Below are 52,815 nucleotides of genomic sequence, written 5' to 3'. Positions count from 1 at the left end.
GCAGCCGAGTCGACGGGCGATGGGCGCGAGGCGTTCGAGCAGGTCGTGCAGCTCGTCGGTGACGAGGCGTTCGCGGTTGCGGCCGTCGAGGATGATGATCGCGTCCATGCCGTAGCGGGCGGCGCGCCACTTGTTCTCCTGCACGTGCCACGGGGGGAGCGTCGGGATCGTGCCACCGTCGGTCAGGCGGTCGTCGAGGTGCACGAGCAAGCACTGGGTGAGCGCGGTGAGCGCCCCGATCTCGTGGAGCGTCGGCACCCCGTCGCAGACCCGGACCTCGAGGGTGCCCAGGTGGGGAGCAGGGCGCAGGTCCCACCGCACCTCCTTGAGCTCGTCGATGACGCCGGTGACGAGCAGGTCGTCGACATAGCGCTCGTACTGCGCCCAGGTGTCGAACTGGAAGGGCAGCCCGGCCGTCGGCAGCTGCTGGAACATCTGCGCCCGGTTGCTGGCGTAGTCCGTCGGCACGCCTCCCCACCAGGGCGAGGACGCGGAGAGGGCCTGCAGGTGCGGCGCGTAGGTGAGCATGCCGGAGAGCAGCGGCAGGATCTTGTCGCGGTGGGTGACACCGATGTGCGTGTGCACCCCGTAGATGACCATCTGCCGGCCCCACCAGCGGGTGCGGTCGATGAGGGTGGCGTAGCGCTCGCCCTCGCTGACCTGCTGCGACTCCCACCGGGCGAAGGGGTGGGTGCCGGCGCTCATCAGCTCCAGACCGAGACCGTCGGTGATCCCCCTCAACCGCGAGAGGCTCTCCGACAGGTCGGCGACGACCTCGGGCACGTCGTGGCAGATGCCGGTGACGATCTCGACGGTGTTGGTCAGCAGCTCCCGGTGGACCTTGGGCGCCAGGCTCTCGTCCGCCGTGAGCGGCTCGACGACGCTCTCGGCGAGCGGGACGAGGTCGAGGGTCTGCCGGTCGACGAGGGCGATCTCCCACTCGACACCCAAGGTGGGCCCGTCAGACGGGCTGAACTCGATCATGATGGCCTCTCGACGCCCCTACCTGCGGTGTCACAGCCTAACCAGCCGGTATCGTCACTGGCGCCCGTCCCACATGCGACATGCGGACGGGTCCCAAACGGAAGGTTGCATGATCCATGTCCCGACTCTTCGGCACCGACGGTGTCCGTGGCCTCGCCAACGGCGAGACCATCACTGCTGACTTCGCGCTGCGCCTCGCCCAGGCCGCGGCCGGTGTCCTGCGCGATCCTGAGGGCACCGAGGGCCGCCGCCCCGTGGCCGTCGTCGGACGTGACCCGAGGGCGTCGGGCGAGTTCCTGTCGGCGGCGGTCGTCGCCGGTCTGGCGAGCAGCGGCATCGACGTGCTCGACGCCGGCGTCGTGCCGACCCCGGCCGTCGCCTTCCTCACCTCAGAGGTGCACGCCGACTTCGGTGTGATGCTCTCCGCGTCGCACAACGCGATGCCGGACAACGGCATCAAGTTCTTCGCCAGTGGTGGGCACAAGCTGCCCGACGCCGTCGAGGACACCATCGAGGCCGCGATGGACGACGCACCGACGCGCCCGACCGGTGTCGACGTCGGTCGCGTGACGCTGATGGATGACGCCGGCACGCGCTATGTGCGTCACCTCCTCGACGCCGTGGAGCCGCGGCTCGAGGGCCTGACCCTGGTCATCGACGCCGCCCACGGGGCCGCGAGCGAGGTCTCTCCGGAGGTCTTCCGCCTGGCCGGGGCCACGGTGCACGTCATCGGCGCCCGGCCCGACGGTCTCAACATCAACGACGGGGTCGGCTCGACCCACCTCGGCCCGCTCAAGGAGGCTGTCGTGACCCACGGCGCCGACCTCGGCATCGCGCACGACGGCGACGCCGACCGGTGCCTCGCGGTCGACGCCGAGGGCAACGAGATCGACGGGGACCAGATCATGGCGATCCTGGCCGTCGCGCTCAAGGACCACGGTGAGCTCGTGGAGAACACCCTCGTCGCCACGGTCATGAGCAACCTCGGCCTGCTGCGTGCCATGGAGGCCGCGGGGATCCATGTCGTGCAGGCCGGCGTGGGTGACCGCTATGTCCTCGAGGAGATGCGCAGGGGCGGCTTCAGCCTCGGCGGCGAGCAGTCCGGCCACGTCATCCTCTCCGAGCACGCGACGACCGGCGACGGTGTCCTCACCGGCCTCATGCTCGCCGCTCGCGTCGCCGAGACCGGTCGCACGATCGCGGACCTCGGCACGGCCATGACCCGCATGCCGCAGGTCCTCATCAACGTCCAGGGCGTCGACAAGAACCGCGTCGACGGCGACGAGGGCGTACAGGCTGCCGTCTCCGAGGTCGCGACCGCGCTGGGTGACCGGGGGCGGGTCCTGCTGCGCAGGTCGGGCACCGAGCCGGTCGTGCGCGTCATGGTCGAGGCCGACACCCACGAGCGCGCCCAGGAGTCTGCCGAGCGCCTCTCCGTCGTCGTCAAGGAGCGCCTCGCCCTCTGAGTCGCCCCCCCTTCGCATCTCCTTGAGGTCGTGCGCCCTGTTGCGGTACGACCTCAAGGAGATGTGATGTTCGACTGCCCCGGGTCACACGGCCGGGGTGTCGAAGAAGGAGCGCCGGGTGATCGCCCGGTCCTGCTCGTCGAGCACCCAGAAGTCGGCGAAGCCGACCTGGACGGCGCGGCCGTCCTTGTGCGTGCCGACGAAGCGTCCGTGCACCGCGACACGGTGCCCGTCGGCGACCATCTCGACCAGCTCGTGCTGGCCGTCGGCGATCACGCGCTCGCCGGCGTAGAAGGCGGTGAGGGCCGCCCGTCCTGCCATCGGCTCGTACCCGGGGCGGTGGTAGACCGCGTCGTCGGCGAAGCACCCCACGACCCCGTCGACGTCCCCGGCGTCGACGAGCTCGTAGTAGCGGCGCACCGCAGCCTCGGCGCTCATGCGGAGACCTCGCGACCCAGGGCTGCGGAGGCCCGCTGCAGGGCGGCGGCGAGCGGGGTGATGCCCTGCTCCTGCGCGGTGACGAGCAGGCCCGTGACGCGCTCGCCGATGCGGTCGACGGCCGCGAGGGTCTCCTGGTCGCTCCAGCCGACGACCCCGCCGTGCACCTGGATGACGCCGCCGGCATTGGCGACGAAGTCGGGCACGAAGGTGATGCCGGCCTCGCGCAGTGCCTCGGCGCAACCGGGCTCGTCGAGGGTGTCGTTGGCCGCGCCGGCGATGATGCGGGCGGGGACACGGGCGATGTTGTCGCGGGTGACCACGCGCGCGATGGCGCACGGGGCGAAGACGTCGGCGTCGTGGAAGGGCGCCTCGTCGGCGGCGACCGTCGCGCCGCCCAGCTCGTCGGCGAGCTCCTGCGCGCGGGCCGAGTCGACGTCCGCGACGGTCAGCCGCGCGCCGTCGGCCCTGGCCAGTCGAGCGACCTCTGCGCCGACGCTGCCGACGCCCTGGACGACCACGTGGAGGTCGGCCAGGCCCCCTTCGCCGTGGTGGTGCACCGCTGCTGCCTTCATGGCCGCGTAGACGCCGCGAGCGGTGAAGGGGGAGGGGCTCACCTCGTCGCAGAAGGCCCGCGCTCCGCCGTCGTCGCGGATGGTCTGCATGTCCTCCAGCAGGGTCCCCATGTCGACGCCGGGCACGTAGTAGCCAGCGGTCCGGGCGATCATCTCGCCGAAGCGGGCGAAGAGTGCGCGCCGCTCGGGGGAGCCGGGAGCAGGGACGGGTCGCTCGAGCATGACGACGGACTTGGCGCCGCCGTAGGGCAGCTCGGCCAGCGCGTGCTTGAGGGTCATGGCAGCGGCCAGGCGCTGGGCCTCGCGTGCGGCGGCCTCGGTGGACGGGTAGGCGCGGAAGCGCACCCCGCCGAATCCGGGGCCGAGAGTCGTGTCGTCGATCGCGATGACGGCACGCAGTCCGACGCGGTCGTCGCGGCAGGTGATCGTCTGCTCGGTCGCCCAGGGTTCGGCGATGGAGTCGGACGGGACAGGGGCAGTGACTGTAGTCATCCGCCCATGGTGACAGGGGTCGTGTGACCCCCGTCACCGGGGTGGGGTCGGCTCAGAACTTCTGGTCGAGCAGGCCGGTGTCGACGTCGTAGACGAAGCCGCCGACCTTGGCGCGGCCGGCGATGAGCGGGTGCGTGCGCACGGCCGCGATGTCCTGACGCAGGGCGTCGAGCTGGTCGCTGACGACGTGGAAGCCCTGCCAGGAGGCGTCCTGGCCCGCGGAGTCGCCGACCTTGGCGCGGAACTCGTCCTCGGTCGCGCTACCCATCGCGCAGCGGGTGTGCGGGATGACGAGGATGCGCTCGACCTTGAGCAGGTGGACGCCGAGGATGAGGGCCTCGAGCGCGGCGGTGGTGATGCGGCCGCCCGGGTTGCGGAAGATCTTGGCGTCGCCGGGCTTGAGACCGAGCATGCCGAGCGGGTCGATGCGGCTGTCCATGCAGGTCACGATGGCGACGCCCGCCTGGGCGATCCCGTCGAAGCCGCTGAGAGCGAAGCTCTCGGAGAAGGTCTGGTTGGCCGCCAGGAGATCGGCGAAGTCCTCAGGGGCGGAGGGAGTTGCGGGCATCAGGGTCCTTTCGGGGGGTGGGTCCTTTCACAGTAGACCCGGCCCGTCGGCCCCCTTCGTCGACGTCCGTGAGCCGCCGGTCACGCAGCGCCGGCCCCCGCCGTCGATCACAAACGGGTCCCGACACGAACTCGCCACCGCGCAAACGTGGCGCAGGCCACATTCGCGGTGTAGACAGACCGTGGGAGGCGACGTCGGCGACCCCGTCCACGTCGTGGCCTCGGACGAAGGGAGCGACGTGGAGACACGACGACGACGGCGGATCGCCTTCTTGGCGGCCGCGGCGACTGCCGCCAGCCTCGGTCTGGCGGCCTGCGGTGACGGTGGCACGGGCGACAGCGCGTCCCAGCTCACCTGGTACATCAACCCCGACGGTGGTGGCTCCGACCCTGCGGGCGGCGGTCAGGCGCAGCTGGCCAAGGAGTGCTCCGACGCCTCCGGTGGCGCGTACACGATCGGTGTCCAGCTCCTGCCCAACAGCGCGAGCGACCAGCGCCAGCAGCTCCTGCGGCGTCTGGCGTCCAAGGACACGGGCGTCGACATCATGTCGATCGACCCGGTCTTCGTCGCGGAGTTCGCCGAGGCCGGGTTCCTCGCCAAGGTGCCGGCCGACAAGAAGTCCGAGCTCAGCAAGGACGCGGTCGAGCCGGCGGTGACCAACGCGAGCTGGAAGGGCGAGATGTACGCGGCCCCCTTCTGGGCCAACACGCAGCTCCTCTGGTACCGCAAGTCCGTCGCCAAGAAGGCCGGCCTCGACATGACCAAGCCGGTCAGCTGGGACCAGGTCATCAAGGCGGCCAAGAAGACCGACACCGACATCGGCGTGCAGGCCTCGCGCTACGAGGGGTACATGGTGTGGATCAACGCCCTCGTCGAGGGCGGCGGTGGCCACATCGTCGAGAACCCGGGCGCCGACGGCAAGGACCTGAAGTTCGGTCTCGAGTCCGAGGGTGGCAAGAAGGCCGCGGCGATCATCCAGTCCGTCTCCGACGAGGGAGTCGGCGGCCCGGCCCTCGGTTCGACGGACGAGACGACGACGCTCGACATGTTCCAGAACGAGCGGGCCGGCTTCATGGTCAACTGGCCCTACGTCTACGCGGCGCTCAAGGGCGCCGAGGTTCCCTGGCTGAGCGACCTCGCCTGGACCCGCTACCCGCAGACCACGGCGGGCACCGAGTCCAAGCCGCCGTTGGGCGGTATCGAGATGGGGGTCGCGTCCTCCTCGACGAAGCAGGACAAGGCCTGGGACGCCGTGTCCTGCCTGACCTCCAAGGAGAGCCAGAAGGCCTACATGCTCGGCACCGGCAACCCGGCCGCCCGCACGTCCGTCTACGACGACCCCGAGATCAAGAAGGACTTCCCGATGGCGGCGCTCATCCGTGAGTCCCTCGACGCCAGCGGTCCGCGACCGCTCACCCAGTACTACGGCGACGTCTCGAGCGGCATCCAGCGCGAGTACAGCCCGCCGGGTGCGGTCAACCCGTCGACGACGCCGGAGCAGACGACCAATCTGCTCCAGGACGTGCTGAAGGGAGATGCGTTGTTGTGAGTACCGTGACCGACTCCCCGAAGACCCCCACGACGAAGGGGGGCAAGCCCCGCCTGTCCGACCGGGCCAAGGCCGAGCAACGCCTTGGCTGGAAGCTGGCGATGCCGGCCTTCGTCGTCATGCTCCTCGTCACCGCCTACCCGATCCTGCAGGCGGTGTGGAACAGCTTCTTCAACTACCGGCTCACCGACCCCGCCAACAAGGAGTTCGTGGGGCTCAACAACTACATCGTCTCCTTCAGCGACTCCGTCTTCTGGAGCGCGATGTGGGCGACGGTGATCATCACGATCATCACCGTGGTCGTCGAGCTCGTCCTCGGCTTCATCATCGCCCTGGTGATGCACCGGATCGTCCTGCCGCGGCGCACCCTGCGCACGGTGGTGCTCATCCCCTACTCGATCATCACCGTCGTCTCCGGTTTCACCTGGCTCTTCATGTACCAGACCGACACCGGCTTCGTGAACCGCTGGACCAACTGGATCCCCGGCGTCAGCGACAACTACGACTGGTTCGGCAGCTTCTGGCCCTCGATCTTCGTCATCTGCCTGTCGGAGATCTGGAAGACGACCCCCTTCATGTCGCTGCTCCTGCTGGCCGGGCTGGCCCAGGTGGACTCGTCCATGGAGGAGGCCGCCAAGGTCGACGGAGCGTCCTGGGTCCAGGTGCTCTACAAGGTGATCCTGCCCAACATGAAGCCGGCCATCATGGTGGCGCTGCTCTTCCGCACCCTCGATGCCTTCCGGATCTTCGACAACATCTTCATCATGACCGGAGGCGCCAACGGGACGAACTCGCTGTCGGGACTCATCTATCGACAGACCATCGACCGGACAGAGATCGGGCTCGGCTCTGCACTGTCGGTGATCCTCTTCCTCTGCGTGCTCGTCATCGCGGCGGTGTTCGTCCGAGGATTCAAGGTCGATCTCACGCAGGGGAGGAACTGACATGGCCAAGGAGTCGATGAAGGGCACGGGCCTGTGGACCACGCTCGCCGTCCCGATCATGGTCTGGACCGTCCTGCCGCTGCTGTGGATGCTCTCGCTCTCCCTCAAGAGCGCTGACACCCTGGCCGACCCGGACTCGGCGTACTTCGGCAACTTCTGGCCGAAGGAACCGACGCTGGACAACTACCGGCTGATCTTCACCGGTGGGGCGAGCGATCTCTTCATGCCGGCGCTGCGCAACTCGCTCATCGTCTGCGTGGTCGCGACCTTCATCTCCGTCGTGCTCGCGATGTTCTGCGCCTACGCGATCTCCCGGCTGGAGTTCCGCGGCAAGAAGATGATCCTCACGACGGCGCTCGCGGTGAGCTTCTTCCCCGTGGTCGCCATGGTGACGCCCCTCTTCGAGGTGTGGAGCAAGACCGGGCTCTTCGACACCATCCCCGGCCTGGTCATCCCGTACCTCGCGCTGACCCTGCCGTTGTCGATCTGGACGATGTCCGCCTTCTTCCAGCAGATCCCGTGGGAGATGGAGCAGGCGGCTCAGGTCGACGGTGCGAGCAGCTGGCAGGCCTTCCGCAAGGTGATCATCCCGCTGGCCACCCCCGGCGTCTTCACGACCGCGATCATCACCTTCTTCACCGCGTGGAACGACTTCGTCTTCGCGATCTCGCTGACCTCCGACCAGGCGCGCACGGTCCCCGCCGCGCTCGCCTTCTTCACCGGAGCCAGCCAGTTCGAGCAGCCGACGGGCGCGATCATGGCGGCCTCGGTCGTCGTCACCATTCCCGTCGTGATCCTCGTGCTGATCTTCCAGCGCCGGATCGTCGCCGGTCTGACCTCGGGCGCAGTCAAGGGCTGACCCCCGCCTTCACGATGAACTGGAGAAACTCCCATGGCTGAGATCACCCTCAACAACCTCGTCAAGAAGTACGGGGACGGCTTCCCGGCGGTCAACGACGTGAGCCTGGACATCAGGGACGGCGAGTTCATGATCTTCGTCGGCCCCTCCGGGTGCGGCAAGTCGACCCTGCTGCGCATGGTCGTCGGGCTGGAGGACATCACGAGCGGCGAGCTGCTCATCGACGGCAAGGAGGTCAACGACCTCTCGCCGAAGGACCGCAACCTGTCGATGGTCTTCCAGAACTACGCCCTCTACCCGCACCTGACGGTCTACGAGAACATCGCCTTCCCCCTTCGCCTCTCCAAGGGGAAGTTCACCAACGACGAGATCGACTCCAAGGTGCGCATGGCCAGCACGATGCTGGAGCTGGACGAGCACCTCGAGCGCAAGCCGGCGAACCTCTCGGGTGGCCAGCGCCAGCGCGTGGCGATGGGCAGGGCGATCGTGCGCGAGGCGGACGCCTTCCTCTTCGACGAGCCGTTGTCCAACCTCGACGCCAAGCTGCGTGGGCAGATGCGCACGGAGATCGCCCGCATGCAGCGCCGGATGGGCACGACGACGATCTACGTGACGCATGACCAGACCGAGGCCCTCACCCTCGGTGACCGCGTCTCGGTGCTGAAGAAGGGGGTGCTGCAGCAGTGCGCCAGTCCCCGCGAGCTCTACGACCAGCCGGTCAACCTCTTCGTCGCCGGGTTCATCGGCACGCCGCCGATGAACTTCCTGCCCGCGCAGGTCGAGGGCGACGAGCTGGTGCTGCCCTTCTGCCGCGTCCCCATGCCGGCTGCCGTGCGGGAGCGCGCCAGCGGCAAGGACCTGCTCATCGTCGGGATCCGGCCGGAGCACATCAAGGACGCCGACCTGGGTGATGTCCCGGCCAACGGAGTGCGCTTCGAGGCGCCCGTGGACCAGGCGGAGTGGCTCGGCAACGAGCAGTACGCCTACATCCCCTTCACCGTCGAGGGTGCCGTCAAGGACAAGCTCGACGAGCTCGACAAGGAGCTTGACGGTGAGGGCATGCGCACCCAGATGGTCGTCAACCTCGATCCGCGCTCGCGGGTGCGTGAGGGCGATGACGCCAACTTCGTCTTCGATCCCGACACCATGCACGTCTTCGACCCGGAGTCGGGCGACTGCCTGACCCGTGATGATGCCAAGGCGGCCGAGCTCGCCCAGCAGTCCGAGGAGGACCGGCAGCGGGCCCTCGAGCGGGCCCGGGCGCGCGAGACGCAGAGCGCGTGAACCACGCTCCCTGAGGAGCGTGCGGAGCACGCACCTCGACGTGCCCCCGAGCCGCGCCGACCCTAGAGGTCGGCGCGGCTCGGTGGTTGGGCGCCGGCCCGGGTGACGGTGAAGGCCGAGGCGTCGACGGCGCGCTGGATCGCGGGGGAGAGTGCCTGACCGCGAGAGCGGTGCAGCCGGGCCTTGGCGTCCGAGCGGCCGAGGAGGCCGGCGTCGATGAGGCCCGAGAGGAGGCCGGACATGAAGGCGTCGCCCGCGCCGACGGTGTCGACGACCTCGACGGCTCGTCCCGGCAGGGTGACGAGCCGGCCCGAAGGGAGGATGGCCATCGCTCCGCGTGGACCGAGCGTGCACACGGCCAGCGCCGGGCCGAGCGCGCACCAGGACCGCAGCTGGTCGGCCAGCTCGTCATCGTCGAGGGAGCGGCCCGCCAGCCACTGCAGGTCCTCGTCGCTCGCCTTGACGACGTCGCTGACGGCGATGCGACGCTCGACCTCGGTGACCGCCGTCTCGCGGCCGGGGAAGAGGTCCGGGCGCACATTGGGGTCGTAGGAGACCGTGTGGCCCCGGGCCGCGCCGGCCATGGCGGACAGCACGTCGACCCCACCGGGACGCATCAGGGCACCGATCGAGCCCGTGTGCAGGTGGCCGGGCACCTCGGGCAGCTCGGGCACCCGCCAGGCGATGTCGAAGGAGTATGACGCGGACCCCGCGGCGTCGAGGGTGGCGGTGGCCGTGGACGTGTCGAGCGCGGTGTCGCTGCCCGGCGTGAGCACGACGCCCGCCTGCGCGAGGTGTTCCCCGATCGCGGCACCCCGGGCGTCGCGGGCGATGTGCGTGGCCAGGCTCACGGGGTGCCCGAGTCGCGCCAGGCCCACCGCGACATTGAGCGGGCTGCCGCCGACGTGCTCCTCGCGCCCCCCGTCCGACCTCTCGACGATGTCGACGAGGGACTCGCCGATCACCAGCGTGGAGGCCGGGGCGGGGGAGCGGCGGAGCAGGCCCGGCATCGGACTCAGGCGCTCTGCTGGGGGAAGAGCCTCTGGACCTTGGTGAGGTTGTGGTGCGCCTCGACGACCCGGATCGTCCCGGACTTGCTGCGCATGACGAGCGACTCGGTGGTCGCGCCGCCGGCGCGGTAGCGCACCCCGCGCAGCAGCTCACCGTCGGTGATGCCGGTGGCGACGAAGTAGCAGTTGTCCGTCGCCACGAGGTCGTCGGTGGTCAGGACCCGGTCGAGGTCGTGTCCCTCGTCGATGGCGTGCTGGCGCTCCTCGTCGTCGCGGGGCCACAGCCGGCCCTGGATGACGCCGCCGAGGCACTTGATCGCGCAGGCGGTGATGATCCCCTCGGGGGTACCGCCGACGCCGAGGAGCAGGTCGATGCCGGTGCCCGGACGGGCGGCCATGATCGCGCCGGCGACGTCGCCGTCGGAGATGAAGCGGATGCGAGCGCCCGCGGCGCGCACCTGCTCGGCGAGCTCGTGGTGACGGGGCCGGTCGAGGATGATGACGGTGACGTCCTCGGGCTGCTCGCTCTTGGCCTTGGCGATCCGCCGGATGTTCTCTGCGACGGGCAGGCGGATGTCGACGACATCGGCCGCCTCAGGGCCGGTGACGAGCTTGTCCATGTAGAAGACGGCGCTCGGGTCGTACATCGAGCCGCGGTCCGCGACGGCGAGGACGGAGACCGCGTTGGTCATCCCCTTCGCCGTCAGGGTCGTGCCGTCGATCGGGTCGACCGCCACGTCGCAGGCCGGACCCTCGCCGTCGCCGACCTGCTCGCCGTTGAAGAGCATCGGGGCCTCGTCCTTCTCGCCCTCGCCGATGATGACGGTGCCGTCCATCCGGACGCTGGAGATCATCGAGCGCATGGCGTCGACGGCCGCGCCGTCCGCGGTGTTCTTGTCACCACGGCCGACCCACCGGCCGCCGGCCAGAGCCGCTGCCTCGGTGACCCGGACCAGCTCCATCGCGAGGTTGCGGTCGGGGTGCATGACCCCGGCGCTCGGGCTGGACTGGGAATCGGTCATGGCTCTCCTCGCGTGGCAACGTGCTCGTCGGGCCAGAGCCTATCTGGCGCACCCATCCGCGCGTGCGACCATGTCACCCATGAGTTCTGCCCCCGGCGACCAGGCCGAGACCGCACCCAGTCCCGCCCCTCGACGCGAGCCCACGCCCGCTGAGCTGGCGGCGCAGCAGGGTGTGCCCGCCCGCGGAGCCAGCCACTACGCCAAGGGCAGCGCGGCCAACATGGCCCGCTCCATGGCCGTGATCGTCGCGATCGCGCTCGGACTCTTCTTCATCGCCGGACGGCCCAACAGCACGACACCGCAGTCCATCGACGTCCCCGGGACGGCTCAGTTCCGCGCCCAGCAGGCCGGTCAGCCCTTCGCCTACCCGCGGGCGCTCCCCGACGGCTGGGCGGCCACCAATGTGCGCTATGTGCGCTCCAAGGGCGATGTCATGGTCTGGAATGCCGGCTACACCACCCCCGACGGCCAGTACGTCTCGGTGCAGCAGGCTCTCGATCCGGGCCAGGGGTGGCTCGACACCCAGACCAACAACGGCGTGCGTGTCGGCACCCTCACCACCAAGGACGGTCGGGTCTGGGCCAAGCGCGACCGCGAGGGCAAGGTCCAGCGCAGCCTGGTCAACGTCCCCAAGGACTCCACGACGCTGACGACGCTGGTCACCGGGACGGGATCGTGGGCCCAGCTCGAGGACTTCGCCAACCGGCTGACCCCTGCCGAGGTGACCAAGGCCAGCCCGAGCCCCAGCTCGAACCCGAGCTGAGCCCGAGCTCCCGACCGTTGGTCTGCATTCCCCTATGGCAATGCAGACGAACGTCTGCATTGCCATAGGGGAATGCAGACGAGCGGTCAGGCCGTGGTGAGGGCGGCGGCGACGAGATCGCGCAGGGCGGGGTGTGCCAGGCGCAGGGCGGCCAGCTCGTCCAGGCGGAACCACCGCAGGTCGTCGTGCTCCTCGGGCGCGAGGTTGGTCGGCCTGCCCGACCACGCCTCGATGACGAAGGCGTGCAGCTCGAGATCGTCGATGCGGGTCGTCAGCGCGAGCCGGGCGCTGGTCACGGCGACGCCGATCTCCTCGTGGCACTCCCGTACGAGCGCCTGCTCGGGCGACTCACCGGTCTCGATGTGGCCGCCCACGGCGTCCCAGCAGTCGGGGTAGTTCTGCCGCTCGGGATGGCGGTGGCCGAGCAGGACCCGGCCGTCCGCGACGAGGAGGCCAGCGGCGACCCGGTACACCTGCCCGGCCACCACCTCAGCCATCCTGGGAGTCGGACCCGTCCTCGGGCGACAGGCTCGCCTCCGCCTTGTCCAGCCAGGACTCGCAGTGCACGGCGAGGGCCTCGCCCCGCTGCCACAGCTGCATCGACTCCTCGAGGCCGGCCTGCCCCCCTTCGAGGCGGGCGACGAGCTCGATGAGCTCCTGCCGTGCCTCCTCGTAGCCGAGGTCGGCGACGTCGGTCTGCTCCTGCTCATCTGCCATGGCGCCCACTCTAGGTGCGTATCGCTGCGGGTCCGGGCTCGGCGCAGGCACCGGCAGCGCCGGTCGTGGGTGATGCAGTGCTCGTCGGAGGCAGCGCCGTGCCCGACGGTGGGCGGGCGGCACCGGCTCAGTCCCTCAGGAGTCGGTGACGCGGACCGCGAAGTCGCCGTCGGCCACGGTCACCCGCAGCAGGTCCTCGATGGCCAGCCCCTCCCGGGAGGCGATGACCTCGCCCTCGGGACGCTGGACGATCGCGTAGCCCCGCTCGAGCGTCGAGGCGGGGGAGAGGACCCGCGCTTGGGTGCGCAGGTGGCCGATCCGGTCGCGTTCGCGGTGCAGCCGCGCCTCGACCCGCCCGTGCGCCCGACGCCGCAGTGACTCGACGACCTCGCGCTGGGCACGGACGAAGGCGGTGCGGTCGGCCAGGACCGGCCGGCTCGTCAGGTGGACCAGCCCGCGACGCTCGCGCTCGACCAGGCCCGCGAGCGCGGCGCGTGCCCGGGCACGCGAGTCGACGACCCCCGCGCGCTCCGCAGCAGCATCGGGGCAGACGAGCTTGGCGGCATCGGTGGGGGTCGAGGCGCGCACGTCGGCCACGAGGTCGAGGATCGGGGTGTCGACGTCGTGACCGATCGCGCTGACCACCGGTGTGCGGGCCTCGGACACGGCACGCACCATCGTCTCGTTGCTGAAGGGCAGCAGGTCCTCCACGGACCCACCGCCCCGGGTGACGATGATGACGTCGACGTCAGCCATCGCGTCGAGCTCGCGGATGGCCGCGGTCACCTCGGTCACCGCGGTCGGCCCCTGCACGGCGACCTGCTTGATGGTGAAGGGCAGGCCTGGCCAGCGGCGGTGCGCGTTCTCCACGACGTCCCGCTCGGCGGCGCTGGCCCGACCGCAGACGAGCCCGACCCGGCGGGGGAGGAAGGGGAGGGGCCGTTTGCGCGAGGTGTCGAAGAGGCCCTCGGAGCGCAGGTTCTGCTTGAGGTACTCGATGCGGGCCAGCAGCTCGCCGACGCCGACGGGGCGGATCTGGCGCACGTCCATCGACAGCGACCCGCGCTGGGTCCAGTAGCTCGGCTTGGCCTGCACGACGACCCGGGCGCCCTCGCCGAGGGGTGCGGCCATCGCGTCGAGGGCGTTGACCCGGACCATGCACGACAACGACATGTCGACGTCGGGGTCACGCAGCGTCAGCCACGCGGTGCGGGCCCCCGGGCGGCGGGTGAGCTGGACGACCTGCCCCTCGACCCAGGTGACCGACATCTTGTCGACGTAGTCGGCGATCTTCATGCTGAGCAGCCGGACCGGCCACGGCTGCTCGGCGGTGGTGTCCGCGGCCTTGTCGGGCAGGGGCGAGGTCATGGGATCAGCGTACGAGGCACCCCCGACCTCGCTGGGTGCGAGTCGGGGGTGCCTGGTGCCGGGCACCTGCTGCCCGGTGGTGCCTCGGGGCGTCAGGGCCCTGGGGTGTGCGTCGGTCAGGGCGTCGGGACGGTCCCTGCCGGGCAGTTGACGACGTAGTCCCACGCGGTTCCGGACGGGCCGGTGACGACGACCGTCACCTGGGTGCTGGTGCCCGCAGGCACGGTGACGGTGGCGGACCCGGTCCCCTCGTTGATGGCGTCGCCGACCACTCCTGTGTCATGCAGCAGGACGCCCTCGTAGAAGACCTGGAACTGGTCGGGCACGTTCTGCGCCTCCCACGCGAAGAGGAAGGACGTGGGCCCGGCCGCGCCGATCTCGTGGACCGTGGTGGTCACGCCGGAGCCACCCGCGGTCGTGGACTGGTTGCAGTTCTGCACCGGCGTCGGGTCCACCGTGGTCACGGAGACCAGGACGAGGTACGAGATGTCCTGGGCCACTCCCTGCTTGTTGGTGCTGGCGCTCACGCCCGACGTCCCGGTGCCGTCGTGGGCCAGGGTGGCCGACTTGATGCACCAGGTCGCGCCGTCGAGGGTCAGGTCGGGGTCGCCGCTCTCGAGGGAGAAGCTCGCCCCGGTGATGGTGACGAGGACGTCCATCATGGCGCCCGTCCGGGTGTCCGTGACGCTGACCGTCGTCGGGTTGACGAAGTCGTCGTCGACCTCGATCTTGGTGGCGGTCGTGTGGTCGGTGCAGTGCTGCGTTGCGGCATCCGCCGATGGCGCAACGGAGATGACGTAGGCGAGGACCAGGGCGAGGGCCAAAAGCAGCCCCGCCCCGGTCCGTATGGTCGTGTGCTCGGGCTGGTGCATGGTGGCCTCTCCCCAGGCTCCCGACATCGGTGTCGGGAGATCAGTCCGAGTCTCGCGGCCGGGAGGGGCGGGGGACAGCGGTGAGAAGTGCCCATTGACACGGCACTGGCGGCGTGCTGCACGGGGTCAGGGCCCGTACAGGCCGCTCGCCTACCATGGGGGCATGAGCACCACTACGTCCCTGTCCTCCGACTCCGACGCCCAGCACGGCGCCAAGCGCGTCCTGCTCGCGGCCCCCCGCGGCTACTGCGCAGGGGTGGACCGAGCCGTCGTCACCGTCGAGAAGGCCCTCGAGCTCTATGGCCCTCCGGTGTATGTGCGCAAGGAGATCGTCCACAACAAGCACGTCGTGACCACCCTCGAGGGGATGGGCGCGATCTTCGTCGAGGAGACCGACGAGGTCCCAGAGGGTGCCACCGTCGTCTTCTCCGCGCACGGCGTGGCGCCCGTCGTCCACGAGGAGGCCAAGGCGCTCAGCCTCAAGACGATCGACGCGACCTGCCCCCTGGTCACCAAGGTGCACCGTGAGGCCGTGCGGTTCGCCGACGACGACTTCGACATCCTGCTCATCGGCCACGAGGGCCACGAGGAGGTCGTCGGGACCTCCGGTGAGGCTCCCGAGCACATCACCCTCGTCGAGGGCCCGGACGATGTCGCCAATGTCGAGGTGCGCGACCCCGACAAGGTCGTGTGGCTCTCCCAGACGACCCTCTCCGTCGACGAGACGATGGAGACCGTGCGGCGTCTGCGGGAGAAGTTCCCCAAGCTGCAAAATCCTCCGAGCGATGACATCTGCTACGCGACGCAGAACCGTCAGCTGGCGGTGAAGCAGATGGCCAAGGACTGCGACCTCATGCTCGTCGTCGGCTCGCGCAACTCCTCCAACTCGGTCCGTCTCGTCGAGGTGGCGATCGAGCACGGCTCCCGCGACGGGCACCTCGTCGACTATGCCGACGAGATCGACGAGGCCTGGCTCGAGGGCGTGCAGACCGTCGGAGTCACCTCCGGTGCATCCGTGCCCGAGATCCTCGTACGGGGAGTGCTCGACTACCTGGCGGAGCGTGGCTACGGCGATGTCCGGCCGATCACCGCGGCCGAGGAGAGCCTCCTCTTCTCCCTGCCCAAGGAGCTGCGCAAGGACCTCAAGGCAGCGGGCATGGACGACAAGATGAAGCACGACGCCGGCTCTCTCGCGGACGCGGGCCAGCTGCACTGACGCAGGCTCCCCCCTTCGTCCGACGAAGGGGGGTGGGCCGTGCATCATCGTCCTCGCCTCGGGTAGGACGTCCTCAGGGCGCCACCGGCGCCGGGAGGGCGGTGCCGAGATGAGCGCGACGGACGTGGCAGAGGACAAGCCGATCAGGAGCCTGATCCCGGCTCGCATGCACGACATGCCGTGGTCCAGGTTCCACTGGATGGTGATCCTCGGTCTGGGCACGGCATGGATCCTCGACGGTCTCGAGGTCCAGATCGTGGCCGCCGGGGGCTTCGAGAAGTCGCTCGGCATGTCCTCGGCGGACGTGGGCCTCGCCGGGACGGTCTACCTCGTCGGTCAGGTGACCGGCGCGCTCCTCTTCGGCCGCATGACCGACACCCTCGGGCGCAAGAAGCTGTTCACGATGACCCTGGCGCTGTATCTCGTCGCCTCGGGCCTGGCGGCCTTCTCCCCCAACATGTGGGTCTTCCTCGCCCTTCGCTTCGTCGCCGGAGCGGGCATCGGCGGCGAGTACTCGGCCATCAACTCCGCGATCGACGAGCTCATCCCCGGGAAGTTCCGTGGGCGGGTCGATCTGGCCATCAACGGCACCTACTGGTTCGGCGCCGGCATGGGTGCCTTCGCCAGCTACTGGCTGCTCAACCCCGACATCGTCGGGGAGAACCTCGGCTGGCGGATCGCCTTCCTCGTCGGCCCCGTCCTCGGTCTCGGCATCATCTACCTGCGCCGGCACATCCCCGAGAGCCCGCGGTGGCTGGTCACCCACGGCAGGTTCGACGACGCCGAGGAGATCATCTCCGGCATCGAGGACGAGGTCCGGGCGAAGGGGGACGCGCTCCCCGATCTCGACGAGGAGCGCGACGGCATGTGGATCAAGGCCCGCGAGGGCCTGACCCCCAAGCAGCTCGCCTACGTCTTCTTCAAGAAGTACCCGACGCGCACCGTGCTCGGCGCGACGCTGATGATCACGCAGAGCTTCCTCTACAACGCGATCTTCTTCACCTACTCGCTCGTGCTGCAGAACTTCTACGACAAGACGGCGTCGAGCGCCGCGGTGTACTTCTTCCCCTTCGCCGTCGGCAACCTGCTCGGACCACTGCTCCTGGGTCCCCTCTTCGACACCGTCGGTCGTCGCAAGATGATCGGGGGGTGCTATGCCTTCGCCGCGATCGTGCTCACCATCTCCGCGTTCCTCTTCAACGCCGACATGCTGAGCGCGGGAACGCACACCGCCTTCTGGTGCGTCGCCTTCTTCTTCGCCTCGGCCGGAGCCTCGGCCGGGTACCTCACGGTCTCGGAGATCTTCCCGCTCGAGGTGCGTGGCCAGGCGATCTCCTACTTCTTCGCGGTGGCGCAGATCTTCGGTGCCATCGGGCCGGTCTTCTACGGCTGGCTCATCGGTGACGGCAGCGACCGGGCCCCGATGTTCTGGGGCTATCTCATCGCCTCCGGGATCATGATGATCGGCGCGCTCGTCGCGGCGGTCTGGGGCGTCGACGCAGAGGGCAAGTCGCTCGAGGAGATCGCGCCCCCGCTCACCAGCTACGACGACCAGGGCAACGAGACCGTCAACCTGCCGGTCTGAGGAGGCATCAGATGAGCGCTGGATCCCACCCCTACACCGTCGTCGTCGGCGTCAGCACGACGTCGCGCTCCCCGGCCGCCCTGCGCTGGGCCGCTGCGCAGGTCGCCCTCAACCAGGGCCGCCTCGTGGCCGTGCGCGCGTGGAAGATGCCGGCGTCCGCCGGCTCCACGTCCGGGGTCATCGCGGCCACGCCGCCGCGCGAGAGCGATGTCGTCACGTCGCTGGAGCGCTCGCTGGCCGCGGACGTCGCCGAGATCCTCGGCCCCGACCACGGTGCGGAGCTGCGCCTCGTGCGTGGCGGTCATCGCAAGGTGCTCCTCGACGCGGCGCAGGACGCGGACCTGCTCGTCATCGACACCCCGCGGCGGCTCACCGGCGAGCCGCTCTTCGCCCAGCGCCTGCTCGAGGGCGCCACCTGCCCGGTGGTCGCGATGCCGCCGAGCCTCTCGGAGCAGCCGCCGGGCACGGTCGAGCGGGTCGGGCGCGCCATCGGGCGGGCAGCCGTCCGGTCTGCGGGGACCGCGGGCCGGCCCGGGTACCGCCCACCGATGGCGTCACCCACCGACGGCGCCCGCTAGAGGGTGCGCCGTTGGAGGGCGGCCGCTACAGCCGCGTGCTCACCAGCTCGGCCGTGCGCCGGGCCGCCTGCGCGAGGCGAGCCAGGCCCCCTTCGTCGACCCCGTCGTGGCGGAAGGTGATCGCCACCGCTGCCACGGGGTGGTCATCGCGGTCCAGGACCGCCGAGGCGACCGACGACAGGTCGGGGGAGACGCTCCCGCGTTCGAGGGCGTAGCCGCGAGCCCGCACGTCGACGAGCTCACGCCGCAGCGCTGACGGGGTGGCCGGACCGTCGGTGACCATGACCGAGGCCGAGGGGTAGAGCGCGGTGACCTGCCGCCGCGGCAGCGCTGCGAGCATCGCCAGGCCGCTGGCAGTCACCGTCGCGGGCAGGCGCACCCCGACGTCCGTGACGAGCGAAGGGCGGCCCGCTGCACGTTCTTCGATGACGTAGAGGACGTCCCGCCCGGACAGCACGGCCAGGTGGGCGTTGTGCGTCGTGCTGTCGACGAGCCGCTCGACGAGGGGGCGGGCGAGCCGCTGCAGCGGGTCCTGCCGCTGGTAGCCGGCACCGAGCTCGTGGACTGCGGCGCCGATCCCGTAGGTGCGCTCGTCCTCGTAGTGGACGACATAACCGTGCTCCACCAGGACGGCGAGCAGGTGGTAGGTGCTGCTGCGGGGCAGCCCGATGGCCCGCGCGAGATGGGCCGCGGGGATCGGCTCTGCGCGGCTGGCGAGGTGGGTCAGCGCCCGCAGGGCGTGCCCGGCGGCGGCGGCATTGGCCATGGGTCTCCTTGTCTCTCATCCAAGACACTAACGCCTGTGGAACGCTCCCGGGAGTGTGGCCGAGGGGGTTGCATGGGGTCATGAGCACCGACACCACCACCGTCGTCCTCGGCGACCGGCCCCTCACCATCGACGAGGTCGTCGCCGTCGCCCGCCACCACGCACCCGTCGCCATCAGCGATGCCGCCTGGGAGCGCGTGCGCACTGCCCGCACGGTCATCGAGGGGCTGGCGCAGGACACCGTGGCGCACTACGGGGTCTCGACCGGATTCGGGGCCCTGGCCACCACCCACATCCCGCTCGACAAGCGCGCCCGGCTGCAGCGATCGCTCGTGCGCAGCCACGCTGCCGGGGCCGGCCCCGAGGTGGAGGAAGAGGTCGTCCGCGCGCTCATGCTGTTGCGCGTGCAGACCCTCGCCACGGGCCGCACCGGCATTCGCGAGGAGACCCTGCGCCTCTACCTCGCCCTCCTCCAGCACGGCATCAGCCCCGTCGTGCACGAGTACGGCTCGCTCGGCTGCTCCGGCGACCTGTCACCGCTCAGCCACTGCGCCCTCACCCTCATGGGCGAAGGGAGGGTCCGCGTCGGTGGCGGCGACGAGGTCGATGCCGCCGCGGCGCTCGCCGAGGCCGGGCTGGCCCCTGTCGAGCTGCACGAGAAGGAGGGCCTGGCCCTCATCAACGGCACCGACGGGATGCTCGGCATGCTCTGCCTGGCCGTCCACGACCTGCGGCACCTGCTGGCGACGGCCGACATCGCCACCGCGATGAGCGTCGAGGGGCTGCTCGGCACCGATGACGTCTTCGCCGCCGACCTGCAGGCGCTGCGTCCGCAGCCCGGTCAGGCGCTGTCCGCTGCCAACATGCGAGCGGTCCTGTCCGACAGTCCGATCCGCGACAGCCACCGCGACCCGGCCGCCTGCACCCGCGTCCAGGACGCCTACTCGCTGCGCTGCGCACCGCAGGTCCACGGTGGCGCCCGCGACACCGTCGAGCACGCCGCGACGATTGCCGGGTACGAGCTGGCCGCGGCCATCGACAACCCCGTCGTCACCCCCGACGGGCGGGTCGAGTCCAATGGCAACTTCCACGGCGCACCGATCGCCTATGTCCTGGACTTCCTCGCGATCGTCGCCGCAGACGTGGCGAGCATGAGCGAGCGGCGCACCGACCGCTTCCTCGACGTCAAGCGCAGCAATGGCCTTCCTCCCTTCCTCGCGGAGGACCCCGGCACCGACTCCGGGCTGATGATCGCCCAGTACACCGCCGCCGGGATGGTCTCGGAGATGAAGCGCCTGGCCGCCCCCGCCAGCGTGGACTCGATCCCGAGCAGCGCCATGCAGGAGGACCACGTGTCGATGGGCTGGGGTGGCGCGCGCAAGCTGCGCCGCAGCGTCGACGCCCTCTCGCGGGTCATCGGCATCGAGCTCTACACCGCAGCGCGGGGGATCGCGCTGCGGACCCCCCTTCGTCCTGCGCCCGCAACCGCCGCCGTCATCGCCACGCTGACCGAGCACGGAGTCGGTGGCCCCGGGCCGGACCGCTTCACCTCGCCCGACCTGGCCGCCGCCCATCTCGCCGTCATCGACGGGTCCGTCCGCGCCGCGGCCGAGTCCGTGACGGGTCCACTGAACTAGTCCAGAGCATCGCCCCTTCGAGACGGTCGCTTCGCGACCTCCTCAGGGAGCGTGAAGAGAATGCGCGACCTCCGCAGGGAGCGTGAAGAGAATGCGCGACCTCCTCAGGGAGCGTGAAGAGAAGGAGAGTGTGATCACCATGGACGGAGCCCGTCCCGTGCGTGCCCCCCGAGGCACCGAGCTCAATGCCCGCAGCTGGCAGACCGAGGCGCCGCTGCGCATGCTGATGAACAACCTCGACCCGGAGGTGGCCGAGCGCCCTGACGACCTCGTCGTCTACGGCGGGACCGGACGCGCCGCGCGGTCGTGGGAGGCCTTCGACGCCATCGTCGCCACCCTCAAGGACCTGGAGGACGACGAGACCCTGCTCGTGCAGTCGGGCAAGCCCGTCGGCGTGCTGCGCACCAACCCGTGGGCGCCGCGGGTGCTCCTGGCCAACTCCAACCTCGTGGGTGACTGGGCCAACTGGCCCGAGTTCCGTCGGCTCGAGGCCGAGGGTTTGATGATGTACGGCCAGATGACGGCCGGGTCGTGGATCTACATCGCGACCCAGGGGATCCTGCAGGGCACCTACGAGACCTTCGCGGCGATCGCCCGCAAGCGGTTCGAGGGCACGCTCGCCGGGACCCTCACCCTCACCGGTGGGTGTGGCGGCATGGGCGGCGCCCAGCCGCTCGCGGTCACCCTCAACGGCGGCGCCTGCCTGATCGTCGACGTCGACGAGACCCGGCTGAAGCGCCGGCAGTCCAAGCGCTACCTCGACGAGGTCGAGACCGATCTCGACGTCGCCCTGGCCACGGTCATGGCGGCGAAGGGGGAGCGCCGCGCGCTGTCCGTCGGTCTCGTCGGCAATGCCGCAGAAGTCTTCCCCGAGATCCTGCGTCGTCATCGAGCCGGTGAGGTCACCGTCGACATCGTCACCGACCAGACGAGCGCGCACGACCCGCTGAGCTACCTCCCGGCGGAGATCGCGCTCGAGGACTGGACCCGTGAGGCCGAGGCCGACGAGGAGGGCTTCACCAAGAAGGCCCGCGAGTCGATGGCCGCGCAGGTCCAGGCCATGGTCGAGTTCCAGGACGAGGGCGCCGAGGTCTTCGACTACGGCAACAGCATCCGCGACGAGGCCCGCCACGCGGGCTACGGGCGGGCCTTCGAGTTCCCCGGCTTCGTCCCGGCGTACATCCGACCGCTCTTCTGCGAGGGCCTCGGCCCCTTCCGCTGGGTGGCCCTGTCGGGTGACCCGGAGGACATCGCGGTCACCGACGCCGCGCTCAAGGAGCTCTTCCCGGACAACGAGCACCTCCACCGTTGGCTCGATGCCGCGGCCGAGCTCGTCGACTTCGAGGGGCTGCCCGCCCGCATCTGCTGGCTCGGCTACGGCGAGCGGCAGAAGGCGGGTCTGCTCTTCAACGAGCTGGTCCGTGACGGCAAGGTCAAGGCGCCGATCGTCATCGGCCGCGACCATCTCGACTCCGGCTCCGTCGCCTCGCCCTACCGCGAGACCGAGGCCATGCTCGACGGCTCCGACGCGATCGCTGACTGGCCGCTGCTCAACGCACTCACCGCCGCCAGCTCGGGCGCGACCTGGGTGTCGATCCACCATGGCGGTGGGGTCGGCATCGGTCGCTCGATCCACGCCGGTCAGGTGGGTGTCGCGGACGGCACCGAGCTCGCCGCGCAGAAGCTCGAGCGACTGCTCACCAATGATCCGGGGATGGGCGTGCTGCGGCACGTCGACGCCGGCTACTCACGGGCCGCGCAGGTCGCCAAGGAGCGCGGTGTTCGCGTGCCGATGGAGCCGACGATCCGCGACGGGCAGGAGTGAGCATGGGCGCCCCCTTCGAGTGGAGTGGCCGGACCGACGGTGAGGGGTCGGCTCACCGTCGCTTCTTCCACACGGTCACCCGGCCGGGTGCCGGGACGCGTCCCGATGCTGCCCTCATCGGCTTTGCCAGCGACGAAGGGGTGCGCCGCAACAAGGGACGGGTCGGCGCGGCGCAGGGGCCCGGTGCCCTGCGCGCCGCCCTCGGCTCGCTCGCCGTCCACGAGGACCTCGTCGTCGTCGACCACGGCGACGTGAGCGTCGAAGCCGATGACCTCGAAGGGGGTCAGCGTCGCCTCGGCGAGGTGGTCGCGGCGGCCGCTGCCGACGGGGCGCTGACGGTGGTCCTCGGAGGCGGTCACGAGACGGCGTACGGAAGCCATCTCGGCCTCGGGCCGCGGCCGCGGATGGGCGTGCTCAACCTCGACGCGCACTTCGACCTGCGGGAGGCGGACGTGCCGACATCGGGCACACCCTTCCTGCAGATCGCGCGGGAACGCCGGGCCACCGGGGTCGACATGCGCTACGCGGTCGTCGGGATCAGCCGCACGAGCAACACGGGCGTGCTCTTCGAGACCGCTGAGTCCATCGGGGCGAGGTGGCTGCTCGACGACGACAGCCAGGAGGTCGGCGCCGCGGTCGGCTTCGTGCGGGGCTTCCTCGACGAGCTCGACGAGGTCTACCTGACGATCGACCTCGACGTGCTGCCGGCGGCGGTCGCGCCGGGAGTGAGCGCGCCTGCGGCACTGGGGGTTCCCCCCTTCGTCATCCAGGCGGTGTGCGATGTGGTCGTCGACAGCGGCAAGCTGATCCACCTCGATGTCACCGAGCTCAACCCGGGCCTGGACGTCGACCAGCGCACCGCCAAGGTCGCGGCCCGGCTCATCCATCGCGTCATCACCCGAGAGTCCGCACGGAGGCGCCGCGCATGAGCACGCTGGTCACCAACATCGGGGAACTCGTCACCTGCGACGGCACGGGCGAAGGGGGCGCCGGCGCGCGCTCCGACATGGCGCTCGTCGTCGTCGGCAACCGGATCGCGTGGGTCGGCGAGGCCTCGGTCGCGCCAGCCGCAGACTCCGTGATCGACGTCGAGGGACGTTGTGTCACACCCGGTTTCGTCGACAGCCACGCTCACCTCGTCTTCGCCGGTGACCGGTCGGCGGAGTTCGCCGCCCGGATGGCCGGGCAGGCCTACGACGGGGGAGGGATCGGCGTCTCGGTGGAGGCGACGCGGGCCGCCGACGACGACTGGCTGCGCACCGCGCTCGCGGCGCGGATCGCCGAGATGCGCGCCCAGGGCACGAGCACCGTCGAGGTGAAGTCCGGCTACGGGCTCACCGTCGCGGACGAGGTGCGAGCGCTGCGCCTGGCTGCCGAGGTGACCGACGAGGTCACTTATCTCGGCGCGCACGTCGTGCCGCCCGAGATGCGCGAGGACCGCGCCGCCTACGTCGACCTCGTGACGGGGGAGATGCTGAGCGCCTGTGCGCCGCATGCCCGTTGGATCGATGTCTTCTGCGAGCCGGCCTCGCCGCACGCCTTCACCGACGAGGAGTCTCGCGCAGTGCTGCTCGCCGGCCGGGCCGCGGGGCTCGGGCTGCGCGTCCACGGCAACCAGCTCGGCCACGGGCCCGGGGTGCAGCTGGCCTGCGAGCTCGGGGCCGCGAGCGTCGACCATTGCACGTACCTGTCGGCCGACGATGTCGATGCACTGGTGGGGGCGGCCGAGACGACGACCGCCACGCTGCTGCCGGGCGTGGAGTTCTCCACCCGCTCGCCCTACCCGGACGCGCGGGCGCTGCTCGATGCCGGTGTCTCGGTGGCGCTGGCCAGCGACTGCAACCCCGGGACCTGCTACTCCAGCTCGATCCCCTTCGTCATCGCGCTCGCCGTCCGCGAGATGGGGATGACCCCGAGCGAGGCCGTCGTCGCCGCGACCCGAGGCGGCGCGCGCGCCCTGCACCGTGACGACATCGGTCGTATCGAGGTCGGTGCGCGCGCCGACCTGACCGTGCTCGAGGCGCCCAACCACCTGCACCTGAGCTACCGGGCCGGGGTGCCGATCGCGCGGGTGCTGGAGGTCTGAGGGCGCGGGGTGAGGTCAGGCGGGGCGAGGTCAGGCGGGGCGGCAGCTGACCATGAGGCCGATGCTGCCTCGCTGGACCACGACACCTGTCTGGTTGCTCAGGACGAAGTCCCGCTCGAGGATGCCGGCGTCACCCGAGCTCGTGGCCCGCGCCCCGGTGATGTGGATGGCGCAGCTGACGCTGTCGCCGATCATGACCGGCGCCTCGAAGCGCCAGCCGTCGATGCCCAGCAGGGCGATGGAGCAGGCCTCGAAGACACCCAGCCGGGACGCCAGGCCCATGGCGACGGACAGCCCCAACACGCCGTGCGCGATCGGGTGGCCGAAACGCCCTTCGGCGGCCTGCACGGCATCCGTGTGGACCGGGTTGGTGTCCCAGCTCCACCCTGCGAAGGTCACCAGGTCCGTCTCGGTGATCGTGCGGGACTGCGTGCGGAACACCTGACCCACGGCGAAGTCCTCGAAGTACCAGCTGGCCGGCGATGGCATCTCCTGTGTCATGCGTCGATCATGGCGCACGGTCGCGGCCAGGCGAAGGGGCGGGCGGCCCCGGGTAGTTCCAGTATCGGAACGATCAACCCTGGGATCTCACCGGTCCCAGGGGGTGGCCCACTCCTCGTCGGGGTCCTCGCCGACGCGTCCGTCGACGGCCTCGCGCAGCAGGTCGGCGTGGCCGGTGTGGCGGCCGTACTCCTCTAGGAGATCGAGCAGCAGGCGGCGCAGGTTGGCATGCCCCAGGTCGGCGTGGCTCATGGCCACGCTGCCGTCGAGCCCGCCAGCGGCGATCGCGGCAGCGTGGCGCTCCCGGGCGAGGGTGACCGTGGAGTCGTAGAGGGCGTACAGCTCATCCGGTGAGCCGCTCGGCTCGAAGTGCGCCTCCCACCCCTCCTCGCTCTGCAGGGGCGACCACCGTGCATCGGGTGTGGAGCCGTCGAGGCGCTGCGTGGAGTAGTGGTCCTCGACGAAGGCGAGGTGGTGGAGCAGCCCACCCAGGCTGAGGGTCGACGCCCCGACGCGCTGTGCGAGCCCCGGGGCGTCGAGGCCGTCCGCCTTCCACCGGAAGGTGGCACGCTGCCGGTCGAGCGCCGCCACGATCTGCTCGGCGTCGGTGCCGGCCAAGGGCGGCTCCCATGAGGGCCAGTGCTCGGCCACTCCGGGGCCTTGGGCTGCGGTGTCCGTGTCCGTGCCGGTGTCGGTGCCGGTGTCGGTCTTGCTCTCGGGCTCCGGCTCGATGTCGGATGTCGGGCTCATGACGCCTCCTCGCGTCCGGGGTGCCGTCCATCCTGCCCCTGATGGGGTGGTTGCGTCAGCCCGAGATCGAGCTCGGGTCGTGCGTGGTCGACAGCGACGGCGTCGAGGAGCTCGGGTGCGGTGAGCGGCCGGGGAGCGGTCGTCACGGGCGCTACCTCGTCCAGCTCGTCGGGGCTGATCCCGATCTCGCTCATCCGTCGGGCGCTGACGAGCACGCGGGACTCGAGCGAGCCGACGAGCCGGTTGTAGTCCTCGACGGAGCGCTGCAGCGAGCGGCCCATCCTCGTGGCGTGCTCGCCGAGCGTCCCCAACCGCTCGTAGAGCTCACGCCCGATGGTGAGCAGTTCCTGGGCGTCGCGGGTGACCGACTCCTGCTGCCAGGCGTAGGCCACGGTGCGCAGCAGGGCGAGCAGGGTGCCGGGGGAGGCGATCACTACCCGCTCGGCCATCGCCTCCTCGTGCAGCCCGGGCGCGCGGGAGAGCGCGGAGGCGAGCGTCGCGTCGGACGGGACGAAGCACACGACCATCTCGGGCGACGGCTCGAAGGCGGTCCAGTAGGCCTTGCCCGCCAGCGCCGTCACGTGCGAGCGAAGGGAGGCAGCGTGCGCCTCGAGCAGGCGGTCGTGCTCGGACGGGTCGATCTCCTCGGCCTGGGCCTGCAGCCAGTGACTCATCGGTGCCTTGGCGTCGATGACGAGGTGCTTGCCGCCGGGCAGGTGGACGACGACGTCGGGGCGCACGTCGCGTCCGGTGGAGGCCGCGCCACGTGCCTGCTCCTCGAAGTCGCAGCGGGCGAGCATGCCGGACACCTCGAGCACCCGGCGCAGCTGCACCTCGCCCCAGGCGCCGCGCACGGAAGAGATGCGCAGGGACGAGGCCAGCGATGACGCCTCGCGCCCCACGCGGGTCGTGCAGTCCTCCACGCGGCCCAGTGCGTCGCGCACCGAGGCGTACTGGCTCACCCGGTCGCGCTCGAGCTGCTCGACCTTGGCCGAGACGCGACGCAGAGTCTCCCCGAGCGGGACGAGCGCGGCGGCGGTCCGGTCGTCGTCCTCGCTCGCGACCTCGTGGTCGTCGAGTCGCTCGCGCAGGCCGTCGCGTTCGGCCCGCAACCCCGCGACCTCGGCGCGGCCCGCGAGCCAAGCGACCAGTCCTGCGAGGAGGGCGCCGACCAGGAGTCCGATGAGCAGGCTCGTGATGTCCATGGAGCCACCCAACCAGCGATCACCGACAGGGCCCCGGATGACCACCGGTGGGTCTGACGCTCAGAAGGGGAACGGACCGATGAAGGGCGCCGGTGCCTTGGTCCCCGTGGACGGGGACGAGCCGGTCATCGCGACCACGGCTTCCATCGCGACCGCGGACTCCGGGTCATCGTTGGTCCCCGTGCCCGGGGACGAAGCACCCTCCACGTCCTCATCCTCGACGTCGTCGCCCTCGTTGGTCCCCGTGGGCGGGGACCAACCGGGCTCGTCCACCTCGTCGTCTGCGTCCACTGCGTGCGCAGGGAAGGTGAAGGCCACCGTGCCGCCGGGCGTGATCCACTCGGTCGACCCGTCGGAGTTGAGACGGTGGGTCCAGCGCGCGGAGTGCTTCACCCTGTGGTGGTGCCGGCACAGGTCCGACAGGTTGCCGGGCGTCGTCTCGCCCTCGGGCCACGGCGTGGCGTGATCGACGTCGGCCTGCCACCCGAGGCGCGTCGAGAGGGCGGGGCGCTCGCAGCCCCACATCCGGCACTTCCCGTCTCGGGTTGCCACGAACTCACGCTGCGCCTTGGGGATTGCGTAGCTGGTGGTCGAGGTCTCGAGGAGAGTGCCGGTGCGCGCGTCGAGCAGAGCCCGGCCCACCTTGGTGTCGAGTCGTCCCACGATGGCGGCGACCACGTCGGGTGGTACGAAGCCGACTCCGGGGATGGTCGTGCCGGACACCCACGGGGCACCGCCCTCATGGCTAGTCCTCGTGCCCACGTCGGCGCGGACCTGAGTGGTGACGTCCGGCATCCACTCCTCCGACAGCACGTCGACCTCGTCCGCCCCCGAACCGGTGACGATGCGGACCGTCTCCGTCGTCGCGCGCTCGTAGGTGACTCCCTCGCCGAGGAGCTCGCCGAGGATCGCTTCGTGGCGCTCGGTGTCGGCGGCAGCCCGGTCGGGGTGACACCCGGGGCAGGTCGGCCGCGCAGGGGCGAAGGTCAGCCGAGAGACCGCCGAGGCGATGACCGGGATGCCCAGCCGGACCTGTGCCTCGACCTCGACCCCGCGCAGCACCAGGTCGGCCAGACCCATCGCCCGTGCGGTGCCGAGCGGCATCGAGGGGTCGTCCTCGAGGCGGAGCTTGCCGGCCTCGTCGACGGCCGACTTCACCGCAGCACCCATCTCGCTCGGCAGCGTGGCCGTCAGACAACTCGTGCCGATCGGCCCCGGCTCGGACCGCACGTCCAGACGCGTTGCACGATTGGCATCTGCCCGGGCCTGCATGAGGTCGGGATCGAGCCGGGTGACGAGCCGACGGCAGGTCTTGGCGACCTCGTGCGGCTCCATGTCCGTGATCCGGATGGAGCCGGGCTGCCCGCGCTTGGCCCCGAGGAAGTGATCCACCATCGCCTGCGTCGTCTCCGGCTTGGTGTCGCGCGTGTGCTTGTGCACCTGCTCCAACGTCCGACGGCTGATCCTGCCGCTCGCCAGGAGTGTGGTCAGGGCTGCGAGGTCCGTGGCGGCGCGTGCCGCGAGCCTGCAGCGTCGGTCGGCCTCGGTCGGTCCCACCCCGATGGCGAGGGCCAGGGCGTCCGGGGCCATCTCGGCGACCTGGCCCTCTGCCAGCCGCTCATCGCGGTAGATCCCGTCGGAGCACCTCTGCTCACCGTGCCGGTTGAGCTCGGCGACGAGCGTCAGCTCCATCGCGTCGACCGCCCGGCGCGCGGCCTCGGTCGCGCGCAAGGACGCCTCGAGCTCCTGATCGTCGATCGCAGACGGCGCGTCCAGCGCCCGGCTCCGGGCCCCTCCCACGAGAGCCAGCACCCGGCCCATGACCTCCGCGACCGGCGCCACCCGGGCGACACAATGCTCCTCCACCGACTCCAGCCCTACCGGATCCAGCCCCGCCGACTCCAGCCCTACCTGTACCGCGTTGATGACCTCCACGTCATCCCCCTTCGTCCTCATCGACGACCCATGACTCATCCTCTCGCCGAGCACTGACAACGCTCGTGGCGTTGACGCGACTCGCAGGCCGCAGGATCGTGGGTGCATGAGAGTGACCCCACGCGCGCAGGCGCTCATCGGTGACGACGGTAGGGAACCTCGACTCCCTTCGCCCGGTAGGTGACGAGCGACAGCTGCTCTGAACTTCATCCCGTGGCAGCGCGCACGAGACCCTCGAGGAAGAATGCGCGGGCCTGACCCCGGAGCAGCTCGCCACCCGAGCCGCTGAGCCGTCGACCCCGTCCCTCCTCGGGCTGAGTGCGCCTCCTCCGACGAGATCCTCGCCGCGCACGCGCTGGACGACACCTTCGACGACAACGGGGGCGACACCTGGAGCGTCCGCGCCCTCATGCTGCACATGATCGAGGAGTACGCGCGCCACCTCGGCCACGCCGACCTCCTGCGGGAGCGGGTCGACGGACGGCTCGGTGCGTGACAGGGGCCGCGGGTAGCCTCGAACCATGCCGACAGACGAGCCGCACGAGGACGAGGTCAAGGCTTCGACCCCCCGTCCCAACCTCGCCACGGAGGCTGGGCGCAGCGCCTTCATCAAGGTCCTCAACGCCCGCATGCCCAAGAAGCGCCTGATCGCCCAAGGCGTCCTGCGCACCGAGGGGGAGCGCATCGCCCTGTGCCAGCTGACCTACAAGAAGGACTGGGACCTGCCCGGCGGCATCGTCGATCCGGGGGAGTCGCCGGCCCACTGCGTCGTGCGTGAGGTCAAGGAGGAGCTCGGCCTCGACGTCGTCGTGCAGGGCATGCTCGCCGTCAACTGGCTGCCGCCCTACCGCGGCTGGGACGACGCTCTCTTGTGCCTCTTCGACCTCGGCCACGTCCCCGAGGACGCCCTGGCTGGCGTCACCCTGCAGACGCGGGAGATCAGGGCCGTGCACTGGGCCGATGCCGCCACCGTGGCGGAGCACGTCGCGCCGTACACCGCCCGGATGATCGCCGAGCTGGACATGGGCACGCGCGAGGGGACCGCCTACCTCGAGAACTCCGCGCCGCGGGACGGCCTGTGAGCGACCTGCTTCCGGAGAAGCTGCCGAGGCGTCGCCCGACCCGCGGGGTCATGCTGTGGTCGATGTGGGGGCGGGAGACCGTCAAAGACTTTGCCCTGCTGTTCGCCGCGATCCCGGTGCTGGCCACCCTGATGTACGTGCCGGTGGTGGCAACGACCGGGGGCTCGTGGGTGCGCCTGCTGGGGCTGCTCGTGCTCTTCGTCGCGATCTGGTGGTCAGCGCGTTTCCTGCTCCGTCGGTGGGTGGTCGCCGGGGACCGAGGTGGGGATCTCCCTTCGCCCGGTTAGACTCTTGTCCCCGTGGCACTCTCCATCGGAATCGTCGGTCTCCCCAACGTCGGCAAGTCGACGATGTTCAACGCGCTGACCAAGAACAATGTCCTGGCCGCGAACTACCCCTTCGCGACCATCGAGCCGAATGTCGGCGTCGTCCCGCTGCCGGATGTCCGGCTGAAGCGGCTCGCCGAGATCCACGGCAGCGAGAAGATCCTCCCCGCGACGGTGTCCTTCGTCGACATCGCCGGCATCGTCCGTGGTGCGAGCGAAGGGGAGGGGCTGGGCAACAAGTTCCTCGCCAACATCCGCGAGTCGGACGCGATCTGCCAGGTGGTGCGCGCCTTCGTCGACGACGACGTGACGCACGTCGACGGTCGCATCGACCCGGCCTCCGACATGGAGACCATCAACACCGAGCTCGTGCTCGCTGACCTGCAGACCCTCGAGAGCGCCATCCCGCGCCTGGAGAAGGAGCTCAAGGGCAAGAAGATCGACAAGGCCGTCCTCGACGCGGCCGTCGCTGCCCGCGAGGTGCTCGAGGCGGGCGACACCCTCTCTGCGAAGGGAGCCGCAGCCGGCATCGACATGGAGATCGCCGCCGGACTGGGCCTGCTCACCACCAAGCCCTTCATCTACGTCTTCAACGTCGACGAGGACCAGCTGACCGACACCGACCTGCAGGCGAAGATGCAGGCGCTCGTCGAGCCGGCCGAGGCGATCTTCCTCAACGCCAAGCTCGAGTCCGAGGTCGCCGAGCTCGAGGACGACGAGGCGCGCGAGCTGCTCGAGTCCGTCGGCATCGACGAGCCGGGCCTGGACCAGCTGGCGCGCAAGGGCTTCAACACCCTCGGCCTGCAGACCTACCTGACCGCCGGTCCCAAGGAGTCGCGCGCGTGGACGATCCACCGCGGCGACAAGGCTCCTCAGGCCGCGGGCGTCATCCACACCGACTTCGAGCGCGGCTTCATCAAGGCCGAGGTCGTCTCCTTCGATGACCTCGATGCGCTCGGCTCGATGGCCGATGCCAAGGCTGCCGGCAAGGTGCGCATGGAGGGCAAGGAGTACGTCATGGTCGACGGCGACGTGGTGGAGTTCCGCTTCAACGTGTAAGAGCACTGGTCACGCGCAGTTTTCGGCGGGAGTGGCAGTGCCGTACATTTCCGGTTCAACGTCTTAGGCACGAGCTGGATGAGCTCCAGAATTGAGCCCTCAGGTCGATGCTGATGTCGTTGATTCAAGCTGAACTTCGGAGACATGCAGATGGAAGCACGGTTAATCGGTCCGAGTCAGTCCATGGCTGTACAGCGCATCATGGAATCCAACGCTGAGTATTCACGTCGCGTCGAGGGGGCTGTGCCGACGCCCGCCGCTGCAGACGGAGTCCTGTCGGCGCTGCCGCCGGCGGTGCCGATCTCGCACAAGGTTGATCTCGGGTTGTGGAATGGTCAGGAACTCGTCGCCTTTGCGGACGTGATCCTCGGATGGCCCACCGCGTCTGTCGCTCACATCGGCCTGCTGATGACGGACGGTGCTCGTCAGGGTGAAGGCCTCGGCCGCATGATGCACGACGCAGTGGTCGACCTGGCTGGCCGGAGGCCAGGCATCAAGTCGCTCCGGCTGGCGATCGTTGATACCAATGCCGATCTGGCCGCACCGTTCTGGACGAAGCTTGGCTACGAGCCCACCGGTGAAGCGGTGCCGTACGTTTCTGGGAGTGTGCAGTCGACCGCTCGAATCTGGGTGCGGCCGGTGGCTGTCGCCCAGGTGCTTCACGAGTGACGAAGCTCGGTGGAGTTCCGCTTCAACGTCTGAGTTCTGACTCCTCGACGCCACCGCCGAGCGAGGAAGCAGGTTCGGCTGTGGCGATGCGTTAGACTACGACCGATGTAGCGCGTATAACCGTCAGATCCAGCGCCCATCCCAGATTCTTGGGAGGGGCGCTTTTTCGTGTTCAGAGAGAAGTTTTATGAGCGACCACCACAAGTTCGGCACCCATCTTCCGCGGTCGGGACGAGAGTCACTGCTCTTCGTGCTCATGATCTCGTTGCTCTCGGTGAACATCATCCCCGTGATCATCACAGGGCTGAGCATCGGCTTCACGCTCGACATGTGGGTGGGGGTGCTGCGAGTGCTCCCGCTGCTGTGGGTCGTCGTCATTGCGGTCGTCATGCTGACTCGCCAACCCGCGATGTGGCTGACAGGCCGTCTCGTCCGCACGGGCGACAGCTTCCGTGCGCACATCCTGGCGGACACGCTGTGCAGCGTCCTGCTGATCTCCGTGATCCTCACGGTCGTCGGACCCTGGATCGGAAACTGGAGCGTGACGACCGAGTCCTTGGTGCACTTCTTCGAGAACTGGCCGCGCAACTTCATGATCGCGTTCGTGGTCGAGGCGCTCCTGGCGCAGCCCGTCGCCCGATTGGTCATGCGTGGCCACCACCACCGCGTCGACCAGCGAGGCGCAGCGGTAGTCCAGGCGGCGTGAACGAAGCTCCCCGCGTCGGCGGCATGGGAGCCGTCCCACTGAGCCCGCTCTGGGCCGATCCACAAGGCCTGTGGGGGGCGTGGGGTTGTCCCCAGGGCTCGCCGTGGAGGCACAACGCGCGAGCCCTGTGGCCACGCTGTCGGGATGGGAATCCGCTACTACGCCTACGCCTTCGACCACGATCAGACCGAGCAGGCGCTCGCCGATCCATGCACTGTCCTCTCCGCTGACCCGCTGGCGGATGCCTGGGGTGCGCCCCACGGCTTCACCTGCGCGACACCGTCCTTCCAGCAGAGCGTGCCGCATCGAGACATGCTCTACCTCGACAAGGCGTGGGGCCATCTGCAGGCACTCACGGCTTCCGTGGACGAAGGGGGAGCCTCGCGTCCTCGCCCGTCGCACCGCATGTTCGAGGGCCAGGTGGTCATGACGGGCGCGGGCTGGGAGCCCTGGGTGCGGACTCTTGTCCCCGCGGAGATCCCGGCGATCGCACGCGACGCGGCCTCCATCACCGATGGTGACGCGGATCGGCAGCTCCGAGGTGTCCTGCGGCGCTGCGACGAGCCCGAGAGCGAAGTCGCCTACGCACTCTCCTACCTGCACAGAGCGCAGACCTTCGTCGACGGCCTCGCCGCCGATGGGCGGGGCATGGTCTACCTGATCGGCTGACCGTCGACGACGCGCCGTCGGAGGAGGAGCCCGCGACCGGTTACCAGGGGCCGCCGGCGAAGTCGGGGTCCTCTGTCATCCGGTCCAGCGCTGCACGGTCGTGCGAAGGGGGAGCTGTGAGGCCCCCGTCGCCCTCACCGCGGATGACGGTGGCGAAGTACTCGGCGATCTGCTCCTCGTCCCACCCGTGCGCCTCGCGCAGACCTTCGGCGAGCATCGCGAGGTAGGCGGGACGCGGAGCCGTGTGGGGTACCGAGGTCAGTCCGTGGGGAGCGGTGAAGGTCAGCATCGGCAGACCGTCGTGCCGGCCCACCTCGATCAGGGTCTCGTAGACGCCCGGGCCTGCCTGGTGGCGGGCACCGTCCAGGCCGTTGAGGAGCACGGCCTCGAGAGGGTCGCCCGGGTCGGGGATGCGGTGCATCTCCTGGGCCGCGATGTCGACGAACTGGCTGACGGTGACCCGGTAGGCGCGGGCCGCGGTAGCGCCGGGGGAGTCGTGGTCGTAGAAGGCGACCCCGCCGCCCCACGTGCGCGACTCGCCCGCGAAGTACAGGCTGCCGGGGAGGGTGACGGCCATGTCAGCGAGAGGCATCGTCGTGTCACGTGCACCGACATAGGTCACCGCTGAGCCGGGCGGTCGGCCCCCTTCGATGTAGGAGCCGAGCCGCCGACGGGACATGTTGGAGCCGTAGGACACGTACCAGAGGTCTGTCGTACTCATCGCGTCCATTGTCCCCCAGCCCGGTGATCGCGGCGTGCGGTTCCCGACGCGGCGTCAGGACACCTGGGCAGTCCTGGCGTGGGGGTAGTCGGTCTCGCGACCCTGGAACTCCAGGATGGCCGGGTTCTTGATGACTCCGTCGTGGATCTCGATCGCACGGGAGATGGTCAGGTTCTGCGCCCAGGCGGAGGGTCCTTCCATCACCGGGCGGAGGAAGTGCAGGAGTGCCTCGCTGATCTCCCAGGTGGCGGAGTTCCACAGGTACGACGGGCTGTGGTCGACGGCGTAGTAGTTCACTCCCTGCCCGACGACGAACATCGGGTCCTCGAACTCCGTGGGCCGCGCCCACTCGAACCCCATCCCCTCGTCGCAGGAGACGTCGATGATCAGGCTGCCCGGGGGGAACTCCTCCAGGTCCTCGGTCCTCAGGTAGGTCATCGGTGCCAGCGGGTCCTGGAGCGTGCAGTTGATGACGATGTCGTGCGACGCGAGGAAGGTCGGGAGCAGGACCTCGCCCTCGTCCGTGGTCACGGTGCTGAGGTGGGTCGGGCCGTCGCCGGTGTGCAGCTGGGTGATGTGCGCGCTGTGGATCGGCGAGCCGACCGCTGAGGCGCCTCGCTGCGTGAGGACCTGGATGTTGTGGATCCCGTGGGCCTTGAGCGCGGTGACCGCGCCGCGCGCAGTGGCCCCGAAGCCGATGACGACCGCACTCAACCGCGGTCCGTAGTCACCCGTCGACCCGCGAAGGCTCAATGCGTGCACGACCGAGCAGTAGCCGGCCAGCTCGTTGTTCTTGTGGAGCACGTGCAGGCTGAAGTCTCCCTGGCGGCTCCAGTGGTTCATGGCCTCGAAGGCGATGAGCGTGAGCCGGCGGTCGATCGCGGTCTGGGTCATCTGCGCGTCCTGCACGCAGTGCGGCCACCCCCACAGGACCCGCCCCTGCGGGATCGCGATGACGTCTGCCGCTTGTGGCTTGGGCAGCAGCAGGACGTCCGCGGACTCGATCACCTCGGTGCGATCCGCGACTCGTCCCACGCGTGACTCGATGTACCCGGGCTCCAGCTGGAAGTCCGCGGCGTACCCGCGCTCCACGATCATCTTGGCTCGCAGGTCGGGGTCGATCCGGTCCAGGTGGTGAGGATGCAGCGGAAGTCGTCGCTCGTTCTCCATCGACGATCCGGCGAGCAGGCCGAGGGTGAGGAGCGAGCTCGCAGCGGTAGTGCCTGACGAAGGGGGGACAGCTGCAGAGTGTTGAGCGGTGCCGGACATCCGGACTCCCATGGTTGGGGAACCCGAGTCAGCTCCTGCTCGGACTGTACGCCCACCGTCGTCGCGCCCTGACCGGACGCCGGCTCGGCTCAGGCGTCGTGGCGGAAGCCCAGCTTGATCGTCACCTGCCAGTCGGCGACGGCGTCACCCGTGACGTGTCCGCGGATCGACTGCACCTCGAACCAGTCGAGATTGCGCAGCGTCTCCGACGCCTCGGCGATCGCATTGTTGACGGCCGCCTCGACCCCGTCGGGAGAGGTGCCGACGATCTCGGTGATGTTGTAGGTCCTGTTTGCCATGTCAGCCTCCGAGTCGACCCGGCGCCGTTGCCGGGTGGTTCCTCACGCTAGCGGAGGCCGGCATCCGGGTCACGGGTCAGTTGGCGCCGGGCTGCCTCAGCGCAGCAGGCCGGTGCGCATGAACTCACCAAGCCGCGCTCGGTAGGGCTCGATGTCGATGCCGTTGTCCGCCAACCACGTCGCCGAGTAGTACTTGTCGAGGTAGCGCTCGCCCGGGTCGCAGATCAACGAGACGATGCTCCCCTTCGTCCCTGACGCGACCATCTCGGAGACGATGCGCAGCGCGGCCCACAGGCTGGTCCCCGTGGAGGCGCCCGCTCGCGTACCGAGGAGCTGCTCCAGCAGCAGGACCGAGGCGATCGAGGCAGCGTCCGGCACGCGCATCATCCGGTCGATGCTCGTCGCGATGAAGCTGGACTCGACCCGCTGCCGCCCGATGCCCTCGATGCGCGAGCCGACCGCCGTCGTGACGCCCGGGTCGTGGTCGCGCCACCCGAGGAAGAAGGCGGAGTTCTCCGGGTCCGCGACGCAGATGCCCGTCGAGCGTCCGGTGTAGCGGACGTACCGCGCGAGAGTCGCCGAGGTGCCACCGGTGCCGGCCGTCGCGACGATCCACGCTGGCTCGGGGTGGGGCTCCATCGACATCTGCTCGAAGATCGACTCGGCGATGTTGTTGTTGCCGCGCCAGTCCGTGGCCTGCTCGGCGTAGGTGAACTGGTCCATGTAGTGGCCGCCGGTCTCCTCGGCGAGTGCCGCGGCGACCGCGTAGACCTCGTGGGCGTTGTCGACGAAGTGGCAGGTCCCGCCGTGGAACTCGATGAGGTCCACCTTCTGCCGGCTCGTCGATCGCGCCATCACCGCATAGAAGGGGACACCGATCAGCGAGGCGAAGTAGGCCTCGGACACGGCCGTCGACCCGCTGGACGCCTCGACGACCGGCCTGCCCGGGTGGATCCACCCGTTGCACAGGGCATGGAGGAAGAGGGAACGCGCCAGGCGGTGCTTCAGCGAACCGGTCGGGTGCACCGACTCGTCCTTGAGGTAGAGGTCCACGCCCCACTGCGCGGGGAGCGGCACCCGGACCAGGTGGGTGTCCGCCGAGCGGTTGGCGTCGCTGCGCACCTTGCGGATCGCCGTCTCGAGCCACTGGCGGTAGTCCGGGTCGTAGCGGTTGACGTCCTCCTCGGCCGCGACGGTGGGCGTGGGGGGAGCGGTGTGACTGGCCATGCTCCTACGATGTCACCCGGTCGCAGCCCGCGTCCGTGTGACCGCTCTTTCAGTGAGGACCATGTCGATGTCCGACGACCAGCTCCCCCCGTGCCCCGAGTGCGCCAGCGACCTCACCTACGAGAGCGGCGGGTTCCTCACCTGCCCGATGTGCGCCCACGAGTGGACGGCGGACGCGGAGGACGCCGACGCCGAGCCGGTCACGCGCGACGCGGTCGGCAACCCGTTGGTCGACGGGGACACCGTGACGATCGTCAAGAGCCTCAAGGTCAAGGGCTCGGGCGGCGGTTCGCTCAAGATCGGCACCAAGGTCAGTGGCATCCGGATGATCCCCGACAGCGGCGACGGCCACGACATCGAGGCGAAGGTCGCCGGATTCGGCGAGATCCTGCTCAAGTCCAGCGTCGTCAAGAAGGCCTGACACCGGGAGAGTGGTCCGGTCCTCGACGGGCTGGCTGCAGCAGCCGGTCCCGTCATGGGCGCGGTGGCTCGGAGTCCTGGGCTGCGACGTGCTTGGCGATCTCCCGGGTCGACACCACCTGGAAGACCAGGACCATCACGACGACCGCGAGCGCGACGGCGCCCCACGTGCTGCCGCCTCGCCAGAGACTCACGCCCCAGGCCGCACCCACCAGAGCCAGGACGGCCATGATCGCCATGATCGGCGTCGCCCGCTGGGCCACCCACCGCTGCGAGTCCGTCGGTGCGTCGCGAGGAGTGTCCATGCGCCGAATCTACGTGGCGGTGCACGACACCTCGGGTGTCGTCGACGGAATGACCTGGTCGGCACCCCTGTTGTCACCACCATGCGTGCAATGACTTATGACCGATACGGCGACGACGACGAGCTGCGGATGACCGACCGACCGGTGCCCAAGGTCGGGCCCGGCGAGGTCCGTGTCCAGGTGACCCGGGCATCGGTCAACCCCGTGGACTGGAAGCTCATGTCCGGAGGCCTCGACGCCCTCATGGACGCGACCTTCCCCGTCATCCCCGGCTGGGATGTCGCGGGCGTCGTGGACGCGGTCGGACCGGACACCCCCGAGTTCGTCGAGGGCGACCGCGTGGCCGCCTACGCCCGCAAGCAGATCGTCTCCGCCGGCACCTTCGCCGAGTACGTGAGCGTCATGGCCGACGATGTCGCGGCCGTCCCCGACGAGGTGGGCGACGACGTCGCCGCAGCCCTGCCGCTCACCGGGCTCACCGCCCTTCGTGTCCTCGAGACGCTCGCCGTGACGAAGGGGGACACCCTCCTGATCCACGCCGCGTCGGGTGGGGTCGGGTTCCTCGCCTCGCAGCTGGCGGTGGCCGCCGGAGCGACCGTGGTCGGCACGGCCTCGCCGGCCAACCACGACAAGCTCACGGCCATCGGGGTCACCCCGGTGGCCTACGGCGAAGGCCTGCAGGAGCGCCTGCGCGAGGTCGCGCCCGACGGCTTCGACGCCGTGGCCGACCTCGTCGGCGGCGTCCTCGACGTCTCCCTCGACCTGCTGCGCGAAGGGGGTCGCCTCGCCTCCATCGCCGACCCCGCCGTGGAGGAGCACGGCGGCCGCTGGGTCTGGGTGCGTCCCGACGGCGAGCGCCTGTCGCAGCTGCTCGAGGAGGTCGCCGCTGGGCGAATCACGGTAGAGATCGATCGCACCTTCCCCCTGGCTCAGGTGGCCGATGCCTTCGCGGCCAGCCGTGAGGGCTCGGCCAACGGCAAGATCGTCATCGAGGTGACGGCCGGGAGCTGATGGGAGAGCGCCGGGTCACGGCGACGCCGATCGCGGCGAGCAGTGCGGCGGCTCCTTCGCAGACGGCACTGATGAGCTTGTCGTCGGACCACGTGGGGTCGTACATCGACGGGATCGGTCCGAGGGCCGGCACCGCCACGTAGGTGTACAGCAGCACCGGGACGAAGGCGCTGAGCGCCACCAGCCCGGCCACGACGTAGGCGAAGCGGCGTCCGGTGGCGAGCAGCAGCACGGCCGCCAGCCCGGCGGCGAGCGCTTGCGCCCGGAAGAGGTTGCCGCCACCGACGCCGCCGGGTGCGGCCAGCTGGATCACGTCAGCCAGCATGAGGTGGATGACGCAGTCCACCGCCAGTGCTGCGGCCACGACGAGACGGAGCGTGACCTCTCCGACCCGGCTCACTTCACGACCAGCGACGAGGTCATGTTCGGGTGCGGCTTGCAGTGGAAGGCGTACGTTCCCGGCTTCTCCGGTGCAGCGAAGGTCACCGTGGCGCCCGGGGCGACGTTCACGTCGAAGGCGTCCCCCGAGTCAGCAGTGACGGTGTGCCCGATGGAGTCGTTGTTGGTGACGCTGATCTCTGCGCCGGCCGGCACCGACTCCGGCACGGAGAACGCGAAGTCCGAGATGGTGATGACGACCTTCTCGGCTGCCGGCGCGGATGATGACGATGCCTCGCCTCCCGACGAGGACGCGCTCTGCGAGCTGGGGCTCGCTGCGCTGGTGGTGGACGCGGTGGACGCGGTGGACGAGGACTCCCCGCCGTCACCTCCACCACAGGCGGACAGCAGCGCGACCGCCCCGATCAGGGCGACGGCCGAGCGACGGGGGTGACGGGCGTGTGTGAGGTCCATACCTGTCATTCGTAGACAGGGCCTTCCAGGGATTGCCTCACTCGGCTGGGGCTTGCCAGTACGAGGCGCCTGCCCGAGGCTGGTGGTCATGGATGAGACGAAGATCGTGAGCGCCAGCACCGTCATCGCTGCCCCTGCGGAGACGATCTTCGAGGAGATCGCCGACCCCGCACGGCAGATCGCGTGGGACGGCAACGACAACCTCGCCGAGTCGGCCGACGGCCAGCGCGTGCGCGCCGTCGGCGATGTCTTCGTGACCCTCACGACGAAAGGCAATGCCCGGCACAACCACGTCGTGGAGTTCGAGGAAGGTCATCGCATCGCCTGGCGTCCCTCGGCTGAGGGGCAGGCCCCCTTCGGCCACCTGTGGCGGTGGGAGCTGCGCCCCCTCGACGACGGGCGCACCGAGGTCACGCACACCTACGACTGGACCGACCTGACCGACGAGACCCGGCTGCCCCGCGCCCGCCGCACCACGAGCGAACGGCTGCAGGACTCCCTCGACCGTCTCGCCGCGCTCTTCTGATGACGGAGGTGGCGTCGTGAGCGAGCGTGGCGACCCCGTCGACGAGGCGATGCGGGCCTGTCCGCGCACGAGGTTCCTGCCGCCGCAGCTGCACAGCGAGGCGGGCACTGACGCCCCCGTGCCCATCGGACACGAGCAGACCAACTCCCAGCCGAGCACTGTCGCCGCCATGCTGCGCCTGCTCGACGTGCGACCGGGCCACCGCGTGCTCGACGTCGGCAGCGGCTCCGGCTGGACGAGCGCGATCCTCGGTGAGCTCGTCGGGCCAGAGGGTCGCGTCATCGGTGTCGAGCGCGTGCCCGAGCTCGTGGACCGCTCCCGGCGGGCGCTCGCCGAGGAGCCACGCTCCTGGGTCGAGGTGCGCGAGGCGCGAGGTGACGTCCTCGGGCTGCCCGACCTCGCCCCCTTCGACCGCATCCTCGTCTCCGCCGAGCCCACCACGCTCCCGCAGGGGCTCGTCGACCAGCTGGGCGACGGCGGCGTCATGGTCATCCCCGTCACCGGCGAGATGCTCCGGGTGACGCGCGGCCCGCACGGCCCGGAGACCACCCGCCACGGCGCCTACAGCTTCGTCCCCCTCGTCGAGGGCTGACCACACCCTGCCGCCGCGTCCGGCGGTGGCACCATGGCAGGCATGGACGCCATGCCTCCGCCACCTGCCGAGCACGACACCACGGACTGGACCTTCGTCGTCGACGACGGCTGCGCCGAGTGCGGGTACACCCCCCACGACCCGGTCCTGACGAGCGAGCGTCTGCAGGCCACCGTCCCGCGCTGGGCGAGCGTCCTCGAGCGCCCCGGTGTCAGGGAGCGCCCGTCGCCCGCGGTGTGGTCGCCGCTCGAGTACGCGAGCCACTCCCGTGACCTCGTGCGGGTGCTCGGCGAGCGCGTGACGATGATGCTCGCGCAGCAGCAGGGGGCTCCCTTCGCCGACTACGACGGGGAGGTCGAGGCCGTCCGCCAGGAGTTCTGGGCCGGCGACCCGCAGACCGTGGCCGGGGAGATCGCGGCCGAGACGCAGCGCACCGTCGACGTCCTGGGCGGGGTCCGGGGCGATGCCTGGGAGCGCACGGGCCTGCGCGGTGACGGTCAGCCCTTCACGGTCGCCCAGCTGAGCCGCTACCTGCTGCACGACATCGAGCACCACCTGCACGACGTCGACGGATGAGTCCCATGGGGCGGATCGGCACCGCCGTCGCTGACCTGCCACCGGGGGCCTTCGCCTTCGTCATGGCGACCGGCATCGTCTCCGTGGGGTTGGACCAGCAGGGTCTGTCGACCGCCTCGGACGCACTGCTCGTCGTGGCCGTCGTGGCATACGCACTCCTGGTCCTCGCCCTCGTCGGCCGGATCGTGGGCCACCGCGAGCGCGCCGTCGCCGATCTGCACGACCCGCGGCGGGCCTTCGGGTACTTCACCGTGGTCGCCGGCTCCGGGGTCCTCGCGGTCCGCCTCCTGGAGGTGCAGCCGACGATGAGCGCAGTCCTTCTCGCCGTCGCGAGCGTGGTGTGGCTGGTCCTCGGGTACGCAGTGCCGTGGGCGGCGGTGCTCTCCCGTGCGCAGCGTCCCGTGCTCACCGAGGCCAACGGCACCTGGTTCATCTGGGTCGTCGCCAGCCAGTCGGTGGCCACCACGGCGGCAGGACTGGAGCCGCACGTCACCCGCGGTCAGGAGGCGCTCGCGATCCTGGCCGTCATCGCGTGGTCGGTGGGCGTCGTGCTCTACGCCGCCTGCGCGGTCTTCGTCGCCTTGCGGCTCGTGCAGTACCCGCTGACGCCAGAGGACCTCGACCCGCCCTACTGGGTGTCGATGGGAGCGGTCGCCATCACCGTGGTCGCAGGCGCCAAGATCGTGGAGATGACCTCGACACCGATGGTCGACGCGACCTCGGGGCTCATCGCGGGCCTCGTCGTCCTGTGCTGGGCGTGGGCCTCCTGGCTGATCCCCGTCCTCTTCGCCGTCGGGGTCTGGCGGCACGTCGTGCACCGCATCCCGCTGCGCTACGAGTCGACCTGGTGGAGCATCGTCTTCCCCCTCGGCATGTACGCCGTCGCCGGGATGTACCTCGGCCGGGCCGACTCCCTGCCGATCGTCGAGTCGATCGGCGCCGCGTGGCTGTGGGTGGCCGCGGCCGCGTGGACCTTCGCCGCCGTCTCGATGGCGCTCGGCTGGGTGCGGCCCCGCCGGCGTGGTGTCCGAGCATGACCACTGCGCAGCAGCGCCTGCAGGAGGTCGTCGCCGACCACGCGGTCGTCCTGCAGGCGCTGCTCACGCGCTGACCATGATCAGCTGGAGGGCGATCAGGCGCCCTGGTCGGCCATGCACTGCCCGATGGCCATGCCCAGGCCCTCCTCCAGGATGGCGTAGTCGGAGTCCTGCAGGTAGGAGAAGGGCTTGACGGTCTTGCCCTGGTGGGCCGCACCGCCCCCGACGGTCGCCTTGGAGTGGATGAGCGGCTCCGAGGTGGCACCGGTCTCGGCCATCCAGTGATTCACGGCGATCGACGCGTAGCTCGCGCACTGGGGCAGGCCGGCACCGTCCGGTGCCGGGGCCGAGATGATCATGGCGCCCAAGGAGCTCAGGGGCATCCACGCAGTGTTGCCGGTCATGTGGTGGGCATAGGCGTTCTCGTTCCAGTCGACCTTGTAGCAGTGGTGCGCCGAGGCGGCCGTCGCCGCCCCGAGGGTCAGCGCAGCGGTACCGGCGGCGACCGCCAGGCTCCGGCGCCAGATGTGGTGTGCCATGGAGTTCTCCTTCGAGGGGTGCCGCCGGCCCGCCCGGCGGCACCTCCAGCAGACTCCTCCCGCAGGGCCCTCGCCATGCGTACATCTACCCATGGCGCGGGAGCGACGGGCCGTGCTCGAGCAGCCCGGTCTCCTGGGCCCTGACGACGGCGCTGAGCCGGTCACTCACGTCGAGCTTGCCGTAGATGTTGGACAGGTGCCGGTGCACCGTGCGCTGGGAGCACCCGGCCCGGTGGCCGATGGCAGTGGCCTTGTGCCCGTCCGCGAGGAGGCGCAGCACCTGCAGCTCGCGAGTAGTCAGCTGGGCGACGCGGATGGAGCGGGGGGGCAGGTCATGCGGCTCCAGCATGCTGACCAGGCCCGCGACGGCCGGCTGCACCGCACGCAGACGGTCCAGGTCCGCGTCGGTGTAGTCCGCACCTCGGCGGCCGACGAGGAAGGCGACGAACTGCTCACCGCCCCGCACGGGCAGCCCCGCGACCTGGTCGATACCCCAGATGTCGATGCTGCCGAGGCACTTGGCGCTCACCTGCCAGATCTGCTGCCCGCCGTAGGCGCGGCCGGCGGTGGTGGGGGTGAGGTCACCTGCGCGGAAGGCATCGAGGAAGGGGTCGGGGCCGGCGGTGATCCGCAGCTCCTGGCTCATCCGTTGCTGCGCGGCGGCGCTGACTCCACGTCCCAGGGCGCGGACCTCGTACCCGTCGGGGGCGCCGTGCACCATCAGTCCGGTGACCGAGACGGTCATCTCGATGAGCAGCTCGCTCATCGTCTCCAGCCGCTGATCGACATGCGCAGGCGCATCCGCGACCCTCGTGATGAGGTCGATGACGGCAAGATACGGCTCCATGCCCTGCCCCGACACGCTCACCATTCTGCTCCGTGGTCAGCCGTTGGTAAAGGCCTCGACGGGCAGCGGTGCCCGCCACCGGCTGTGCTCGTGGAAGTGGTGCACGGGCCCGGCCCCCCGACCGATGTCCAGGCTGTCGCCGTGCCGCAGGGCCTCGGTGAGCCAGGCCTTGCTCTCGCGCACCGTCGACAGCCAGTCGTCGTGCCGCGGTCGCAGGGCAGCCAGCGCCGAGCTGAGCGTGCATCCGGTGCCGTGCGTCGATCGAGTCGCGACGCGAGGGGCGTGGAGCGGCACTGCCCCTGACGCGTCGATCCACACATCGACCGCCGTGTCGCCGTCGAGGTGGCCACCCGTGAGGAGCACCCTGCGGGCCCCGTGGTCCAGGAGCCGTCGGGCGTGGTCGAGGAGGGCGTCGGCCGACTGGACGGGGTCCTCGTCGAGCAGCACGGCGGCCTCCGGGACATTGGGGGTGATGACGTCGGCTCGGGGCAGCAGGGCCTGCACAGCGGCTACCGCGTCCGGTGCGAGCAGACGTGAGCCCGAGGTCGAGACCATCACCGGGTCGAGCACGACCGGCACCGTGGCCAAGGGCCCGGTGAGGAGCAGGTCGTGCACCGTCTCGACGATCTCTGCGGAGGCGAGCATGCCGAGCTTGACCACGTCGATGCGCACGTCCGCCACGAGGGTCTCGACCTGCGCCCGCACGATCTCGGCGGGGACCTCGTGCACCCGGGTGACGCCCCGCGTCGACTGCGCGGTCAAGGCGGTGATGACGCACGTGCCATAGGCGCCGAGCGCGCTGCAGGTCTTCAGGTCGGCCTGGATCCCGGCCCCTCCCGAGGGGTCCGATCCGGCGATCGAGAGGACCACGGGGGGACGGGGGAGAGGGGCTGTCATGCCGCAACCGTAGTCATGTGGTTGTATCGGAGGACCCCCACGGGAGCTCGGGCACGAGCTGAGATCGGACTGTTGCCGTCCGGACCGTCTGAACCTGTCCGGATCATGCCGGCGAAGGAAGAGGAGTCGCAGACATGCGCGCTACCCATGAGCTCGAGGTCCATGCCCAGCACCGTCGCGAGGAGCTCGTCGACGCTCGCGACCCGTCCATCAGGGTCCCCGTCACGGCCATCGCCCTGGCTGACAGCCCTGACGGCACACCCAACGAGGATGTCCTCGTCTATCGCACGGTCGGGCCGGGGTCCGACCCGCAGTCCGGCCTGCCGCAGGGACGTGCTGACTGGATCGCCGGACGCGGTGACGTCGAGACCTACGAGGGACGCCCTCGGCACCTGATGGACGACGGACGCTCGGCCGTGCGCCGAGGCGATGCGTCCTTGGCGTGGCAGGGACCGGAGAGGACCCCCCTTCGGGCCGTGGACGGTCGCACGGTCACCCAGCTGCACTACGCACGCCGCGGCGAGATCACCGCAGAGATGCGCTATGTCGCTCTGCGAGAAGGCTGCTCACCCGAGCTCGTCCGTGACGAGGTCGCCGCCGGCCGGGCGATCATCCCGACCAATGTCAACCACCCGGAGTCCGAGCCGATGATCATCGGTCGGGCCTTCCTGACCAAGATCAACGCCAACATCGGCAACTCCGCGGTGACCAGCTCGATCGCGGAGGAGGTCGACAAGCTCACCTGGGCCACCCGCTGGGGCGCCGACACGGTGATGGACCTGTCGACGGGCGACGACATCCACACGACCCGCGAGTGGATCATCCGCAACAGCCCCGTCCCGATCGGCACCGTCCCGATCTACCAGGCGCTGGAGAAGGTCGACGGAAAAGCGGAGGAGCTCAGCTGGACTGTTTTCAGGGACACCGTGATCGAGCAGTGCGAGCAGGGCGTGGACTACATGACGATCCACGCCGGCGTGCGGCTGGCCTTCGTCCCGCTCACCGCCGACCGGGTGACCGGGATCGTCTCGCGTGGCGGGTCGATCATGGCCGGGTGGTGCCTGGCCCACCACCGGGAGTCCTTCCTCTACGAGCACTTCGACGACCTCTGCGCGATCTTCGCCCGCTACGACGTCGCCTTCTCCCTCGGCGACGGGCTGCGCCCTGGGTCGATCGCCGATGCCAACGACGAGGCCCAGCTGGCCGAGCTGCGCACGCTCGGCGAGCTGACGCAGCGCGCGTGGGAGCACGACGTGCAGGTCATGGTCGAGGGCCCGGGCCACGTGCCGTTGCACCTCGTGAAGGAGAACGTGGACCTCGAGCAGGACTGGTGCCACGGCGCTCCCTTCTACACACTCGGCCCGCTCGTCACCGACATCGCGCCCGGCTACGACCACATCACCTCGGCGATCGGCGCGGCCGAGATCGCCCGCCACGGCACCGCGATGCTCTGCTACGTCACGCCCAAGGAGCACCTCGGGCTGCCCGACCGTGACGACGTCAAGACCGGAGTCATCACCTACAAGATCGCCGCGCACGCCGCCGACCTGGCCAAGGGGCACCCCCACGCCCGTGACCGCGACGATGCCCTGAGCCGGGCACGCTTCGAGTTCCGCTGGCACGACCAGTTCGCGCTCGCGTTGGACCCTCCGACGGCGATGGCCTTCCACGACGAGACCCTCCCGGCCGAGCCGGCCAAGACGGCGCACTTCTGCTCGATGTGCGGCCCGAAGTTCTGCTCGATGCGGATCAGCCAGGACATCCGTGATGCCTACGGCTCGGCCGCGGCGCAGCGGGCGGTCGTCGAGGCGGGGATGGCGGCGAAGTCACGTCAGTTCGTCGAGCTGGGCTCCAGCGTCTACCTCTCCGAGAAGGCCGACGGATGAGCCTCGTCCCCGGCCTGCCGCCCGCCGGACGGGCCGCGGTGCGCGCGGGCGTCGTGGGCAACTACGTCGACCAGATCAACATCTTCCTGCCCGTCGTCGCGCTCGCACCGGCACTCGTGACCTTGGCCGGCCCGCACGCCGGGGTGACCGCGGGAGCCGTCGTCATCGTCGCCACCCTCCTCGGGCGGCCCATCGGCTCGATGGTCTTCGGTCGGATCTCCGACCGGATCGGCCGCACGCGCACCACCAAGGCGGCCATCGCCGGCACGGCCGTGTGCAGCCTGGCCATCGCGGCCGTGCCCACGCACGAGAGCATCGGCGCCGCGGCGATCGCCATCGTCGTCCTCCTGCGCTTCGTCGGAGGCATCTTCCTCGCCGGCGAGTACACCTCGGCCATCCCCCTCGCGATGGAGTGGTCGGCACCTCGCCGCCGCGGGATGGTCTCGGGGCTCATCATGTCGATGGCGCCGTGGGCCCAGTCGAGCATCGCCTTCGCGACCGCTGGCCTGGTCGCGCTCCTCGGACCCCAGGCCTATGCCGAGTGGGGCTGGCGACTGGCCTTCGTCGCCGGCGGGTGCGCGAGCGTCGCCCTGCTGCTCTACTACTCGGCCCGCGTGGCCGATGCGCCTCACGTGGTGCGTCAGCGTGAGCAGGTCGAAGGGGGTGCGCCTGCCTCCGTCGGCCTGCGCGCCGTCCTCGGCGGGGTGTACGCCGGCGCCTTCTGGCAGATCTTCGGTCTGATGAGCGGGCTGTGGTTGATGACCAACATGGTCGTCATCCTCGCGACCGGACGACTCGCGGCGGACCACGGCCTCACCGGCAGCGAGGTCGCCGTCGTCATGGGGGTCGCCTCCGTGTCGCAGGCGGTCGTCATGTCGATGACCGGCCACTGGTCCACGCTTCTCGGACGGCGACGCTTCTTCGTGGGCTGGGGAGTCGCTGCCGCCCTGTCGGCCCCTGCGCTGTGGCTCGCCACGATGAGCGCCGGCGTCCTCCCCTTCGTCGTGGGGATCGCTGCGCTCCAGGTCGTCACGGTGTGCGGCTACGGGCCGGTGGGCGCCTACCTCTGCGAGCGCTTCCCCGCGCACGTGCGGGCGACTGGCTACGGCACCGCGTACTCGCTCTCGATCGTCCTCCCGGCCCTGTGGCCGTGGTGGTTGCCGACGCTCGAGTCGCTGCTCGGCCCCGACGTCGCGGTGGCGGTCGTGCTCGCCGCGGGCGGGCTGCTCGTCGCCGGGTGCGGTGCGCTCGGGCCGCGCCTGGCGCCCGCGGACCTCGAGCGCGACGTGGAGGACCTGGCTCTCGCGTCACCCGACCCGGTGCCAGCCCGATGAAGGAGCTGCGCGCTGGGATCCGCGACGCGATCGACGCGATGCGCGCCCGTGAACCCTTGGTGCACGGCGCCACGGGCTCGGTGACCCGGGCGCTCGTCGCCGACGGGCTCCTCGCCGCCGGGGCGCGGCCGATGCTCACCGAGAGCGAGCAGGAGGCGCCCGTCCTCGTGTCCGTCGCCGACGCCCTCCTGGTCAACCTCGGGTCCCTCGGCTCGGACGGGATGGCGGGCATGCTCCCGACCGCTCGGGTGGCGGCGTCCAGACGGCTGCCCTGGGTCCTCGACCCGACCGCGATCGGCCTGGCGCCGGTGCGCACCCGGATGGCGCACGAGCTGCTCGCGCTGGGACCGACGGCGGTGCGCGGCAACGCGTCCGAGGTCCTCACCCTGGCCGGTGGTGCGGGTGGCGGACGCGGTGCGGACAGCACGGTCGCTCCGGCCGACGCGGCCGATGCGGCCCGGGAGATCGCGGCCCGGCACGGGTGCGTCGTCGCCGTCTCCGGACCCGTCGACGGGATCACCGACGGTGGGCGGACGGTGCGCGTCGACTCCGGATCGCCCACCCTCACCCGGGTCACCGGCACCGGCTGCCTCCTCGGCGCACTGACGGCCGCCCACCTGGCGGTGGCTCCTCCCTTCGTCGCGACCGTGGCGGCCACCGCGCTGCTCACGGTGGCCTCCGAGCGGGTCGCGCACCTGGGGCCGGGGAGCTTCCGCGTCGCTCTGCTCGATGCCCTCGACGCGGTCGAACCCCACGAGGTGGCGCAGGGGGTGCGCCTGTCATGGGGCTGATCGACTGGCGGCTGTACCTCGTCACGTCCGGGGACGGGCCGTCGACCGTGGCGGCCGCCGCGTCCGCCGCGGCAGCCGGTGCGGGCGTCGTCCAGGTCCGTGCCAAGCACCTGCTCGCGGGCGACCTGCTCGACCTCGTCCTCGCCGTCGCCGTCGCGGTGGAGCACGCCGCGCCGACCACCCGGGTGCTGGTCAACGACCGGGCGGACGTCGCGCACGCCGCCCGACGGCGCGGTGCACCCGTCCACGGGGTCCACCTCGGCCAGGCAGACCTGCCGGTCGCCGAGGCACGCGCGCTGCTCGGACCCGACGCGCTCGTGGGGCTGACAGCCGGGACGCTCGACCACGTCCGGGAGGCCCACGCCCGCACCGGTCCGGGTCGCCCGGACTACCTGGGGAGCGGGCCCTTCCGCCCGACGCCCACCAAGGACGTCGGCCGGCCACCCGTGGGGCTGGCCGGGTACCCCCTTCGTGCTGCCGCCACCGACCTGCCGGTCATCGCGATCGGTGACATCACGCCGGCGGACATCCCGCTCCTGTCGACGACCGGCATCGCCGGGGTCGCGGTCGTGCGCGCGGTCATGGGGGCACGCGACCCGGAGGTCGCGGCCGCTGCCTGCCTGCGGCGGTGGGGGTGAGGTCGGTCAGGACCGACCGGCGACCTCGTCGTCCACCCAGACCGGGCGGGAGACCCGCAGACCCGAGAGGGTGATCCCGAGGCCCGTCGTCGCCGCGAGCAGCACCAGGACCAGCGTCCAGCCGCCCGTCATCTCGTACAGCAGACCGACGAGGAAGGGGCCGATCCCCGCGAGCAGGTACCCGACCGGCTGGACGAAGCCCGACAGCTGAGCGGTGACGTGCGGGTCGCGGGTGCGTGCCGTGATGAGAGCGATGGCGGTGGGGAAGGCGAAGCCGGACAGGCCGAGCAGCACTGCCCAGAGCCACGGCAGGGTGGCCGGTGCGAGGAGCAGCCCGACGTAGCCGGCGATGGACAGGCCACCGAAGCCGATCATCCAGGCGGAGATGTCGCGGCTGCGGGCGATGACGGTCGGCATGATCAGACCACCGAAGATCCCGAGCGAGGCGACGATGGAGATCATCGCGCCCGCGGCCCCGGCAGACAGACCGGCATCCCGATAGATCTGCGGGAGCCAGCCGAACTGCACGTAGGCATTGGTGGACTGCACCCCGAAGAGGACCGTCAGCGCGATGGCGGTCGGTGAGTGCCGGATCCCGGAGGTCGGGCGCTCGCCGGCAGCGCGCCGGTGCACGCGGTCCTTGACCGTGATGATCACCCAGGGGACGAGGGCGGTGACGGCGACCAGGCCCCACATGCCGAGCGCCCCCCGCCACTCACCGGGCGCGACCGCGGCGACCGGTGCCGCAAGCAGTGGACCGGCCGAGCCGCCGACCGTGAGGCCCATGCCGTAGATCGTCATCAGGCGGACGCCGCCATCGCTGGAGTGCGTCTTGATCCACGCCGGGACGAGGACATTGCCCAGACCCATGCCGGCGAGACCGAGAGCGGTGAGCACGAGGAAGAGGGCAGAGGAGTCGGTGAGGACCCGTGCGACGAGGGTGACCACCACGGCGACGACACCGAGGGTGATGCCGGCCGACAGGCCGACCTTGCGGGCCAGCCCGACGGCGAGTCCGCCGGCGATCGCGAAGGCGAAGCCCGGCAACGCCGTGAGCAGCCCGGCGAGCGTGCCGCCCAGGTCGAGCGAGGTCCGCACCTCCTCGAGCAGCGGCCCGAGGGACGTGGCCCCCGGACGCAGGTTGACCGAGATCAGCGCGACGGCGAGGAGGGCGAGGACGGGTCCGAAGGGGGGAACCCGCCGGGTCGTCCCGGGCGTGCTGTCGTCAGTGCTCACCTGCGTGGTCTATCACCGGGTGCCGGCCATCGCCGCATCGGTGCCGGTCAGCGGTGCCTAGGATTCGGTCCATGCCCGAAGAGATGACTCCTGTCCCGAGCGTGCCGAGCTGGGACGACTACTTCCTCGGCATCGCGAGCGCCGTCGCCGCGCGCGCCAAGTGCACACGCCGCCGGGTCGGTGCCGTGCTGACGATCGAGCACCGGATCATCGCGACGGGATACAACGGTGCAGCGCCGGGTGAGGCCGACTGCCTCCAGGGAGCCTGCCCCCGTGGACAGCTCGACTACGAGGCCGTGCCCGGGCTCGGCGACTACGACCGGCCGGGGAGCCCCGGCTTCTGCATCGCGATCCATGCCGAGGTCAACGCCCTGCTCTTCGCCACGCGCGACACCAAGGGTGCGACCGCCTACATCACCGACCCGCCCTGCCCGGGCTGTCGCAAGGCGCTCGCGGCCGCGGGCATCGTCCGGGCGGTCTGGCCGGACGGCGCGCACGACCGCGTCGGACTGACCACCTGGACCTGACCCCCCTTCACCCAGCGGTGTTTCATGGGGACAATGGGGCATGAGCAACGACGCCAGCACTCACGACACCCCCACCCCCGCCAATGCCGTGGTCGCCGCACTGGACGGGAGTCAACGCGATGACGCGGTGATCGCCTGGGCCGGGGCCGAGGCCGCCGCGCTCTCCGCCCCGCTGCACCTCGTGCACGCCGTGGACCTCGGCACGCCGCTGTCTGCATACGGAGAGCTGCTCACCAGCCCCGAGATCGTCGATCGGGTCGAGCAGGAGTCGGTGCGGGTCGTCACCGAGGCGCGGGCCGCGGTCGAGGCTGCCCGCCCCGACCTCCCCGTGACCACTGCACTGCCCACCGGGTCGCCCTCCGGCGCCCTGCTCGCAGCGGCCGACGGCGCCCGAGTCCTCGTCGTCGGGTCCGCCCGCAAGAACCGCGCCGAGCGCATCGTGCTGGGCACGACCTCGATGAGCGTCGTCGCGCACGCCCCGTGCCCGGTCGTCCTCGTGCCCGAGAACGCGGACACCACCGGCGACGGTCGCGTGGTCGTCGGTGTCGACGGCAGTGACCACAGCAGGCTGGCCTTCCGGCACGCGCTCGACGCGGCAGCTGTGCGCGGCAAGAGGGTCACGACGGTGACCTCGTGGAATGTCGAGGTCGAGAAGGGCGTGGTCGTCACCGAGCCGGGTACCCCGGAGTGGGAGACCGTCGATGCCCGGTACCGCGCGATGGCCGAACGCACCATCGCCGCTGACCGCGACGCGCACCCCGAGATCGAGGTCGACGTGCAGGTGGTCCACGGCCGGGCCGCAGACTCCCTCGTCGAGGTGGCCGACGGCGCGGACCTGCTCCTGGTGGGATCGCGTGGACGGGGCGGCTTCCGCGGGATGCTCCTGGGCTCGGTGTCGCAGCGAGTGCTCGCACTGGCGACCTGCCCCGTGGCGATCCTGCACAAGCAGTAGCCCCGGGCGACCGCTCGGGCTAGTGCTCCGACTGCCACCGGCAGATCGCGGCCAGACCCTCGTCGGTGTCCTGCGGGCGGTGACCCGTGCCGGGCACGGCCAGGTGGGTGGCGCCCTGCGCCTGGAGCGCCGCGGCGACCTCGGTGTACATCGGGTCGGCGTCACCGGTGAGGACGAGGGTCGGGACGAGCCGCGGTGTGTCCGTGCGCAGGTCGATCTCCCAGGGGGCCGGTGTCGCGCGGATGCGCGCGGCCACGGCCTCGCAGGTGCCGGTGTCCAGCTGGGGTGGCAGTGAACCCATCCCGGCTGCGAACCTCGCGAGGAAGTCCGTCCCGTCGACGCCCGGGTCGTCGGCGACGGCGAAGACGGGCGCCATCGCACTGATGTGTCGCTCGACGCCACGCCCGCCGCGGGCGAGGTCGTAGCAGGCCGGCTCGATGACCACGAGGCTGCGCACCACGTCCGGGCGGCGTTGCGCCGCAAGCATTGCCGTGACTGCACCGTAGGAGTGCCCGACGAGATGACCGCGCCCGCCGAGCGCCTCGATGGCCCGGTCGGCGTCGCGCTCCGGCTGGTCGGCGGCGCAGGTCCGCGTCAGGAAGACGTGGTCGGGACGCTCGAGCCGGGCGATGAGCGGCCAGGCCTCGGGGCCGCTGCGACCGCGGCCGTGGATGAAGACCGTGCGGGCGGGTGGGGCACCCAGCAGACCCATCTCAGCCCCTCGGCCGAAGACGTCCGCCGGGCAGTGCCGGAGCGGGAAGGGGGGCGGGCTGCCCCTCGGGGAAGGGTCCGAAGCGCCCCGAGTCGGTGGCGCGGCCGCCGATCTC

General features: G+C 70.5%; 60 protein-coding genes and 1 riboswitch (2 of these 61 cut by a window edge). Of the genes, 32 read left to right on the top strand and 28 right to left on the bottom strand.

The annotated features are described in order from the left end of the window. Positions 1–984, bottom strand: the 5' portion of a protein-coding gene (locus ASG73_RS14030) for a glutamate--cysteine ligase (RefSeq protein ID WP_156466307.1). The gene continues 156 nt to the left of window position 1, outside the view; the window shows 984 of its 1,140 coding nt (coding positions 1–984); its start codon is at positions 982–984; the stop codon falls past the left edge of the window. Positions 985–1,100: 116 nt separating this feature from the next. On the opposite strand from ASG73_RS14030, the gene glmM reads away from it, so the two are divergent. After that, positions 1,101–2,450, top strand: coding sequence for a phosphoglucosamine mutase (gene glmM, locus ASG73_RS14025; protein WP_055996510.1), 1,350 nt, complete (start codon positions 1,101–1,103; stop codon positions 2,448–2,450). A gap of 84 nt (positions 2,451–2,534) precedes the next feature. Here the strand turns inward: glmM and ASG73_RS14020 are convergent, their stop codons facing one another. Genes ASG73_RS14020 through ASG73_RS14010 form a run of 3 tightly spaced genes read right to left on the bottom strand, consistent with a single transcriptional unit; the run spans position 2,535 to position 4,523 of the window. Continuing rightward, on the bottom strand, positions 2,535–2,888 hold the full coding sequence (locus ASG73_RS14020) for a nuclear transport factor 2 family protein (RefSeq protein ID WP_055996507.1): 354 nt from the start codon (positions 2,886–2,888) through the stop codon (positions 2,535–2,537). Further along, on the bottom strand, positions 2,885–3,955 hold the full coding sequence (locus tag ASG73_RS14015) for a Glu/Leu/Phe/Val dehydrogenase dimerization domain-containing protein (RefSeq protein ID WP_055996504.1): 1,071 nt from the start codon (positions 3,953–3,955) through the stop codon (positions 2,885–2,887). The genes ASG73_RS14020 and ASG73_RS14015 overlap by 4 nt, the downstream gene beginning before the upstream one ends. 52 nt (positions 3,956–4,007) lie before the next feature. Beyond that, positions 4,008–4,523, bottom strand: a complete 516-nt coding sequence (locus ASG73_RS14010; protein ID WP_055996501.1) for a beta-class carbonic anhydrase — start codon at positions 4,521–4,523, stop codon at positions 4,008–4,010. Between the two features lie 181 nt (positions 4,524–4,704). Here ASG73_RS14010 and ASG73_RS14005 point away from each other — a divergent pair, with 181 nt between their 5' ends. The 4 genes from ASG73_RS14005 to ASG73_RS13990 are packed head-to-tail and all read left to right on the top strand — an operon-like array spanning position 4,705 to position 9,159. Beyond that, positions 4,705–6,072 carry an extracellular solute-binding protein gene (locus ASG73_RS14005; RefSeq protein ID WP_327077495.1) on the top strand — a complete coding sequence of 456 codons (1,368 nt, stop codon included), beginning with the start codon at positions 4,705–4,707 and terminating at the stop codon, positions 6,070–6,072. Beyond that, positions 6,069–7,016: a carbohydrate ABC transporter permease gene (locus tag ASG73_RS14000; RefSeq protein WP_055996497.1), complete on the top strand. Its 948-nt coding sequence runs from the start codon at positions 6,069–6,071 to the stop codon at positions 7,014–7,016. The genes ASG73_RS14005 and ASG73_RS14000 overlap by 4 nt, the downstream gene beginning before the upstream one ends. Before the next feature lie 16 nt (positions 7,017–7,032). Beyond that, positions 7,033–7,875: a carbohydrate ABC transporter permease gene (locus tag ASG73_RS13995; RefSeq protein WP_442905395.1), complete on the top strand. Its 843-nt coding sequence runs from the start codon at positions 7,033–7,035 to the stop codon at positions 7,873–7,875. Positions 7,876–7,908: 33 nt separating this feature from the next. Next, a complete protein-coding gene (locus tag ASG73_RS13990) occupies positions 7,909–9,159 on the top strand; it encodes an ABC transporter ATP-binding protein (RefSeq protein WP_055996491.1) in 1,251 nt (416 codons plus the stop codon). 62 nt (positions 9,160–9,221) lie between these two features. On the opposite strand, the gene ASG73_RS13985 is transcribed toward ASG73_RS13990, so the two are convergent. Both ASG73_RS13985 and glpX read right to left on the bottom strand, forming a co-directional pair. Further along, a complete protein-coding gene (locus tag ASG73_RS13985) occupies positions 9,222–10,169 on the bottom strand; it encodes a carbohydrate kinase family protein (protein ID WP_055996488.1) in 948 nt (315 codons plus the stop codon). Positions 10,170–10,174: 5 nt separating this feature from the next. Continuing rightward, complete coding sequence (gene glpX, locus ASG73_RS13980; protein WP_055996485.1) at positions 10,175–11,191, bottom strand: class II fructose-bisphosphatase; 1,017 nt, start codon at positions 11,189–11,191, stop codon at positions 10,175–10,177. 79 nt (positions 11,192–11,270) lie between these two features. Here glpX and ASG73_RS13975 point away from each other — a divergent pair, with 79 nt between their 5' ends. Beyond that, on the top strand, positions 11,271–11,954 hold the full coding sequence (locus ASG73_RS13975) for a DUF4245 domain-containing protein (protein WP_055996482.1): 684 nt from the start codon (positions 11,271–11,273) through the stop codon (positions 11,952–11,954). Between the two features lie 86 nt (positions 11,955–12,040). Here ASG73_RS13975 and ASG73_RS13970 read toward each other — a convergent pair whose 3' ends face one another. From ASG73_RS13970 to ASG73_RS17630, 4 genes are all read right to left on the bottom strand, one after another. Beyond that, positions 12,041–12,451, bottom strand: a complete 411-nt coding sequence (locus ASG73_RS13970) for an NUDIX domain-containing protein (RefSeq protein ID WP_055996479.1) — start codon at positions 12,449–12,451, stop codon at positions 12,041–12,043. Further along, positions 12,444–12,671 carry an exodeoxyribonuclease VII small subunit gene (locus ASG73_RS13965; RefSeq protein WP_055996477.1) on the bottom strand — a complete coding sequence of 76 codons (228 nt, stop codon included), beginning with the start codon at positions 12,669–12,671 and terminating at the stop codon, positions 12,444–12,446. The genes ASG73_RS13970 and ASG73_RS13965 overlap by 8 nt, the downstream gene beginning before the upstream one ends. A 135-nt stretch (positions 12,672–12,806) precedes the next feature. After that, positions 12,807–14,039 (bottom strand): exodeoxyribonuclease VII large subunit, encoded by a 1,233-nt coding sequence (gene xseA / locus ASG73_RS13960; protein ID WP_055996475.1) that lies wholly within the window; start codon positions 14,037–14,039, stop codon positions 12,807–12,809. Between the two features lie 116 nt (positions 14,040–14,155). Continuing rightward, positions 14,156–14,911, bottom strand: coding sequence for a hypothetical protein (locus ASG73_RS17630; RefSeq protein ID WP_156466306.1), 756 nt, complete (start codon positions 14,909–14,911; stop codon positions 14,156–14,158). A 163-nt stretch (positions 14,912–15,074) separates the two neighbouring features. Here ASG73_RS17630 and ASG73_RS13950 point away from each other — a divergent pair, with 163 nt between their 5' ends. The 3 genes from ASG73_RS13950 to ASG73_RS13940 all read left to right on the top strand — a co-directional run bounded on the left by ASG73_RS13950 (position 15,075) and on the right by ASG73_RS13940 (position 18,290). Further along, positions 15,075–16,127, top strand: coding sequence for a 4-hydroxy-3-methylbut-2-enyl diphosphate reductase (locus ASG73_RS13950; protein ID WP_055996472.1), 1,053 nt, complete (start codon positions 15,075–15,077; stop codon positions 16,125–16,127). Between the two features lie 109 nt (positions 16,128–16,236). Continuing rightward, positions 16,237–17,712: an MFS transporter gene (locus tag ASG73_RS13945; protein WP_082567266.1), complete on the top strand. Its 1,476-nt coding sequence runs from the start codon at positions 16,237–16,239 to the stop codon at positions 17,710–17,712. An 11-nt stretch (positions 17,713–17,723) separates the two neighbouring features. After that, the gene (locus ASG73_RS13940) at positions 17,724–18,290 is read left to right on the top strand and encodes a universal stress protein (RefSeq protein WP_055996466.1); all 567 of its coding nucleotides are present in this window, start codon (positions 17,724–17,726) and stop codon (positions 18,288–18,290) included. A gap of 25 nt (positions 18,291–18,315) precedes the next feature. On the opposite strand, the gene ASG73_RS13935 is transcribed toward ASG73_RS13940, so the two are convergent. Continuing rightward, positions 18,316–19,056: an IclR family transcriptional regulator gene (locus tag ASG73_RS13935; RefSeq protein WP_055996463.1), complete on the bottom strand. Its 741-nt coding sequence runs from the start codon at positions 19,054–19,056 to the stop codon at positions 18,316–18,318. A gap of 80 nt (positions 19,057–19,136) precedes the next feature. On the opposite strand from ASG73_RS13935, the gene hutH reads away from it, so the two are divergent. The 4 genes from hutH (at position 19,137) to hutI (ending at position 24,604) form a co-directional block, all read left to right on the top strand. Then, complete coding sequence (hutH, locus tag ASG73_RS13930; protein ID WP_055996460.1) at positions 19,137–20,693, top strand: histidine ammonia-lyase; 1,557 nt, start codon at positions 19,137–19,139, stop codon at positions 20,691–20,693. A gap of 139 nt (positions 20,694–20,832) precedes the next feature. Beyond that, a complete protein-coding gene (gene hutU, locus ASG73_RS13925) occupies positions 20,833–22,518 on the top strand; it encodes a urocanate hydratase (RefSeq protein WP_442905392.1) in 1,686 nt (561 codons plus the stop codon). A 2-nt stretch (positions 22,519–22,520) separates the two neighbouring features. Beyond that, on the top strand, positions 22,521–23,447 hold the full coding sequence (gene hutG / locus ASG73_RS13920; RefSeq protein ID WP_055996457.1) for a formimidoylglutamase: 927 nt from the start codon (positions 22,521–22,523) through the stop codon (positions 23,445–23,447). Further along, a complete protein-coding gene (gene hutI / locus ASG73_RS13915) occupies positions 23,444–24,604 on the top strand; it encodes an imidazolonepropionase (RefSeq protein ID WP_055996454.1) in 1,161 nt (386 codons plus the stop codon). The genes hutG and hutI overlap by 4 nt, the downstream gene beginning before the upstream one ends. Before the next feature lie 30 nt (positions 24,605–24,634). Here the strand turns inward: hutI and ASG73_RS13910 are convergent, their stop codons facing one another. The 4 genes from ASG73_RS13910 to ASG73_RS13895 form a co-directional block, all read right to left on the bottom strand. After that, the gene (locus ASG73_RS13910; RefSeq protein WP_156466305.1) at positions 24,635–25,105 is read right to left on the bottom strand and encodes a MaoC/PaaZ C-terminal domain-containing protein; all 471 of its coding nucleotides are present in this window, start codon (positions 25,103–25,105) and stop codon (positions 24,635–24,637) included. 87 nt (positions 25,106–25,192) lie between these two features. Next, entirely contained in the window at positions 25,193–25,855 is a 663-nt protein-coding gene (locus ASG73_RS13905; protein WP_082567265.1) for a mycothiol transferase, read from the bottom strand. After that, positions 25,852–27,060: a DNA recombination protein RmuC gene (locus ASG73_RS13900; protein ID WP_055996451.1), complete on the bottom strand. Its 1,209-nt coding sequence runs from the start codon at positions 27,058–27,060 to the stop codon at positions 25,852–25,854. Before ASG73_RS13900 ends, ASG73_RS13905 begins: the two co-directional genes overlap by 4 nt. Before the next feature lie 60 nt (positions 27,061–27,120). After that, positions 27,121–28,995 carry an HNH endonuclease signature motif containing protein gene (locus ASG73_RS13895; RefSeq protein ID WP_156466304.1) on the bottom strand — a complete coding sequence of 625 codons (1,875 nt, stop codon included), beginning with the start codon at positions 28,993–28,995 and terminating at the stop codon, positions 27,121–27,123. 337 nt (positions 28,996–29,332) lie between these two features. Between ASG73_RS13895 and ASG73_RS17625 the strand changes: the two genes are divergently transcribed. The 7 genes from ASG73_RS17625 to ASG73_RS13865 all read left to right on the top strand — a co-directional run bounded on the left by ASG73_RS17625 (position 29,333) and on the right by ASG73_RS13865 (position 33,506). Beyond that, positions 29,333–29,491, top strand: coding sequence for a mycothiol transferase (locus ASG73_RS17625; protein ID WP_156466340.1), 159 nt, complete (start codon positions 29,333–29,335; stop codon positions 29,489–29,491). A gap of 25 nt (positions 29,492–29,516) precedes the next feature. After that, positions 29,517–30,077 (top strand): NUDIX domain-containing protein, encoded by a 561-nt coding sequence (locus tag ASG73_RS13890; protein WP_055996445.1) that lies wholly within the window; start codon positions 29,517–29,519, stop codon positions 30,075–30,077. Next, positions 30,074–30,364, top strand: a complete 291-nt coding sequence (locus ASG73_RS13885; RefSeq protein ID WP_055996442.1) for a hypothetical protein — start codon at positions 30,074–30,076, stop codon at positions 30,362–30,364. The genes ASG73_RS13890 and ASG73_RS13885 overlap by 4 nt, the downstream gene beginning before the upstream one ends. A 12-nt stretch (positions 30,365–30,376) precedes the next feature. Next, entirely contained in the window at positions 30,377–31,462 is a 1,086-nt protein-coding gene (ychF, locus tag ASG73_RS13880; protein WP_055996439.1) for a redox-regulated ATPase YchF, read from the top strand. 183 nt (positions 31,463–31,645) lie between these two features. Continuing rightward, a complete protein-coding gene (locus tag ASG73_RS13875; RefSeq protein ID WP_235499465.1) occupies positions 31,646–32,131 on the top strand; it encodes a GNAT family N-acetyltransferase in 486 nt (161 codons plus the stop codon). A gap of 187 nt (positions 32,132–32,318) precedes the next feature. Beyond that, complete coding sequence (locus ASG73_RS13870; RefSeq protein WP_055996433.1) at positions 32,319–32,837, top strand: hypothetical protein; 519 nt, start codon at positions 32,319–32,321, stop codon at positions 32,835–32,837. Between the two features lie 144 nt (positions 32,838–32,981). Then, positions 32,982–33,506, top strand: coding sequence for a hypothetical protein (locus ASG73_RS13865; protein WP_055996430.1), 525 nt, complete (start codon positions 32,982–32,984; stop codon positions 33,504–33,506). A gap of 40 nt (positions 33,507–33,546) precedes the next feature. Here ASG73_RS13865 and ASG73_RS13860 read toward each other — a convergent pair whose 3' ends face one another. The 4 genes from ASG73_RS13860 to ASG73_RS13845 form a co-directional block, all read right to left on the bottom strand. Further along, positions 33,547–34,227: a histone deacetylase gene (locus ASG73_RS13860; RefSeq protein ID WP_235499464.1), complete on the bottom strand. Its 681-nt coding sequence runs from the start codon at positions 34,225–34,227 to the stop codon at positions 33,547–33,549. Between the two features lie 54 nt (positions 34,228–34,281). Further along, entirely contained in the window at positions 34,282–35,496 is a 1,215-nt protein-coding gene (locus tag ASG73_RS13855) for a N(5)-(carboxyethyl)ornithine synthase (RefSeq protein WP_055996427.1), read from the bottom strand. Between the two features lie 89 nt (positions 35,497–35,585). Beyond that, complete coding sequence (locus tag ASG73_RS13850; RefSeq protein WP_055996424.1) at positions 35,586–35,795, bottom strand: dodecin; 210 nt, start codon at positions 35,793–35,795, stop codon at positions 35,586–35,588. A 96-nt stretch (positions 35,796–35,891) separates the two neighbouring features. Continuing rightward, positions 35,892–37,022 carry a PLP-dependent cysteine synthase family protein gene (locus tag ASG73_RS13845; RefSeq protein WP_055996421.1) on the bottom strand — a complete coding sequence of 377 codons (1,131 nt, stop codon included), beginning with the start codon at positions 37,020–37,022 and terminating at the stop codon, positions 35,892–35,894. Positions 37,023–37,083: 61 nt separating this feature from the next. Between ASG73_RS13845 and ASG73_RS13840 the strand changes: the two genes are divergently transcribed. Then, positions 37,084–37,443: a zinc ribbon domain-containing protein YjdM gene (locus ASG73_RS13840; RefSeq protein ID WP_082567263.1), complete on the top strand. Its 360-nt coding sequence runs from the start codon at positions 37,084–37,086 to the stop codon at positions 37,441–37,443. A gap of 52 nt (positions 37,444–37,495) precedes the next feature. On the opposite strand, the gene ASG73_RS13835 is transcribed toward ASG73_RS13840, so the two are convergent. Next, a complete protein-coding gene (locus tag ASG73_RS13835) occupies positions 37,496–37,747 on the bottom strand; it encodes a hypothetical protein (RefSeq protein ID WP_055996413.1) in 252 nt (83 codons plus the stop codon). Positions 37,748–37,828: 81 nt separating this feature from the next. Between ASG73_RS13835 and ASG73_RS13830 the strand changes: the two genes are divergently transcribed. Continuing rightward, entirely contained in the window at positions 37,829–38,758 is a 930-nt protein-coding gene (locus ASG73_RS13830) for an NADP-dependent oxidoreductase (protein ID WP_055996410.1), read from the top strand. Here the strand turns inward: ASG73_RS13830 and ASG73_RS13825 are convergent. Next, positions 38,733–39,158, bottom strand: coding sequence for a hypothetical protein (locus tag ASG73_RS13825; protein WP_156466303.1), 426 nt, complete (start codon positions 39,156–39,158; stop codon positions 38,733–38,735). The genes ASG73_RS13830 and ASG73_RS13825 overlap by 26 nt on opposite strands. Further along, positions 39,155–39,610 carry a cupredoxin domain-containing protein gene (locus tag ASG73_RS17620; protein ID WP_082567261.1) on the bottom strand — a complete coding sequence of 152 codons (456 nt, stop codon included), beginning with the start codon at positions 39,608–39,610 and terminating at the stop codon, positions 39,155–39,157. The genes ASG73_RS13825 and ASG73_RS17620 overlap by 4 nt, the downstream gene beginning before the upstream one ends. A gap of 88 nt (positions 39,611–39,698) precedes the next feature. Here ASG73_RS17620 and ASG73_RS13815 point away from each other — a divergent pair, with 88 nt between their 5' ends. From ASG73_RS13815 to ASG73_RS13800, 4 genes are read left to right on the top strand one after another with little or no spacing between them, the layout of a single operon-like run. Beyond that, positions 39,699–40,136: an SRPBCC family protein gene (locus ASG73_RS13815; protein WP_055996407.1), complete on the top strand. Its 438-nt coding sequence runs from the start codon at positions 39,699–39,701 to the stop codon at positions 40,134–40,136. A 16-nt stretch (positions 40,137–40,152) separates the two neighbouring features. Next, complete coding sequence (locus ASG73_RS13810; protein WP_082567260.1) at positions 40,153–40,728, top strand: protein-L-isoaspartate O-methyltransferase family protein; 576 nt, start codon at positions 40,153–40,155, stop codon at positions 40,726–40,728. Between the two features lie 42 nt (positions 40,729–40,770). Beyond that, positions 40,771–41,304 carry a DinB family protein gene (locus ASG73_RS13805; protein ID WP_055997543.1) on the top strand — a complete coding sequence of 178 codons (534 nt, stop codon included), beginning with the start codon at positions 40,771–40,773 and terminating at the stop codon, positions 41,302–41,304. Continuing rightward, the gene (locus tag ASG73_RS13800; protein ID WP_055996405.1) at positions 41,301–42,341 is read left to right on the top strand and encodes a tellurite resistance/C4-dicarboxylate transporter family protein; all 1,041 of its coding nucleotides are present in this window, start codon (positions 41,301–41,303) and stop codon (positions 42,339–42,341) included. The genes ASG73_RS13805 and ASG73_RS13800 overlap by 4 nt, the downstream gene beginning before the upstream one ends. Positions 42,342–42,436: 95 nt before the next feature. Here ASG73_RS13800 and ASG73_RS13795 read toward each other — a convergent pair whose 3' ends face one another. The 3 genes from ASG73_RS13795 to thiD form a co-directional block, all read right to left on the bottom strand. Further along, positions 42,437–42,880: a hypothetical protein gene (locus ASG73_RS13795; RefSeq protein WP_055996402.1), complete on the bottom strand. Its 444-nt coding sequence runs from the start codon at positions 42,878–42,880 to the stop codon at positions 42,437–42,439. 85 nt (positions 42,881–42,965) lie between these two features. Then, a complete protein-coding gene (locus ASG73_RS13790; protein WP_156466302.1) occupies positions 42,966–43,742 on the bottom strand; it encodes a LuxR C-terminal-related transcriptional regulator in 777 nt (258 codons plus the stop codon). A 21-nt stretch (positions 43,743–43,763) separates the two neighbouring features. After that, a complete protein-coding gene (thiD, locus tag ASG73_RS13785; RefSeq protein WP_055996395.1) occupies positions 43,764–44,624 on the bottom strand; it encodes a bifunctional hydroxymethylpyrimidine kinase/phosphomethylpyrimidine kinase in 861 nt (286 codons plus the stop codon). A 29-nt stretch (positions 44,625–44,653) separates the two neighbouring features. Beyond that, positions 44,654–44,761: riboswitch (TPP riboswitch) on the top strand. Here thiD and thiC point away from each other — a divergent pair. From thiC to ASG73_RS13765, 4 genes are all read left to right on the top strand, one after another. Beyond that, positions 44,759–46,510 carry a phosphomethylpyrimidine synthase ThiC gene (gene thiC / locus ASG73_RS13780; RefSeq protein ID WP_055996392.1) on the top strand — a complete coding sequence of 584 codons (1,752 nt, stop codon included), beginning with the start codon at positions 44,759–44,761 and terminating at the stop codon, positions 46,508–46,510. Its footprint overlaps the riboswitch before it by 3 nt. Beyond that, positions 46,507–47,844 carry an MFS transporter gene (locus tag ASG73_RS13775; RefSeq protein ID WP_082567259.1) on the top strand — a complete coding sequence of 446 codons (1,338 nt, stop codon included), beginning with the start codon at positions 46,507–46,509 and terminating at the stop codon, positions 47,842–47,844. Before thiC ends, ASG73_RS13775 begins: the two co-directional genes overlap by 4 nt. Further along, positions 47,841–48,635, top strand: a complete 795-nt coding sequence (thiM, locus tag ASG73_RS13770) for a hydroxyethylthiazole kinase (RefSeq protein WP_055996390.1) — start codon at positions 47,841–47,843, stop codon at positions 48,633–48,635. The genes ASG73_RS13775 and thiM overlap by 4 nt, the downstream gene beginning before the upstream one ends. Then, on the top strand, positions 48,626–49,273 hold the full coding sequence (locus tag ASG73_RS13765; RefSeq protein ID WP_055996387.1) for a thiamine phosphate synthase: 648 nt from the start codon (positions 48,626–48,628) through the stop codon (positions 49,271–49,273). Before thiM ends, ASG73_RS13765 begins: the two co-directional genes overlap by 10 nt. Positions 49,274–49,279: 6 nt before the next feature. On the opposite strand, the gene ASG73_RS13760 is transcribed toward ASG73_RS13765, so the two are convergent. Beyond that, positions 49,280–50,509, bottom strand: coding sequence for an MFS transporter (locus tag ASG73_RS13760; protein WP_055996385.1), 1,230 nt, complete (start codon positions 50,507–50,509; stop codon positions 49,280–49,282). Positions 50,510–50,580: 71 nt separating this feature from the next. Here ASG73_RS13760 and ASG73_RS13755 point away from each other — a divergent pair, with 71 nt between their 5' ends. Beyond that, complete coding sequence (locus tag ASG73_RS13755) at positions 50,581–51,036, top strand: deoxycytidylate deaminase (protein ID WP_055996382.1); 456 nt, start codon at positions 50,581–50,583, stop codon at positions 51,034–51,036. Between the two features lie 40 nt (positions 51,037–51,076). Beyond that, positions 51,077–51,988, top strand: a complete 912-nt coding sequence (locus ASG73_RS13750; RefSeq protein WP_055996379.1) for a universal stress protein — start codon at positions 51,077–51,079, stop codon at positions 51,986–51,988. Between the two features lie 19 nt (positions 51,989–52,007). Here the strand turns inward: ASG73_RS13750 and ASG73_RS13745 are convergent, their stop codons facing one another. Together ASG73_RS13745 and ASG73_RS13740 are read right to left on the bottom strand one after the other, a co-directional pair. After that, a complete protein-coding gene (locus tag ASG73_RS13745) occupies positions 52,008–52,700 on the bottom strand; it encodes an alpha/beta fold hydrolase (RefSeq protein ID WP_055996376.1) in 693 nt (230 codons plus the stop codon). A gap of 1 nt (position 52,701) precedes the next feature. Continuing rightward, positions 52,702–52,815: the final stretch of a pirin family protein gene (locus tag ASG73_RS13740; RefSeq protein WP_055996373.1), read on the bottom strand. Its footprint extends 804 nt past the window's final position; 114 of the gene's 918 nt are visible here — the last part of the coding sequence; its start codon lies beyond the right edge, outside the window; it ends in the stop codon at positions 52,702–52,704.

The organism is Janibacter sp. Soil728, assembly GCF_001428305.1.
Lineage (GTDB): Bacteria > Actinomycetota > Actinomycetes > Actinomycetales > Dermatophilaceae > Janibacter.
This window is presented reverse-complemented; position numbering and strand designations above follow the sequence as displayed.

Excerpts from the sequence above, each read along its gene's own strand:
- ASG73_RS13905 (WP_082567265.1), bottom strand. The coding sequence starts at position 25,855 with ATGAGCCCGACATCCGACATCGAGCCGGAGCCCGAGAGCAAGACCGAC.
- ASG73_RS13870 (WP_055996433.1), top strand. The coding sequence starts at position 32,319 with ATGAGCGACCACCACAAGTTCGGCACCCATCTTCCGCGGTCGGGACGA.
- ASG73_RS13890 (WP_055996445.1), top strand. The coding sequence starts at position 29,517 with ATGCCGACAGACGAGCCGCACGAGGACGAGGTCAAGGCTTCGACCCCC.
- ASG73_RS14015 (WP_055996504.1), bottom strand. The coding sequence starts at position 3,955 with ATGACTACAGTCACTGCCCCTGTCCCGTCCGACTCCATCGCCGAACCC.
- ASG73_RS13900 (WP_055996451.1), bottom strand. The coding sequence starts at position 27,060 with ATGGACATCACGAGCCTGCTCATCGGACTCCTGGTCGGCGCCCTCCTC.
- ASG73_RS13835 (WP_055996413.1), bottom strand. The coding sequence starts at position 37,747 with ATGGACACTCCTCGCGACGCACCGACGGACTCGCAGCGGTGGGTGGCC.
- hutH (WP_055996460.1), top strand. The coding sequence starts at position 19,137 with ATGAGCACCGACACCACCACCGTCGTCCTCGGCGACCGGCCCCTCACC.
- hutI (WP_055996454.1), top strand. The coding sequence starts at position 23,444 with ATGAGCACGCTGGTCACCAACATCGGGGAACTCGTCACCTGCGACGGC.
- ASG73_RS13815 (WP_055996407.1), top strand. The coding sequence starts at position 39,699 with ATGGATGAGACGAAGATCGTGAGCGCCAGCACCGTCATCGCTGCCCCT.
- ASG73_RS13795 (WP_055996402.1), bottom strand. The coding sequence starts at position 42,880 with ATGGCACACCACATCTGGCGCCGGAGCCTGGCGGTCGCCGCCGGTACC.
- glmM (WP_055996510.1), top strand. The coding sequence starts at position 1,101 with ATGTCCCGACTCTTCGGCACCGACGGTGTCCGTGGCCTCGCCAACGGC.
- ASG73_RS13850 (WP_055996424.1), bottom strand. The coding sequence starts at position 35,795 with ATGGCAAACAGGACCTACAACATCACCGAGATCGTCGGCACCTCTCCC.
- hutU (WP_442905392.1), top strand. The coding sequence starts at position 20,833 with ATGGACGGAGCCCGTCCCGTGCGTGCCCCCCGAGGCACCGAGCTCAAT.
- ASG73_RS14010 (WP_055996501.1), bottom strand. The coding sequence starts at position 4,523 with ATGCCCGCAACTCCCTCCGCCCCTGAGGACTTCGCCGATCTCCTGGCG.
- ASG73_RS13855 (WP_055996427.1), bottom strand. The coding sequence starts at position 35,496 with ATGTCCGGCACCGCTCAACACTCTGCAGCTGTCCCCCCTTCGTCAGGC.
- ASG73_RS13765 (WP_055996387.1), top strand. The coding sequence starts at position 48,626 with ATGGGGCTGATCGACTGGCGGCTGTACCTCGTCACGTCCGGGGACGGG.
- thiM (WP_055996390.1), top strand. The coding sequence starts at position 47,841 with ATGAAGGAGCTGCGCGCTGGGATCCGCGACGCGATCGACGCGATGCGC.
- ASG73_RS13845 (WP_055996421.1), bottom strand. The coding sequence starts at position 37,022 with ATGGCCAGTCACACCGCTCCCCCCACGCCCACCGTCGCGGCCGAGGAG.
- ASG73_RS13840 (WP_082567263.1), top strand. The coding sequence starts at position 37,084 with ATGTCGATGTCCGACGACCAGCTCCCCCCGTGCCCCGAGTGCGCCAGC.
- ASG73_RS13830 (WP_055996410.1), top strand. The coding sequence starts at position 37,829 with ATGCGTGCAATGACTTATGACCGATACGGCGACGACGACGAGCTGCGG.
- hutG (WP_055996457.1), top strand. The coding sequence starts at position 22,521 with ATGGGCGCCCCCTTCGAGTGGAGTGGCCGGACCGACGGTGAGGGGTCG.
- ASG73_RS17630 (WP_156466306.1), bottom strand. The coding sequence starts at position 14,911 with ATGCACCAGCCCGAGCACACGACCATACGGACCGGGGCGGGGCTGCTT.
- glpX (WP_055996485.1), bottom strand. The coding sequence starts at position 11,191 with ATGACCGATTCCCAGTCCAGCCCGAGCGCCGGGGTCATGCACCCCGAC.
- ASG73_RS13860 (WP_235499464.1), bottom strand. The coding sequence starts at position 34,227 with ATGAGTACGACAGACCTCTGGTACGTGTCCTACGGCTCCAACATGTCC.
- ASG73_RS13965 (WP_055996477.1), bottom strand. The coding sequence starts at position 12,671 with ATGGCAGATGAGCAGGAGCAGACCGACGTCGCCGACCTCGGCTACGAG.
- thiD (WP_055996395.1), bottom strand. The coding sequence starts at position 44,624 with ATGACAGCCCCTCTCCCCCGTCCCCCCGTGGTCCTCTCGATCGCCGGA.
- thiC (WP_055996392.1), top strand. The coding sequence starts at position 44,759 with ATGCGCGCTACCCATGAGCTCGAGGTCCATGCCCAGCACCGTCGCGAG.
- ASG73_RS13800 (WP_055996405.1), top strand. The coding sequence starts at position 41,301 with ATGAGTCCCATGGGGCGGATCGGCACCGCCGTCGCTGACCTGCCACCG.
- ASG73_RS13975 (WP_055996482.1), top strand. The coding sequence starts at position 11,271 with ATGAGTTCTGCCCCCGGCGACCAGGCCGAGACCGCACCCAGTCCCGCC.
- ASG73_RS13990 (WP_055996491.1), top strand. The coding sequence starts at position 7,909 with ATGGCTGAGATCACCCTCAACAACCTCGTCAAGAAGTACGGGGACGGC.
- xseA (WP_055996475.1), bottom strand. The coding sequence starts at position 14,039 with ATGACCTCGCCCCTGCCCGACAAGGCCGCGGACACCACCGCCGAGCAG.
- ASG73_RS13945 (WP_082567266.1), top strand. The coding sequence starts at position 16,237 with ATGAGCGCGACGGACGTGGCAGAGGACAAGCCGATCAGGAGCCTGATC.
- ASG73_RS13935 (WP_055996463.1), bottom strand. The coding sequence starts at position 19,056 with ATGGCCAATGCCGCCGCCGCCGGGCACGCCCTGCGGGCGCTGACCCAC.
- ASG73_RS14020 (WP_055996507.1), bottom strand. The coding sequence starts at position 2,888 with ATGAGCGCCGAGGCTGCGGTGCGCCGCTACTACGAGCTCGTCGACGCC.
- ASG73_RS13950 (WP_055996472.1), top strand. The coding sequence starts at position 15,075 with ATGAGCACCACTACGTCCCTGTCCTCCGACTCCGACGCCCAGCACGGC.
- ASG73_RS17620 (WP_082567261.1), bottom strand. The coding sequence starts at position 39,610 with ATGGACCTCACACACGCCCGTCACCCCCGTCGCTCGGCCGTCGCCCTG.
- ASG73_RS13750 (WP_055996379.1), top strand. The coding sequence starts at position 51,077 with ATGAGCAACGACGCCAGCACTCACGACACCCCCACCCCCGCCAATGCC.
- ASG73_RS13745 (WP_055996376.1), bottom strand. The coding sequence starts at position 52,700 with ATGGGTCTGCTGGGTGCCCCACCCGCCCGCACGGTCTTCATCCACGGC.
- ASG73_RS13940 (WP_055996466.1), top strand. The coding sequence starts at position 17,724 with ATGAGCGCTGGATCCCACCCCTACACCGTCGTCGTCGGCGTCAGCACG.
- ASG73_RS13875 (WP_235499465.1), top strand. The coding sequence starts at position 31,646 with ATGGCTGTACAGCGCATCATGGAATCCAACGCTGAGTATTCACGTCGC.
- ASG73_RS13755 (WP_055996382.1), top strand. The coding sequence starts at position 50,581 with ATGCCCGAAGAGATGACTCCTGTCCCGAGCGTGCCGAGCTGGGACGAC.
- ASG73_RS13970 (WP_055996479.1), bottom strand. The coding sequence starts at position 12,451 with ATGGCTGAGGTGGTGGCCGGGCAGGTGTACCGGGTCGCCGCTGGCCTC.
- ASG73_RS13985 (WP_055996488.1), bottom strand. The coding sequence starts at position 10,169 with ATGCCGGGCCTGCTCCGCCGCTCCCCCGCCCCGGCCTCCACGCTGGTG.
- ASG73_RS13805 (WP_055997543.1), top strand. The coding sequence starts at position 40,771 with ATGGACGCCATGCCTCCGCCACCTGCCGAGCACGACACCACGGACTGG.
- ASG73_RS13775 (WP_082567259.1), top strand. The coding sequence starts at position 46,507 with ATGAGCCTCGTCCCCGGCCTGCCGCCCGCCGGACGGGCCGCGGTGCGC.
- ASG73_RS13865 (WP_055996430.1), top strand. The coding sequence starts at position 32,982 with ATGGGAATCCGCTACTACGCCTACGCCTTCGACCACGATCAGACCGAG.
- ASG73_RS13910 (WP_156466305.1), bottom strand. The coding sequence starts at position 25,105 with ATGACACAGGAGATGCCATCGCCGGCCAGCTGGTACTTCGAGGACTTC.
- ASG73_RS13995 (WP_442905395.1), top strand. The coding sequence starts at position 7,033 with ATGAAGGGCACGGGCCTGTGGACCACGCTCGCCGTCCCGATCATGGTC.